Source organism: Kitasatospora sp. NPDC018058 (assembly GCF_044327205.1).
In the GTDB taxonomy this organism is placed as follows: domain Bacteria; phylum Actinomycetota; class Actinomycetes; order Streptomycetales; family Streptomycetaceae; genus Kitasatospora.
This window is the reverse complement of the sequence record NZ_JBIRFA010000008.1, coordinates 1-57,671: the sequence shown is the minus strand read 5'-3', so window position 1 is coordinate 57,671 and position 57,671 is coordinate 1. Positions and strand designations below refer to the sequence as shown.

General features: G+C 73.5%; 45 protein-coding genes and 1 tRNA gene (1 of these 46 running past the window's edge). 28 read left to right on the top strand and 18 right to left on the bottom strand.

The annotated features are described in order from the left end of the window. Positions 1 to 1,625, top strand: the final stretch of a protein-coding gene (locus ACH4E7_RS13260) for a beta-N-acetylglucosaminidase domain-containing protein (RefSeq protein ID WP_396249159.1). Its footprint begins 2,344 nt before the window's first position; 1,625 of the gene's 3,969 nt are visible here — the last part of the coding sequence; its start codon lies off the left edge, out of view; its stop codon occupies positions 1,623 to 1,625. Between the two features lie 126 nt (positions 1,626 to 1,751). Here the strand turns inward: ACH4E7_RS13260 and ACH4E7_RS13255 are convergent, their stop codons facing one another. Beyond that, positions 1,752 to 2,396, bottom strand: coding sequence for an HNH endonuclease (locus tag ACH4E7_RS13255; RefSeq protein ID WP_355671783.1), 645 nt, complete (start codon positions 2,394 to 2,396; stop codon positions 1,752 to 1,754). Between the two features lie 492 nt (positions 2,397 to 2,888). Between ACH4E7_RS13255 and ACH4E7_RS13250 the strand changes: the two genes are divergently transcribed. After that, complete coding sequence (locus ACH4E7_RS13250; RefSeq protein ID WP_396249158.1) at positions 2,889 to 4,046, top strand: mechanosensitive ion channel family protein; 1,158 nt, start codon at positions 2,889 to 2,891, stop codon at positions 4,044 to 4,046. Between the two features lie 97 nt (positions 4,047 to 4,143). On the opposite strand, the gene ACH4E7_RS13245 is transcribed toward ACH4E7_RS13250, so the two are convergent. Together ACH4E7_RS13245 and ACH4E7_RS13240 are read right to left on the bottom strand one after the other, a co-directional pair. Continuing rightward, positions 4,144 to 5,385: a tetratricopeptide repeat protein gene (locus ACH4E7_RS13245; RefSeq protein WP_396249157.1), complete on the bottom strand. Its 1,242-nt coding sequence runs from the start codon at positions 5,383 to 5,385 to the stop codon at positions 4,144 to 4,146. Positions 5,386 to 5,421: 36 nt separating this feature from the next. Then, positions 5,422 to 5,643 (bottom strand): hypothetical protein, encoded by a 222-nt coding sequence (locus tag ACH4E7_RS13240; RefSeq protein ID WP_396249156.1) that lies wholly within the window; start codon positions 5,641 to 5,643, stop codon positions 5,422 to 5,424. 424 nt (positions 5,644 to 6,067) lie between these two features. On the opposite strand from ACH4E7_RS13240, the gene ACH4E7_RS13235 reads away from it, so the two are divergent. The 8 genes from ACH4E7_RS13235 (at position 6,068) to ACH4E7_RS13200 (ending at position 15,546) form a co-directional block, all read left to right on the top strand. After that, positions 6,068 to 7,258 carry an ROK family transcriptional regulator gene (locus tag ACH4E7_RS13235; RefSeq protein ID WP_396249155.1) on the top strand — a complete coding sequence of 397 codons (1,191 nt, stop codon included), beginning with the start codon at positions 6,068 to 6,070 and terminating at the stop codon, positions 7,256 to 7,258. A gap of 107 nt (positions 7,259 to 7,365) precedes the next feature. Continuing rightward, positions 7,366 to 8,721, top strand: coding sequence for an extracellular solute-binding protein (locus ACH4E7_RS13230; RefSeq protein WP_396249154.1), 1,356 nt, complete (start codon positions 7,366 to 7,368; stop codon positions 8,719 to 8,721). A gap of 27 nt (positions 8,722 to 8,748) precedes the next feature. Continuing rightward, a complete protein-coding gene (locus ACH4E7_RS13225) occupies positions 8,749 to 9,777 on the top strand; it encodes a carbohydrate ABC transporter permease (protein WP_396249153.1) in 1,029 nt (342 codons plus the stop codon). A gap of 21 nt (positions 9,778 to 9,798) precedes the next feature. Further along, positions 9,799 to 10,707, top strand: a complete 909-nt coding sequence (locus ACH4E7_RS13220; protein WP_396249152.1) for a carbohydrate ABC transporter permease — start codon at positions 9,799 to 9,801, stop codon at positions 10,705 to 10,707. After that, complete coding sequence (locus tag ACH4E7_RS13215; RefSeq protein WP_396249151.1) at positions 10,707 to 12,020, top strand: 6-phospho-beta-glucosidase; 1,314 nt, start codon at positions 10,707 to 10,709, stop codon at positions 12,018 to 12,020. Before ACH4E7_RS13220 ends, ACH4E7_RS13215 begins: the two co-directional genes overlap by 1 nt. A 145-nt stretch (positions 12,021 to 12,165) precedes the next feature. Continuing rightward, the gene (locus ACH4E7_RS13210) at positions 12,166 to 13,185 is read left to right on the top strand and encodes an N-acetylglucosamine kinase (RefSeq protein WP_396249150.1); all 1,020 of its coding nucleotides are present in this window, start codon (positions 12,166 to 12,168) and stop codon (positions 13,183 to 13,185) included. A 147-nt stretch (positions 13,186 to 13,332) separates the two neighbouring features. Next, positions 13,333 to 13,923 (top strand): hypothetical protein, encoded by a 591-nt coding sequence (locus ACH4E7_RS13205; protein ID WP_396249149.1) that lies wholly within the window; start codon positions 13,333 to 13,335, stop codon positions 13,921 to 13,923. A gap of 528 nt (positions 13,924 to 14,451) precedes the next feature. Further along, complete coding sequence (locus ACH4E7_RS13200) at positions 14,452 to 15,546, top strand: hypothetical protein (RefSeq protein ID WP_396249148.1); 1,095 nt, start codon at positions 14,452 to 14,454, stop codon at positions 15,544 to 15,546. Positions 15,547 to 15,641: 95 nt separating this feature from the next. On the opposite strand, the gene ACH4E7_RS13195 is transcribed toward ACH4E7_RS13200, so the two are convergent. Then, a complete protein-coding gene (locus ACH4E7_RS13195; protein WP_396249147.1) occupies positions 15,642 to 16,307 on the bottom strand; it encodes a response regulator in 666 nt (221 codons plus the stop codon). Then, positions 16,304 to 17,494, bottom strand: coding sequence for a sensor histidine kinase (locus ACH4E7_RS13190; RefSeq protein WP_396249146.1), 1,191 nt, complete (start codon positions 17,492 to 17,494; stop codon positions 16,304 to 16,306). Before ACH4E7_RS13190 ends, ACH4E7_RS13195 begins: the two co-directional genes overlap by 4 nt. A gap of 134 nt (positions 17,495 to 17,628) precedes the next feature. Between ACH4E7_RS13190 and ACH4E7_RS13185 the strand changes: the two genes are divergently transcribed. Together ACH4E7_RS13185 and ACH4E7_RS13180 are read left to right on the top strand one after the other, a co-directional pair. Next, on the top strand, positions 17,629 to 18,540 hold the full coding sequence (locus ACH4E7_RS13185; protein ID WP_396249145.1) for an ABC transporter ATP-binding protein: 912 nt from the start codon (positions 17,629 to 17,631) through the stop codon (positions 18,538 to 18,540). Then, positions 18,537 to 19,397 carry an ABC transporter permease subunit gene (locus ACH4E7_RS13180; RefSeq protein ID WP_396249144.1) on the top strand — a complete coding sequence of 287 codons (861 nt, stop codon included), beginning with the start codon at positions 18,537 to 18,539 and terminating at the stop codon, positions 19,395 to 19,397. The genes ACH4E7_RS13185 and ACH4E7_RS13180 overlap by 4 nt, the downstream gene beginning before the upstream one ends. A 12-nt stretch (positions 19,398 to 19,409) precedes the next feature. On the opposite strand, the gene ACH4E7_RS13175 is transcribed toward ACH4E7_RS13180, so the two are convergent. The 3 genes from ACH4E7_RS13175 to ACH4E7_RS13165 all read right to left on the bottom strand — a co-directional run bounded on the left by ACH4E7_RS13175 (position 19,410) and on the right by ACH4E7_RS13165 (position 21,433). Beyond that, positions 19,410 to 19,973, bottom strand: a complete 564-nt coding sequence (locus tag ACH4E7_RS13175) for a DUF4291 domain-containing protein (protein ID WP_396249143.1) — start codon at positions 19,971 to 19,973, stop codon at positions 19,410 to 19,412. Between the two features lie 81 nt (positions 19,974 to 20,054). After that, complete coding sequence (locus ACH4E7_RS13170) at positions 20,055 to 20,615, bottom strand: hypothetical protein (protein WP_396249142.1); 561 nt, start codon at positions 20,613 to 20,615, stop codon at positions 20,055 to 20,057. Between the two features lie 56 nt (positions 20,616 to 20,671). After that, positions 20,672 to 21,433, bottom strand: a complete 762-nt coding sequence (locus ACH4E7_RS13165; protein WP_396249141.1) for a tyrosine-protein phosphatase — start codon at positions 21,431 to 21,433, stop codon at positions 20,672 to 20,674. Between the two features lie 181 nt (positions 21,434 to 21,614). Between ACH4E7_RS13165 and ACH4E7_RS13160 the strand changes: the two genes are divergently transcribed. The 8 genes from ACH4E7_RS13160 to ACH4E7_RS13125 all read left to right on the top strand — a co-directional run bounded on the left by ACH4E7_RS13160 (position 21,615) and on the right by ACH4E7_RS13125 (position 35,886). Next, positions 21,615 to 22,397 (top strand): GntR family transcriptional regulator, encoded by a 783-nt coding sequence (locus ACH4E7_RS13160; RefSeq protein ID WP_396249140.1) that lies wholly within the window; start codon positions 21,615 to 21,617, stop codon positions 22,395 to 22,397. A 90-nt stretch (positions 22,398 to 22,487) separates the two neighbouring features. Then, a complete protein-coding gene (locus ACH4E7_RS13155; protein WP_396249139.1) occupies positions 22,488 to 23,603 on the top strand; it encodes a PucR family transcriptional regulator in 1,116 nt (371 codons plus the stop codon). Positions 23,604 to 23,807: 204 nt separating this feature from the next. Further along, positions 23,808 to 24,596: a hypothetical protein gene (locus tag ACH4E7_RS13150; protein ID WP_396249138.1), complete on the top strand. Its 789-nt coding sequence runs from the start codon at positions 23,808 to 23,810 to the stop codon at positions 24,594 to 24,596. A 90-nt stretch (positions 24,597 to 24,686) separates the two neighbouring features. Beyond that, a complete protein-coding gene (locus tag ACH4E7_RS13145) occupies positions 24,687 to 26,711 on the top strand; it encodes a flotillin family protein (RefSeq protein WP_396249137.1) in 2,025 nt (674 codons plus the stop codon). 34 nt (positions 26,712 to 26,745) lie between these two features. Beyond that, entirely contained in the window at positions 26,746 to 31,470 is a 4,725-nt protein-coding gene (locus tag ACH4E7_RS13140) for a DNA repair ATPase (RefSeq protein WP_396249136.1), read from the top strand. An 87-nt stretch (positions 31,471 to 31,557) separates the two neighbouring features. Beyond that, the gene (locus tag ACH4E7_RS13135) at positions 31,558 to 32,301 is read left to right on the top strand and encodes an ABC transporter ATP-binding protein (protein WP_396249135.1); all 744 of its coding nucleotides are present in this window, start codon (positions 31,558 to 31,560) and stop codon (positions 32,299 to 32,301) included. Beyond that, positions 32,295 to 34,856 (top strand): FtsX-like permease family protein, encoded by a 2,562-nt coding sequence (locus ACH4E7_RS13130; protein WP_396249134.1) that lies wholly within the window; start codon positions 32,295 to 32,297, stop codon positions 34,854 to 34,856. Before ACH4E7_RS13135 ends, ACH4E7_RS13130 begins: the two co-directional genes overlap by 7 nt. Positions 34,857 to 35,031: 175 nt before the next feature. Further along, entirely contained in the window at positions 35,032 to 35,886 is an 855-nt protein-coding gene (locus ACH4E7_RS13125) for a methyltransferase domain-containing protein (protein WP_396249133.1), read from the top strand. A 44-nt stretch (positions 35,887 to 35,930) separates the two neighbouring features. Here ACH4E7_RS13125 and ACH4E7_RS13120 read toward each other — a convergent pair whose 3' ends face one another. From ACH4E7_RS13120 to ACH4E7_RS13100, 5 genes are all read right to left on the bottom strand, one after another. Then, a complete protein-coding gene (locus tag ACH4E7_RS13120; protein WP_396249132.1) occupies positions 35,931 to 36,059 on the bottom strand; it encodes a hypothetical protein in 129 nt (42 codons plus the stop codon). A 233-nt stretch (positions 36,060 to 36,292) separates the two neighbouring features. Continuing rightward, the gene (locus ACH4E7_RS13115) at positions 36,293 to 37,948 is read right to left on the bottom strand and encodes an FAD-dependent oxidoreductase (RefSeq protein ID WP_396249131.1); all 1,656 of its coding nucleotides are present in this window, start codon (positions 37,946 to 37,948) and stop codon (positions 36,293 to 36,295) included. 37 nt (positions 37,949 to 37,985) lie between these two features. Next, entirely contained in the window at positions 37,986 to 38,897 is a 912-nt protein-coding gene (locus ACH4E7_RS13110) for a diiron oxygenase (protein WP_396249130.1), read from the bottom strand. Between the two features lie 354 nt (positions 38,898 to 39,251). Beyond that, a complete protein-coding gene (locus tag ACH4E7_RS13105; RefSeq protein ID WP_396249129.1) occupies positions 39,252 to 40,265 on the bottom strand; it encodes an RNA ligase family protein in 1,014 nt (337 codons plus the stop codon). Positions 40,266 to 40,343: 78 nt separating this feature from the next. Next, positions 40,344 to 40,925: a TetR/AcrR family transcriptional regulator gene (locus ACH4E7_RS13100; RefSeq protein WP_396249128.1), complete on the bottom strand. Its 582-nt coding sequence runs from the start codon at positions 40,923 to 40,925 to the stop codon at positions 40,344 to 40,346. 134 nt (positions 40,926 to 41,059) lie between these two features. Between ACH4E7_RS13100 and ACH4E7_RS13095 the strand changes: the two genes are divergently transcribed. Beyond that, positions 41,060 to 42,559: an amidase gene (locus ACH4E7_RS13095; protein ID WP_396249127.1), complete on the top strand. Its 1,500-nt coding sequence runs from the start codon at positions 41,060 to 41,062 to the stop codon at positions 42,557 to 42,559. Positions 42,560 to 43,187: 628 nt separating this feature from the next. Continuing rightward, positions 43,188 to 44,183 carry a dTDP-glucose 4,6-dehydratase gene (gene rfbB, locus ACH4E7_RS13090; RefSeq protein ID WP_396249126.1) on the top strand — a complete coding sequence of 332 codons (996 nt, stop codon included), beginning with the start codon at positions 43,188 to 43,190 and terminating at the stop codon, positions 44,181 to 44,183. Positions 44,184 to 44,319: 136 nt separating this feature from the next. Here rfbB and ACH4E7_RS13085 read toward each other — a convergent pair whose 3' ends face one another. From ACH4E7_RS13085 to ACH4E7_RS13075, 3 genes are all read right to left on the bottom strand, one after another. Next, the gene (locus tag ACH4E7_RS13085) at positions 44,320 to 44,907 is read right to left on the bottom strand and encodes an NADPH-dependent FMN reductase (protein ID WP_396249125.1); all 588 of its coding nucleotides are present in this window, start codon (positions 44,905 to 44,907) and stop codon (positions 44,320 to 44,322) included. A gap of 105 nt (positions 44,908 to 45,012) precedes the next feature. Next, a complete protein-coding gene (locus tag ACH4E7_RS13080) occupies positions 45,013 to 45,183 on the bottom strand; it encodes a zinc-binding dehydrogenase (protein WP_396249369.1) in 171 nt (56 codons plus the stop codon). Positions 45,184 to 45,650: 467 nt separating this feature from the next. Then, positions 45,651 to 46,598: a ScbA/BarX family gamma-butyrolactone biosynthesis protein gene (locus ACH4E7_RS13075; RefSeq protein ID WP_396249124.1), complete on the bottom strand. Its 948-nt coding sequence runs from the start codon at positions 46,596 to 46,598 to the stop codon at positions 45,651 to 45,653. A gap of 316 nt (positions 46,599 to 46,914) precedes the next feature. Here ACH4E7_RS13075 and ACH4E7_RS13070 point away from each other — a divergent pair, with 316 nt between their 5' ends. From ACH4E7_RS13070 to ACH4E7_RS13060, 3 genes are all read left to right on the top strand, one after another. Then, on the top strand, positions 46,915 to 47,547 hold the full coding sequence (locus tag ACH4E7_RS13070; protein ID WP_396249123.1) for a ScbR family autoregulator-binding transcription factor: 633 nt from the start codon (positions 46,915 to 46,917) through the stop codon (positions 47,545 to 47,547). Between the two features lie 182 nt (positions 47,548 to 47,729). Further along, positions 47,730 to 49,265 (top strand): ATP-binding protein, encoded by a 1,536-nt coding sequence (locus tag ACH4E7_RS13065; protein ID WP_396249122.1) that lies wholly within the window; start codon positions 47,730 to 47,732, stop codon positions 49,263 to 49,265. After that, on the top strand, positions 49,262 to 49,750 hold the full coding sequence (locus ACH4E7_RS13060) for a GerMN domain-containing protein (RefSeq protein ID WP_396249121.1): 489 nt from the start codon (positions 49,262 to 49,264) through the stop codon (positions 49,748 to 49,750). The genes ACH4E7_RS13065 and ACH4E7_RS13060 overlap by 4 nt, the downstream gene beginning before the upstream one ends. A gap of 84 nt (positions 49,751 to 49,834) precedes the next feature. Here ACH4E7_RS13060 and ACH4E7_RS13055 read toward each other — a convergent pair whose 3' ends face one another. After that, positions 49,835 to 51,988 (bottom strand): serine/threonine-protein kinase, encoded by a 2,154-nt coding sequence (locus tag ACH4E7_RS13055; protein ID WP_396249120.1) that lies wholly within the window; start codon positions 51,986 to 51,988, stop codon positions 49,835 to 49,837. Between the two features lie 79 nt (positions 51,989 to 52,067). Beyond that, positions 52,068 to 52,151, bottom strand: a tRNA-Leu gene (locus tag ACH4E7_RS13050). A 304-nt stretch (positions 52,152 to 52,455) separates the two neighbouring features. Between ACH4E7_RS13050 and ACH4E7_RS13045 the strand changes: the two genes are divergently transcribed. Genes ACH4E7_RS13045 through ACH4E7_RS13035 form a run of 3 tightly spaced genes read left to right on the top strand, consistent with a single transcriptional unit; the run spans position 52,456 to position 57,669 of the window. Next, on the top strand, positions 52,456 to 55,482 hold the full coding sequence (locus ACH4E7_RS13045) for a LodA/GoxA family CTQ-dependent oxidase (RefSeq protein WP_396249119.1): 3,027 nt from the start codon (positions 52,456 to 52,458) through the stop codon (positions 55,480 to 55,482). Further along, complete coding sequence (locus tag ACH4E7_RS13040) at positions 55,479 to 56,591, top strand: tryptophan 7-halogenase (RefSeq protein ID WP_396249118.1); 1,113 nt, start codon at positions 55,479 to 55,481, stop codon at positions 56,589 to 56,591. Before ACH4E7_RS13045 ends, ACH4E7_RS13040 begins: the two co-directional genes overlap by 4 nt. Positions 56,592 to 56,628: 37 nt before the next feature. Then, positions 56,629 to 57,669 carry a hypothetical protein gene (locus ACH4E7_RS13035; protein ID WP_396249117.1) on the top strand — a complete coding sequence of 347 codons (1,041 nt, stop codon included), beginning with the start codon at positions 56,629 to 56,631 and terminating at the stop codon, positions 57,667 to 57,669. Positions 57,670 to 57,671: the final 2 nt, after the last annotated feature.

The following is a 57,671-nucleotide window of genomic DNA, read 5'->3' as shown; positions in this document are numbered from 1 at the left end:
CCACCACCATGGGCACCGCGCACGACCACCTGCCCGCGCTGATGACCGACGGCCAGGCCGACACCTTCTACTGGAGCTCCGCTCCCCCGCAGCCCGGCGACTCGGTCGGCGTGGACCTGGGCGCAGGCCGGCCGATCAGCGGCGTCACCGTGCTGATGGGCGGCTGGGGCAACGGCCCGGACGCGCAGACCGCCGTGGACGACTACATCCGCGACGGCGTGCTGGAGTACAGCACCGGCGAGGGCGGCTGGCAACAGCTCGCCGTGGTGAAGAACCAGAAGACGGTCAGCGCCCAGCTGCCGCCCGGCACGGTGGTACGGGCGGTGCGGCTGCGGGCCACGGCCGCGCAGAAGACCGCCGTCGCGGTGCGCGAGTTCACCGTCACCGCCCCCGACGACGCCCCGGCCAGCGTCTCCGGCGGGCCCGCCGCGCTGCCCGGCTCCTCGGCCGCGGCCGTACTGGACGGCAACCCGGACACCGCGTACCGCGCCGCCAACCCGCCCACCGCGCAGGACCAGCCGCTGACCGTCGAGCTCGGCAGCGCCCGTCCGCTGGACCGGCTGACCGTGCTGACCGACCCGACCGTGCACGCCACCGCCACCGTCGCGGTGCGCCGCGCCGACGGCACCTGGACCGACATCGGCACCGTGCAGCCCGGCTACAACGAGCTGCCGGCCGGCGGGCAGCTGGCCGACGCCTTCCGGCTGACCTGGAAGCCCGGCGGCGACCCGCCGGTGGTCAACCAGGTGATCCCCTGGTACGCGGACGTCCCGGCGGCCCGGCTCGGCCTGGCCGACCCGGCGCTGGACGTGGTCACCGGCGCGGCCTCGCCCACCAAGACCCAGGCCACCGTCGAGGCCGGCCGCCCCGAGGGCACCACCGGCGAGCTGCGCACCGAGGTGCCGGCCACCGCCAAGGGCCTGACCGTGACCCCGGCCGGCTCGGTGACCGTGCCGCGCGGCGGTCGGGTGGGCGTGCCGCTGCTGGTCACCGCCGCGCCGGGGACGCCGTCCGGGACGTACCAGGTGCCGGTGTCGTACGTGGCGGGCGGCACCACCGTGAAGCAGGTGCTGCAGGTGCACGTGGTGCCGCCGACCTCCGGGCCGGACCTGGCGGTGGGCGCGAAGGCCACCTCCTCGGGCGACGAGACGCCGGCCTTCCCGGCCTCGGCGGTCTCCGACGGAGACCCGAAGACCCGCTGGTCCTCGCCGGCCAAGGACGACGCCTGGGTGCAGCTGGAGCTGCCGCAGACCGTCCACCTGGGCGCGGCGGTGCTGCACTGGCAGTCCGCGTACGCCTCCTCGTACAAGATCCAGGTGTCGCCGGACGGCAGCACCTGGACGGACGCGGCGACGGTGGACAACGGCAAGGGCGGGGACGAGACGGTGCGCTTCGACGCCTCGGGCGTCCGGTTCGTCCGGATGCAGGGCGTGGCGCGGGCCACCAAGTTCGGCTACTCGCTGTACGGCATCGAGCTGTACGCCGTCACCGCTCCGGTCACCCCGCAGCAGCCGCCGTCGACCACCCCGCCGGCCCAGCCGGGCCAGCCGAACCCGGGCCAGCCGAACCCGGGCCAGCCGGGCGCCACGCCCACGACGACGCCGGCGGCGCCTCCGAAGCAGTAGGAGGCCGCCGGGCCCGAAAAGGGGCGCCGGAACGCGGCGGGCCGCCGGGCTCCCCGGTGCGGGGGGCGCGGCGGCCCATGAGGCGCGTACCGACGTTGTGACGGGCGGGCCCTTGTGGAGCTTCGGTCAGGCGGAGAGCGGTTCGGGCTGCTCGCCGCGGCGGACGGGGGCGGGGTGGGCGCCGTGCGCCCGGCCGATCGGGACGGAGTGGTTCGGCTCGGTATGGTCGTGGTGTTCGTACTCGCCCCACTGTGGGGCGCGCAACTGGTCGCCGCCGCCGTACGGCTCCAGGTAGGGCCGCCAGCGCGGGTCCTTGATCCCGGTGCCGATGATCCGCCAGGCGAGGCCGCTGGGCGGTGCAGGCGGGCGCTTCATCCGCCAGCCGAGTTCGGTGAGGTGGCGGTCGGCCTTGGTGTGGTTGCAGCGGCGGCAGGCTGCCACCACGTTGTCCCACCGGTGCTGGCCACCCCGGCTGCGCGGGATGACGTGGTCGACGCTGGTGGCGGCGGCCCCGCAGTAGACGCAGCGACCGTGGTCCCGGGCGAACAGCGCCCGGCGGGTGAGCGGGACGGGCCCGCAGAAGGGGACCCGGACGAAGCGGGTCAGTCGGACGACGGACGGCGCCGGAAGGGCGCTGGTGGCGCTGTGCAGAGTGACTCCCGATTCCTCCAGGCTGACCGCCTTGTGGTTGAGGACCAGGATGAGTGCGCGGCGCATCGATACGACGCCGAGTGGCTCGTAGGACGCGTTGAGGACCAGGACATGCGGCACGGATGCCTCCTTGGACGCCTGCGGCGCGTGGCTCGCGCCGGGACGAGCGGTTGGATCGCACAACGAGTGCGCGATCTCCCCCAGTGTCGCCTTACGCCTTCGTACGGCGCCACCACTCCTGTGTAACGGACCTGACGCGAACTCCGGGTGTGGTCTCTGTCATACCCGGCATGCCCTGGGGAAGGTTGGGTTGCGCCCCGGTGCCGCCGAGGCCCGGCCCGTCTCCCGCCCGGGGGGACGGCTCGGCCGGTCGGAGCAGCGCCGTGGGCCGTCCGGCGGCGGCGTCTCGGCCGTTCGGGCGCCGTTCCGGGTGGCGCGCGGTCGGTGCGCGGGGGGAGCGCACCGGGGCGTTGACGGGGCGTCCGGGATGGTGCGTACGCCCTTCGGCGTGTCGGGGCGGGTGTTCGGTAACGGATAGGCTAAGACGTACGGTCCGCGGGCCGCTTGCGGCGGCGCGGTCCCGTCACGCCCCCAGCAAGGAAGGTCCCGCACGTGTTCCGCTCCGGCGCCACCGGTCTGACCGACGCGTCCTCGACGCTCTCCACCCCGACGCCGGCCCCCTCCCCCACCGCGCCGGCGCTGCCGCAACTGGACCTGCGCATCCCCACCAGCACGCAGGAGGTCACCGACACCACCAAGCAGGCGGCCAGCTGGTTCGACACCCACTGGCAGAGCTGGCTGGCGGGCGGTCTGCGGATCGTCTTCATCGTCGTGCTGGCGATGGTCCTGCGGACCGTGGTGAACAAGCTGATCACCCAGCTGATCGCGCGGATGGCGCGCAGCCACGAGCACCGGGAGGAGAGCCGGCTCGGCGGGCTGCTGGCCAACCACGGGGTGGTGAACCCGGAGCGGCGCCAGCAGCGGTCGGAGGCGATCGGCTCGGTGCTGCGCAGCGTGGCCTCGTTCAGCATCCTGGGCACGGCGGCGCTGATGGTGCTCTCCGCGCTCGGGGTGAACCTGGCGCCACTGCTGGCGAGTGCCGGTGTGGCCGGTGTGGCGATCGGTTTCGGCGCCCGCAACCTGGTGACGGACTTCCTCTCCGGGGTCTTCATGATCATGGAGGACCAGTACGGCGTCGGCGACGACGTCGACACCGGGGTGGCCACCGGCACGGTGCTGGAGGTCGGGCTGCGGGTGACCAAGCTGCGCGGGGCGAACGGCGAGATCTGGTACATCCGCAACGGCGAGGTGAAGCGGATCGCCAACATGAGCCAGGGCTGGGCGACCGCCTCGGTGGACGTGCAGGTCGGGTACAAGGAGGACCTGCAGCGGGTCGAGGACCTGATCCTGGAGACGGCCGAGTCGCTGGCCAAGGAGACGCCGTACGACGAGTTGGTCTGGGCGCCCGTGTCGATCCTGGGCGTGGAGTCGGTGGCGGCGGACTCGGTGATGGTGCGGGTCGAGGCCCGGACGGCCCCGGGCAAGGCGTCGGTGGTCTCCCGGGCGCTGCGCCAGCGGCTGAAGTCGGCCTTCGACCTGGCCGGGATCAAGGTCAAGGAGGAGGCCACGGCGGTGGCCGCCGGGGTGGCGATCGCCGCCGCCGAGCCCTCGCCGCCGTCGGCACTGTCCGACCCGACCTCGCCGCGGTACCGGGCGGCCGAGCCGATCCCGCTGCCGAAGCCGCCGACGGACGACCTGACGAAGCCCTGACGCCCGGCCCGGTCCCGACAGGCGGCAGGCGGCAGGCGGCAGGCGGCAGGCGGCAGGCGGCAGGACGGGGGTATCAGATCGGCTGAATACACCTTCCCTACCGAGGGACCGGCGGGAGGTTCGTGAGCATGCGCAGAGCCTGATCACGCGCGCGGAAGCCGAAGCTGATGAGGGTGACGCTCTCTCCGGGACTGAGCGGCGTCCGGCCGTGCGGCGTGAGCGCGCCGTCGAATACGACACAGTCACCCACGCCGAGATCGCATTCGAGATAGCCGTCGGCGTTGATGAAGACGGTGGTGCTGACCCCGGACTGGCCGGTGGGGCGCTCGTGCTTGAGGCAGAGGATCAGGTTGGCCTCACCGAAGCCGGACTCGTCCACGTGGAAGTCGAGGAACTGCCCCTCCTCGTAGTCGATGTAAACGCCGGTGTGCGGCTGCTCGACTTCCAGGCCAGTGGACCGTGCTACGACTGCGGCGAGATCGATCTGTGCGGCGAAGCGGTTCGCGGCGTCGCCGACGGCCGCGTTCCACTTGCCGTTGTGGAGGTATCCGTCAGCGGCGACGGCTTTCTCGGACTCCTCCGCCATAGCGGCGATCAGCTCAGCGGGGAACGACTGATCACGCAGATGGCGCGGGTACACGCGCTGGTGTGCGGTGAGCCCGCGCACAGCGTCCCGGAGGTTGGGGAAATCCTCTGCCCACCGGGCCGGCGTCCGGGCCGTGGTGCGGGACTGGAGCCATGAGGTCCACTGACCGCTCCACTGGCGCGGCACCGCGCCGCCTGCCGCCGATGCGTCGGCCTGGCCGATCAGCATCTCCACCCGGACGAGTGCGGCCTGCGTGGACTCGACCAGCCCGGCGTCCTCCTTGGCGATCCGCAGCCGCAGCGCTTCTTGGAGATGGGCCCGGGCATCCGCAAGGTCGCCGCGCTCCATGAGGTGCTTTCCGGTGTGCTGAAGCGCAAAGTCAACCAGTTCCGGGTGCTGGTTTCGCGCGGTGTTCAGGGCACTGCGGTAGAGCGCGTCCGCAGTCCGCACGTCACCGGCGTAGCGGTGCGCGTCGCCGAGGTTGAGCCCGGTGGCGACGACGGCCCGGGTGTTGCCAATCGCTGCGGCGAGGTCGAGCGACTGCCGGAGAATCGCACGGGCCTCCTCGTGGTTGCCCAGGCACATCTGGCCGATGCCGATCCACCTGGTCAGGACCCGAGCACGCGCGGGGTCCCTTCCCTCGGGCAAGGCCCGCAGTTCCTCGTGGAGTTGGCCGATCGCGGCGGTCAGCTTGTTCCGGTCGGTGGGGACCATCCGCAGGCTGTCGTCGTGAGTGATGAGGTGATCAAGCACTTGACCCTCCGTCGTTCGGTTCTACTCAGCGTGGCACTACAGCTGGTCGGTCTGGTGACGCAGGTCGGCCAGCAGCTCCACCCCGTGCGGGGAGAAGTGCTCAGGCAGGAGTTCGAGTTCGCGCATGAGGTAGCGGACGGCCGGCAGCCCCTCGTCGTAGGCGCTCTGGAAGCTCAGGCGCTCTGGCGCGCCTGTCGGCGGAGGAGCAGCGCGAGGGGGTTCTGCACTGCTCGTATTGGAGTGCGTGGGAGTGTCCAACGACGCGGGACACCATTCTCATCCGTTCCCTGATCGCCCTGCATTGCGCTCCGTTCCGCCGCGATGACGATCGTGGCGGCACGGCGAAAGCTAGTGTGATTGACCCATAGCCTTCCATCCTCTGCGCAAGGAGTCGGTCTGGCCGACTTCCTGCGCAGGGGACGGACACTGCCGTCGCCGCTTCGGCCGTGCCGAAGCGGCGACGGATGTCAGGACGTGGCCTGCTGGGCCTTGGGGCGGCGGCCTCCTCATCGGAGGAGGCCGCCGCGCCCGTTTTTCGTGCGGGCCGACCGGTAACGCTTCGGCATCCTCGGCTGCGCCGGCCATTGACACCCCGCCGAGGCGGACCGTACGGTCCTTTTCAAGGGACTGGAAAGTTTCCTAACAGTTCCCGTTCGTCGGCCGAAAGGGGAGGATTCCGGGCATGACCAAGAGCACCGCCAAGGCCCCCCTCGCCGGCACCCCGAGCCTCCTGCGTGCCATCAACGACCGTGCCGCCCTCGAACTCCTGCTGGCGAACGGCCCGCTCTCGCGCACCCGGATCGGCACCCTGACCGGGCTGTCCAAGCCCACCGCCTCCCAGCTGCTGGCCCGCCTGGAGGCGGCCGGGCTGGTCCTGCCGGTCGGCACCACCGAGGGCGGGCCGGGCCCCAACGCGCAGCTGTACCAGGTGAATCCGGCTGCCGGATACGCCGCCGGGCTGGACGTCACCAACAGCGGGGTCCGGGTCGCCGTCGCCGACATCACCGGCACCACGCTGACCGAGCACGCCGTGTCGACCAGGGGCGTCCCGGCCGCCGAGACCGTCGCCACGGTCGCCGCCGCCGTCGCCGAGGCCGTCCGGGCCGCCGGGCTGCCCGAGGGGAGCCTGCGCACCGTCGCGATCGGCGTCGGCGGCGCCCCCGACCCGGTCACCGGCAAGCTGCGCTACGCCTCCCACCTGCCGGGCTGGCACTCGCCGCGGCTGGTCGAGGAGCTCTCCGAGGCGATCGGCGCGCCGGTGTCGATCGAGAACGACGTGAACCTGGCCGCCGTCGCCGAGCAGGCCTCCGGCGCGGCGGCCGGCTTCGAGGACTTCGTCCTGCTCTGGGCCGGGGCGGGCACCGGCGCCGCGATCGTGATCGCCGGGCGGCTGCACCGCGGCTTCACCGGCGGCGCCGGGGAGGTCGGCTACATGCCGGTGCCCGGCTCGCCGGTCGAGTGGGACGCCCGCCGGCGCAAGTTCGGCGGCTTCCAGGCCCTGGTCGGCGCACCCGCCGTCCGGGCACTGGCCCGTGAGCACGGCCTCGGCGCGCCCAGCGCGGAGGAGTCGATCGCCAAGGCCCTGGCCACCCCGGGTGCCGGCGACACCTTCCTCACCGAGCTGGCCGGGCGGCTCGCCGTCGGACTGGCCGTGATCGTCGCCGTGGTCGACCCCCGGCTGGTGGTCCTCTCCGGCGCGGTGCCGAGCGCCGGCGGGGAACGCCTGCGCGCGCGCGTCGAGGACGAGCTGGCCCGGATCTGCCTCGCCCGGCCGGAAGTCCGCAGCAGTGCCCTGCCCGGCTCACCCGTCCTGCTCGGTGCCCTGCAACGCGCCCTCGCCGACGCCCGCGAGGCGGTCTTCTCCACCCACTGACGCTCCCCCTGCCACCCGACGCTCCCACCTGCGCCACCTCTCCCCGACCCCCTACGCGGGACCCGAGGCGATGACGCCTGCCCGCGCACCCCCAGGAGGACCCCGAAGTGCACGCCACCACCTCCCGCAGAGGCCGCCGGACGATCGCCGTCGTCGCCGGCAGCGCCGTGCTGGCCCTGCTCGCCACCGCCTGCACCGGCTCCGACGACGCGGGCGGCACCGATGACTCGGCCGGCGGCAAGGACGTCACCATCACCTTCTGGCACGGCTGGAGCCAGGACAACGAGACCAAGGCGATCGACGACACCATCGCCGCGTTCGAGAAGACCCACCCCACCATCCACGTCAAGACCGTGGGCAACATCGCGGACGACAAGCTCAACCAGGCCCTGCGGGTCGGCGGCGACGACGCGCCGGACGTGGCGTCCTCCTTCACCACCAACAACGTCGGCATGTTCTGCTCGACCAAGGCCTTCATCGACCTCAAGCCCCTGCTGCAGAAGAGCGGCATCGACGCGGCCAAGACCTTCCCGGCCACGATGCTCGACTACACGCGGTTCCAGGGCGACCAGTGCTCACTGCCGCTGCTCGGCGACGCCTACGGCCTGTACTACAACAAGAAGGCCTTCGCCGCGGCCGGCATCACCGCTGCGCCCAGGACCTTCAGCGAGTTCGCCGCCGACGCCAAGAAGTTGACCATCGCCGACGGCGACTCGTACAAGCAGCTCGGCTTCATGCCGCTGTACCACGGCTACGAGTCCACCACCGAGCACTTCCTCGGCCAGTACGGCGCCGCCTACTTCGGCGCCGACGGCAAGTCCACCATCGCCACCGATCCGAAGGTCGCCGCGATGCTCGACTGGCAGAAGGGGCTGGTCGACCAGCTCGGCGGCTACGCCAAGCTGGAGAAGTACCGCGCCACCTTCGGCGAGGAGTTCAGCGCCAAGAACCCGTTCCACACCGGCCAGGTCGCGATGGCCGTCGACGGTGAGTGGCGCACCGCCTCACTCGCCGAGAGCAAGCCCGACTTCGACTGGGCCACCGCGCCGTTCCCCGTCCCGGACGATCAGGCCGACACCTACGGCCGCGGCTACCAGACCGGCACCATCGTCGGCATCGCCGGCACCAGCAAGAAGCAGGCCGCGGCCTGGGAGCTGGTCAAGTACCTCACCACCGACACCGACGCGGTGGTCGGCTTCGCCAACGCGATCCACAACGTGCCCAGCACCTTCGACGCGCTCGACTCGCCGAAGCTGGTGGTCGACCCGAACTTCAAGACCTTCCTGGACGTCGCCAAGAACGCCCATTCGAGCACCACCCCGGCGGCCGTCAACGGCAGCGGCTACATCTCCACGCTGCAGAACCTCGGCTACGACTACGAGTCCGGCAAGCAGACCGACCTGAAGGCCGGCCTGGCCGCCACGGCCAAGCAGATCGACACCGACATCGCCCAGGCCAAGTGAGCGGCGGGCACGGTCCACGGAGCTCCCATGTCCATCGCGTTCGGCACCCGCAAGGGAAGCGCCCCCGAGGGCGGCGCGCCCGAGGGCACTGGACCGGCCGACCCGGCGGCGTCCTCCACGCAGCACCTGCTGCGCCGGAAGCGCCGTCGGGAGGCGGCCCGCGTCCTCGCCTTCCTCTCACCCTGGCTGATCGGCTTCAGCGTCTTCTTCGCCTACCCGCTGATCTCGACCGTCTACTTCTCCTTCACCCGGTACAACGGCTTCGGCGCACCCGAACTCAACGGGCTCAAGAACTGGGACTACGTCTTCAACGAGCTGCCGACCTTCTGGCAGGGCCTGCGCAACACCCTGTGGCTGGTCGTCGTCATGGTGACCCTGCGGGTCGCCTTCGGCCTCGGCGTCGGGCTGCTGATCACCAAGATCAAGACCGGCGTCGGCTTCTTCCGGACGGTCTTCTACCTGCCCTACCTGGCCCCGCCGGTGGCCGCCACCGTCGCCTTCGCCTTCCTGCTCAACCCGGGCACCGGGCCGCTCGACCACCTGCTCGGCGAGCTCGGCCTGCCGCAACCCGGCTGGTTCGCCGACCCGGACTGGTCCAAGCCGGCGCTCACCGTGCTCGCCATGTGGGGCGTCGGAGACCTGATGGTCATCTTCATGGCCTCGCTGCTGGACGTCCCCAAGGAACAGTACGAGGCGGCCGAGCTCGACGGCGCCGGCCCGTTCCAGAGGTTCCGCTACGTCACGCTGCCGAACATCTCGCCGATCATCATGTTCGCGGTGGTCACCGGGGTCATCCAGACCATGCAGTACTACACCCAGGCGATCGTCGCCGGGAAGGTCGCCAGCGGCATCGCGGGCAACTCCGGCCAGCAGTTCGAGCCGGGCTTCCCGCAGGGCTCCACCTGGACCCTGCCGCAGATGGTCTACAACCTCGGCTTCCAGCGCTTCGACTACGGCGCGGCCTGCGTCGTCGCCCTGGTGCTGTTCGCCATCTCGATGGCCGTCACCTCGATCCTGCTCCGCCGCCGCTCCGGCTTCATGGCGAGCGACGACTAGCGGCCCCCTGAGGACCCCACCATGACTCTCAGCTCCACGCTCACCGAGGCACCCTCCCCGTCCGGCGCTGCCCGGGCCGGCGGCCCCGCCGCCCGGGCGGCCCGGCGCCGCGCGGCGCTCAACTGGGTGGCCGTGCACTCGCTGGCCGTCGCAGCCGCGCTGTTCTTCCTGCTGCCCTTCGTCTTCGTCTTCCTCACCTCGGTGATGGACGACCGGCAGGCGCTCACCACCGACTACTGGCCCACCCACTGGGAGTGGGGCAACTACGGCAAGGTGTGGGACACCCCCGGCTTCCTCACCTGGTGGCGCAACACCCTGGTGTACGCCGGCGCCGGCACCCTGCTGACCGTCGTCTCCAGCCTGCCGGTCGCCTACGCGCTCGCCAAGTTCCGCTTCCGCGGCCGCAATCTGGCACTGATGGCGGTCATCGCGATGATGATGCTGCCGCCGCAGGTCACCGTCATCCCGATGTACCTGTTCTGGGCCAAGCAGATGGGCATGGGCGGCTCGCTCTGGCCGCTGATCATCCCGATGGCCTTCGGCGACGCGTTCTCGATCTTCCTGCTGCGCCAGTTCCTGATGACCATCCCCAAGGAGTACGTCGAGGCCGCCCGGATCGACGGCTGCGGCGACCTGCGCACCCTGCTGCGGGTGGTCCTGCCGATGGCCAGGCCGGCCATCGCCGCCGTCGCCCTGTTCCAGTTCTTCTACTGCTGGAACGACTACTTCGGCCCGCAGATCTACGCCAGCGACAACCACCAGGCCTGGACGCTCAGTTACGGCCTGGAGTCGTTCAAGGCCGCCCACCACACCAACTGGAACCTCACCATGGCCGCCACCCTGCTGGTGATGGCACCGGTGATCGTCCTCTTCTTCTTCGCACAGAAGGCCTTCATCGAAGGCGTGACACTGACAGGGGTCAAGGGCTGATGTCCGCCACACTCACGTCCGGCAGTCCCTCGCTCAAGCTGGCCGTCGTCGGCGGCGGCTCGACGTACACCCCGGAGCTGATCGACGGCTTCGCCCGGCTGCGCGACACCCTGCCGATCGGCGAGCTGGTGCTGATCGACCCGGCCGCCGAGCGGCTGGAGCTGATCGGCGCCCTCGCCCGGCGGATCTTCGCCAAGCAGGGGCACGACGCGGTCGTCACCGTGACGACGGACCTGACGGCGGGGGTCGCGGACGCCGACGCCGTCCTGCTCCAGCTGCGGGTCGGCGGGCAGGCGGCGCGCGACCGGGACGAGACCTGGCCGCTGGAGTGCGGCTGCGTCGGCCAGGAGACCACCGGCGCGGGCGGGCTCGCCAAGGCGCTGCGCACCGTCCCGGTCGTGCTGGACATCGCCGAGCAGGTCCGCCGCACCAACCCGGACGCCTGGATCGTCGACTTCACCAACCCGGTCGGCATCGTCACCCGGGCCCTGCAGAACGCCGGCCACAAGGCCGTCGGGCTGTGCAACGTCGCGGTCGGCTTCCAGCGCACGTTCGCCGCGCACCTGGGGGTGGACCCGGAGCTGGTCCGGCTGGACCACGTCGGGCTCAACCACCTGACCTGGGAGCGCGGGGTCACCCTGCTCGACGCGCCCGGTTCCGCCACCGGGCGGGAGGTGCTGCCCGCACTGCTGCGGGACTTCGGCAAGGAGATCGCGGACGACCTCCACCTGCCGCAGGCCTTCGTGCAGCGGCTCGGCGTGGTGCCCTCGTACTACCTGCGGTACTTCTACCAGCACGACGCGGTGGTCGAGGAGCTCACGGCGCAGGGCTCGCGGGCCGCGCAGGTCGCCGAGATCGAGCGGCAGCTACTGGAGCTGTACGCCGACCCCGGTCTGGACACCAAGCCCGAGCTGCTCGGCAAGCGCGGCGGGGCGTTCTACTCGGAGGCGGCCGTCCAGCTCATCGGCTCGCTGCTGGGCACCGGCGGCGGGACCTCCGTGCAGGTGGTGAACACCCGCAACGACGGCGTGCTGCCGTTCCTGCCGAACGACGCCGTCATCGAGGTCCCGGCCGAGGTGGACGCCGACGGCGTGCGGCCGTTGCCACGGCGGCCCGTCGAGCCGCTGTTCGCCGGGCTGATCGCCGCCGTCACCTCGTACGAGCACCTCGCGCTCGACGCCGCCCTGCGCGGCGGCCGTGGCCGGGTCTTCGACGCCCTGCTCGCCCACCCGCTGGTCGGCCAGATCGAACTCGCCGACCGGCTCACGGACCGGCTGCTCGCCCACAACCGCGAGCACCTCGCCTGGGCCTGATCGGGCCGGTGCCCGGCCCGCCACGGATCGTCACGGATCGCGGGCCGGGCACCGCGAGGAGACCGACCATCCCCGGCCGGGGTCTACGGCCGGGGCACCCCGGCCGGGGCTCACGGCCGGGCCACGTACGACCCGCGGGGACCTGATGACCCACCAGCCCGAACCACTCCTGCCCGGCGTACTCGCCATCGACGCGGGCAACTCCAAGACCGACGTCGCCCTGATCGGCGCCGACGGCACCGTCCTGGGCACCGCCCGCGGCGGCGGCTTCGCACCCCAGAAGATCGGCGGCGCCGCAGCCGTCGCCGGCCTCGCCCCGCTGGTCGAGGAGGCCGCCGCGGCGGCCGGCCACCTCTCCTGGCACGGCCTGCTCACCAGCCACGTCAGCGCCTGCCTGGCCAACGCCGACCTCCCGGTCGAGGAGGAGGCACTGCGCACCGCCCTCGAATCGCACCCCTGGGGCGCCAGCAACACCGTCGTCAACGACACCTTCGGCCTGCTGCGGGCCGGCACCGACGGCCCGCGCGGGGTCGCCGTGGTCTGCGGCGCCGGGATCAACTGCGTCGGCCTGCTGCCGGACGGGCGCACCGCCCGCTTCCCCGCCCTCGGCGAGCTCACCGGCGACTGGGGCGGCGGCTTCGGGCTCGCCATCACCAGCATGTGGCACGCCGTCCGCTCGGAGGACGGGCGCGGCGGGCCGACCGCGCTGGCCCGGGCCATCGCCGAGCACTTCGGCCTGCCCAGCGCCGGGGCCGTCGCCGAGGCCGTCCACCTGGGGCACCTGCCGAGCACCCGGCTGCACGAGATCGTCCGGCTGCTGTTCGCGGTCGCGGGCGAGGGGGACGCCACCGCCCTGGAGCTGATCGACCGGCAGGCGGACGAGATCGTCCGGCTGGCCGTCGTCGCGCTGAGACGGCTGGACCTGCTGGACGCGCCCACCCCGGTGGTGCTCGGCGGCGGGGTGCTCGCCTCCCGACAGCCGCTGCTGCTCGACAACCTCACGGCCCGTCTGGCCGAGGCCGCGCCGCTCGCCGAGCCGCGGGTGGTCGTCGCGCCGCCCGTCCTGGGCGCGGCGCTGCTCGGGCTCGACCACCTGGGCGGGGACCCGAAGGCCCGGGCGCGGGTGCGCGAGGCGTACGAGGCACAGCGGCCGGTCGCGGCCTGAGGCCTTCCCGGTCGTCGGCCGCGCCGCCTCCCCGAGACTTCCCGCCCCCGCCGGATCCGCACGTCCGGCGGGGGCGGGAACCGTTCACCGCGCGCCGGTCGTATACCCGAGTGCAGATCATCGCCGCCGCCCGGGGAGACTTGTGCCATGGCCGTGCCCCGCATCCTCCTCGCCGCCGCCGCGTTGACCGGCACCGCGCTGGCCTGCCTCACCGGCTGCACCCCCGCCGACTCCCGCCCGACAGTGGCCGCGGCCTCCTCCGCCGCGGCCCTCGCCGACGACGGGGCCGACGACCTGCTGGACGACGATGACGACCTCGTCGACGACGCGGCCGCCGACTCCCCGGTCGCGAGCACCGTCGCCGCCCCCGCCCCCAGCGACCCGTGCCCGGCGCCCGGCCGGCCGCCCGGCCACCAGGTGTTGATCATCGTCTCCGCCGACCCGGGCGACCTCACCGCCCAGCCCGCCCGCTACACCTGCGACCCGCCCCACTACGAGGCCACCGGCACGCCCGTCCACTACGGCTTCGCGGCGTCCGGCGTGACCGCGACGCTGGTCGACCGCCCGCACGAGGACGCGGCGAAGCCCGTCCAGCTGGACGAACTGGTCACCCACCTCAACGACTGCCTCGCCGACCGCGACCCGGCCGACCCGTACGCCTGCTACGGCAACGCCTACGACGTGGTGCTCGACTCACACGGGCGGATCATGCGGATCGCGGAGATCGAGGAGCAGTAGGGGGCGGTCCGCTCGGCTCAGGGCTCAGGAGGGCGGCGGCCTCGGCCGGCATGGTCAGGGTCCGGCCGCCGGGGGGCGGCTTGCTGGACCAGGGGTGCACCTGGACGGGTGTGCGGACAAGGTAGGGCACCGGCTCGGGGGCCGGGAAGGGGTGGTTGTGATCGTCCGGTGCAGGTCGCGGGGAGGACTCGGGGGGACGAATACGGTGTAAACGCTCCCCTCAACTGTTGAGATATGGCTTCGCTACGCGTGTCAACGGCCCGCCAGCTGCGGCCTTTTGACTTTCGATACGTTCAGCGGGTGTTTCCTTGGGGCTCGTCTTACTGTCGCCGTCGTTGACCCGGTTTCGGCGGCGGTGCTTTGCTTCCGGCCGTCGGCAGTGAACCGGTCCCCCATCCCCACTTCACTGACTGTTCATGACGAACAGCCAGTGACTCCGGGCCACCGTCGTTGCTCCTCCCCATTTGTCCCCCACAGTGCCGCCGCGCCCTACCGGTGTGCGGTCGGCATGAGAGAGGAACCCTCACGATGGGCATGTCCCCCACCTCCCGCCGGGCGCGAGTCCGGGCCCTGACCGGGCTCAGCGCGCTGGCGCTGGCCGCCACCGGTTTCGCCGCCGCTCCGGCCGCCCAGGCGGACCAGCCGAGCAACGAGTTCGCCGGGAACAGCCACCCGTACCGGCACGGCGTCGTCCCCACCAAGGAGGCTGCCAAGACCGCTTCCGCGCAGCGTACGTCGAACCTGAAGTTCGGCGGCGGCGTCGACGGCATCGGTGTCACCACCGGCGCTCCGAAGGTCTACGTGGTCATCTGGGGCTCCCAGTGGGGCACCGCGGGCACCGACGCCAACGGCTACACCACGATGTCCGGCGACCCGTCGGGCGAGGCCGTCCGCGCGCAGCAGCTGTACAAGGGCCTGGGCACCAACAACGAACTCTGGTCCGGCGTCCTGACCCAGTACTGCGAGGGCGTCGCCAAGGGCTCCACCACCTGCACGTCGACCGCCCCGCACGTCGGCTATCCGACCGGCGGCGCGCTGGCCGGCGTCTGGGTGGACAACTCGGCCGCCGCGCCGGGCCAGGCCACCGGCAACCAGATCGCCACCGAGGCCATCGCGGCCGCCGGGCACTTCGGCAACACCACGGCGGCCTCCAACCGCAACGCGCAGTACATCGTGCTCTCGCCGACCGGGACCCACCCGGACGGCTTCAACACCTCCACCGGCAACTTCTGCGCCTGGCACGACTGGAACGGCGACACCACGCTGAGCGGTGGCGCGGCCACCTCGCCGTACGGCGACGTGTCGTTCAGCAACAACCCGTACGTGACCGACATGGGCACCTCCTGCGGCCAGAACTACGTCAACAGCGGCAGCGCGGGCCTGCTGGACGGCGTGACCATCGTGTACGGCCACGAGTACGCAGAGACCGTCACCGACCAGAACCCGGCCGGCGGTTGGACCGACTCCTCCGGCGCCGAGAACGGCGACAAGTGCGCCTGGAAGGGCACCGGCGGCACCGGCGGCGCGCAGAACGTGAACTTCTCGACCGGCTCGTTCGCCATGCAGGCGACCTGGTCGAACGCGGTCAGCGCCTGCCAGATCTCGCACGCGATCGTCCCCTGAGGCATCGCCTATGACGATCTGACACAGGGGTAGAGCGCCGGGGTGGGTTGTGCGGGCCCACCCCGGCGCTCGTCGCGTTCCCCGGGGGGATGTCTCTAGGAGGGCGCGACGAGGCCGAACTCGTAGGCCTGGATGACCAGATGGACCCGGTCGCGGGCGTCCAGCTTGGTGAACAGCCGGGCGACGTGCGCCTTGGCGGTGGCCACGCTGATGGTGAGCTCCTCGGCGATCTCCGCGTTGGACAGGCCCCGGCCCACCAGGGTCAGCACCTCCCGCTCGCGCTCGGTGATGCCCTCGACGACGGCTCGCCGGGGCCGGTCGGCGGCGGCGGTCTCCGGGCGGGCGGCGAACTCGCCGATCAGGCGGCGGGTGATCCCGGGGGCGATCAGGGCGTCCCCGGCGGCGACGACCCGCACGCCGTCCAGGATGGTCTCCAGGGCGAGGTCCTTGACCAGGAAACCGCTCGCCCCGGCGCGCAGCGCGCCGTACACGTAGTCGTCGTCGTCGAAGGTGGTGAGGACGAGCACATGGGTGGGCAGTCGGGGGTCGGCGGTGATCCGGCGGGTGGCCTCGATGCCGTCCATGCCGGGCATCCGGATGTCCATCACGGCGACGTCCGGGCGCAGCCGGGCGACCAGCTCGACGGCCTCGGCGCCATTGCCCGCCTCGCCGATCACCTCCAGGTCGGGGGCGTCGGCGATCAGCACCCGCAGGCCGGTGCGGATGAGCGGCTGGTCGTCGACCAGGACGACGCGGATCACGGTCCCACCTCCAGGGCGGCTGTTTCGGGGATCGGCAGTCGGGCGGCGACGCGGAAGCCGCCCTCGGCGCGCGGGCCGGCGCTGAACTCGCCGTGCAGCAGGGCGACCCGCTCGCGCATGCCGGCCAGGCCGTAGCCGGTGCCGGGGGTGGCCGTCTGCGCGCCCGCGCCCAGATCGACGACGGTGACGGCGAGTTGCTCGGCACCGTACTCGACGGTGACGTGGCAGTCGCGGGTGCCGGAGTGCTTGACCACGTTGGTGACCGCCTCCTGGACGATCCGGTAGGCGGCGAGGTCCACTTCGGGCGGCAGGGTGCGGGCGGCGCCGCGCCGGGTGAGCGCGACCCGCACCCCGGCGCCCGCCGCCTTCTCCGCCATCCGGTCCAACTCGTCCAGCCCCGGGGCGACTTCGAGCGGCGCCGACTCCCCCTCGCCCTGCCGCAGCGCGCCCAGCATCCGGCGCAGGCCGGCCAGGGTCTCCCGGCTGGTGGCCTCGATGGCGTTCAGCGCGTTGCGGGTCTCGGCGGGCTGGGTGTCCATGACCCGACTGCCCACGCCGGCCTGGATCGCGATGATGCCGATGTTGTGGGCGACCATGTCGTGCAACTCGCGGGCGATGCGCAGCCGTTCGGCGGTGACGGCCTGTTCGGTGGCGCGCCCGCGCAGGGCCTCGGTGTGGGCGCGGCCCTGGTGGATCGTGTTGCCGACCAGCCAGGCGATCGCCACGGTCGCGGCGAGGCCGGCGTAGGCATACGGGTTGACGGCGTAACCGTTGAAGGTGCCCCAGACGTACAGCCCGGCGAGCACGGCCAGCGGCATCGCCACGGCGCCCAGCGAGACCAGGCGGGTCCGGGTGGCCGCGCAGTAGCCGACCAGCGTGTCGGCGATCAGGAACTGCAGCGGCGCGGTCTCCGGGACCCCCCACATCCCGAGCGCGAAGACGCCGCCCGCCAGCGCCACCGCGATGGCCGCCAGCGGCAGCCGGACCAGCAGGAACGCGACCAGGGTGGTGACCACGGCGGTGACCACCAGCGGCATGTCCTCCGGGTTGCCGTGGTAGTCGAACAGGTGCCGCAGTTCGTCGGCCCGGGTGAAGAAGCGGAACACCACCAGGGCCGTCCAGAACGCCGCCACCCACACGCCCGCGGGCAGGCGCCTGAGCAGCGGCGGGCGGGGTTCGGTGATCATGACGCGATGGTAGCGGCGGGCGGTACGACGGCGCATTGGCCCGCGGGAGTAATCCCGGGGGCGGGTGCGACCGCTCCTGGTTGTGTCCCGCCGCCCGATGCCCGACCACGGTCCTGACCGGCACCGTTGTCCCCGTGATCGAGATCGAGCGACTGACCAAGCGGTACGGCGCCACCACGGCCGTCGACCAGTTGACCTTCACCGTCCGACCGGGCGCCGTCACCGGCTTCCTCGGCCCCAACGGCGCGGGCAAGTCCACCACCCTGCGGATGATCCTGGGCCTCAACACCCCCACCGGGGGCGCCGTCACCGTCGACGGCGTGCCCTTCGCCGGCCGGCCGCGCGGCCTGCGGCACGTCGGCGCCCTGCTGGACGCGGGTGACGTGCACGGCGGGCGCAGCGCCAGGGCGCACCTGTCGGCGCTCGCCCGCAGCAACCGGATCCCGCTCGGACGCGTGGACGAGGTGCTGACGGAGGTCGGCCTCGGCAAGGCCGCCGGGCGGCGGATCGGCGGCTACTCGCTGGGAATGAAGCAGCGCCTGGGCATCGCCGGCGCGCTGCTCGGCGACCCGCCGGTGCTGCTCTTCGACGAGCCGCTGAACGGGCTGGACCCGGAGGGGGTGCTGTGGGTGCGCGGGCTGTTCCGGCGGCTCGCGGACGAGGGGCGGACGGTGTTCGTCTCCAGCCACATGATGGCCGAGATGGAGCACACCGCCGACCACCTGGTGGTGATCGGACGGGGACGGCTGATCGCGGACGAGAGCCTGGCCGAGTTCTCCGCCCGCAACGCGGAGTCGAGCGTGGCCGTACGGGCGCCGGAACTCTCGCGGCTGGCCGCCGACTTGCGCGCCGAGGGAGCCGAAGTCGGCTTGGTCGAACCACAGTTCGGGATCGTCACCGGAATGCCAGCCGAGCGGATCGGTGAACTCGCGCTGCGCCACGGCGTGGTGCTGCACGAGCTCGCCAGCCGGACGTCGTCCCTGGAGTCGGCGTTCATGTCCCTGACCGCCGACAGCGTCGAGTACCTGGCAGGAGAGACCCGATGAGCACCATGACCCTGATCCGCACGGAGGCCGCCCGCGTCACCGAACCGGCGCCCCGGTTCACCGACCTGCTCGCCGCCGAGTGGATCAAACTGCGCTCGCTGCGGTCGACGTACTGGGTGCTGGCGCTCGCCGCGCTGGTGGCGATCGTGATCAACATCAACGCCGTGCACACCGACCTGACGTACATCGACCACCCGCCGGCGCCGATGCCCGGCATGAGGCCGCACAAGTACGACCCGCTGTTCCACGGTCTCGGCAACATCGCCGCCGACCTGATGGCGGTCGCGGCCGGCAGCCTCGGCGCGATCACCGTGTTCGGCGAGTACACCACCGGAATGATCCGCACCACCTTCGCCGCGGTGCCGGACCGGCGAGGCGTGATCGCGGCCAAGGTGCTGCTGATCAGCGGGATCACCGGGCTCGCCGGGGCGGCGGTGTCGACGGTGTCCTTCTTCGCCACCAACGCGATGCTGGCCTCCCGGCACGTCGGGCTCTCCATCGCCGACGAGGGCTGCCTGCGGGCCGTCCTGTCCTACGCGGCGATCGTGCCGACCTGCGCGCTGATCGGGATGGCGCTGGGCGCGCTACTGCGGCACGCCACCGCCTCGATCGTGTCGCTGGTGATGCTGATGTTCATCATGCCCCTGATGTTCGGCGGGGACCGCTACCGCTGGCTGAAGGAGATCGGCACCCACCTGCCGCTGGCCACCGTTCAGCGGCTCACCATCAACCCCAACTCCTCGGCCACGATGGGGAAGTACGCGCCGAGCGTGCTGGACTCCTGGGTCACCATGGGGGTGTGGGCGCTGGTCGCGGTGGTGACGACGACGGTCGTGGTGCGGCGCCGGGACGTGTGAAGTTCCAGCTGATCATCGGATGTTGAGGCGCCGCGCGGTCTCGGCGGGCAGCGGGTACGGACGCTCGGGCGGCAGCAGGCGCTGCGCCTTCGCCGCCTGCCCGCCTCGGACCAGCGCGGCGATCCGCTGCACCTGCGGGGTGAGGTCGGTGAGTTCAGTGACCCACTCCTCGGCGAAGGTGCGGATCAGCGAGCGGCCGACGCCGACCTGGATGCTGTACTGGTTCAGCGCCGCCCCGCGCAGCGTCCGCTCCGGGTCCCACTGCACGTGGACCTCGGCGCGGGCCACCTCGTCCGGATGGGCGGTGGTCAGCACGGCCCGGCCGAGCGCCTCCTCCCAGCCCTCCCGGGTGATCCGGACCGCCAACACCCTGGTCTGGCCCGGCTTCTGGGCCCAGTTGCTGCGGTGCATCAGCCAGCGGAACGAGGGCTTGATCCAGGTCATCCGTCGGAAGCTGAACGGCGGCACGAAGCGGCCCGCCGCCAGGGCGGCGTCGGCGACGGCCGGCGGATAGGCCTGGTAGAGCACGATCGTGCGGGCGTCGTGGTCGGCGCGGATCTCGCGCAGTGCGGTCATCGGGACACCTCCTGACCGGGCACGGTGCCAGGGCGGGAGGGGGCGGCGCAACGGGATTGTCGGGCCACCGGACCGCCGGGGCTACGGGATGAGCTGGGCACCGATCATGCCGTGCCCGGCCTCGACGGTGGCGCGCCAGACCGGGACGACGGCGTCGAAGAGGCCGGAGACGTCGTCCGTCCCCCGCAGAACCTCCAGTGCCCGCTCCTCCGCCGCCGCCCGGGCGGCGGCGTCCAGGTCGAACACCGCCTCGACGGCGGGCAGAGCGGCCCGCACCTCGGCCGGGGTGAGGACGATGTCCCCGAACCAGCCGGGCAGGCCCGCCAGTCGCTCGGGACCGAGGGCGTGCGCCAGGCCGAGCACCGGGTAGCGGTTGCGGGCGGAGACGCAGACGTACGGGCCGATGTCCTTCCCGCAGTCGTTCCAGGCGTCGTACAGCCCGTCGGGGTCCTGCCCGAGCGGCCCGACCGCCAGCCACTCCAGCTCCTCCGGGCCCAGCCCGTCCCGCCGCCAGCGGCGCAGCAGCTCGCGGTTGTCCGGGTCCGCGGCGTGCTCGTCGAGGAGCGCCCGCAGCCTCGGACCGTGCCGCTCGACGGCGTCGGCGGGCGCGGGGATCAGGAACCACATTCCGGAGTAGCTCATGCCCCGGCAGCGTAGGCGCGGCCACAGACAGCCGGTGGCGGTGCCGGGTGGGTGCGTCAGGCGACGGTAACGGCAGCCTTGGCGAGGAAGGCGCCCAGGGTCGCGGCCGGGACGCCGCAGGCGGGGAGGAAGGCGGCGGCGCCGCCGTGGTGGGTGTGGACGCGGTGGAGGAAGACGGTCATCGCCTCGGCCGGGGCCTCCAGCAGCGGGGCCGGGATGGAGAGGTGGCGGCCCTCGGAGTCGGTGACGCGGGTGGCGCCCTGCCTGTTGAGGGCGGTGCGGTGGCGTTCGGCGAGGTTGGCGAAGATCTGCGGGAGGGCCTCGGCGGTGCGGGCGTAGTCGGCGACGATGAGGTCGGCGGGGACGCCGAGGAGGTCGAGCAGCAGAGCGGTCAGCAGGCCGGTGCGGTCCTTGCCGGCGGCGCAGTGGAGCAGGACGGCGCCGGGGCGGGCGGCGGCCTCGACGGCGGCGGTGACGGCCTCGGGGGCGGACTCGGCGAGCAGCACGTAGAACTCGCCGAGGTCGGCGGCGGTGGTCATGGTCGCCATGCGGGCGGTGAGGGCGTCGGTGGCGGGGTTCACCGGGGCGGCGACGACGGCTATCCCGGCCTCCTCGGCGGCGGCCCAGTCGGCGGGGTGGGTCTCGCGGGGGTCGCGCAGGTCGACGATGGTGCGGATGTCGCAGGCGCGCAGCTGGGCGACGACGGTCTCATCGGCGGCCGGGTAGGGCTGGGCGGAGCGGTAGAGCACACCCGGGCGGATCCGCAGGCCCTCGGGGTCGCTGAGGACGGCGGAGTCGCGGAAGTTGACCAGGGACATGGCGAGGGGCCTTTCGGGTGAAGCCGCACGGCGAGCAGATGGGACATCTAGACGTCTAGATGTCTAACCCGTCACCGGGGTGCCGGGCAAGCCGCGGCCCGCGGGGCACCTCTCCATCCCACCTCCGTCGGCGGGCCGCGGCTAGCCGGGGCGGGGTCGTCGGCTTCGTAGGATCGGGTTCGTGGCGACGAACCCCCCGAGCACTCCCCCGGGCACTCCCCCGAACATCCCGCTGTACCGCCGGCTGGCCCGGCAGCTCCAGGAGCGGATCGACGCCGGCGGCTACCCGGCGGGCGCCCGGCTGCCGAGCGAGCCGGAGCTGAGCGCCGAGTTCGGCGTCAACCGGCTGACCGTACGGCAGGCGGTCGCGGAGCTGGAGCGGGCGGCCGTGGTGGAGATCCGCCGGGGCGTGGGCACCTTCGTCCGCCCGCCCGCCGTCCGCGTCTCGATCGCGGTGGACCCGCGCAGCCAGCGCTTCGACCTCGGCAGCGTGCACGACGCTCTACCGGAAGGAGATCAAGGCGATGGCGAGTTCGTCGTCTCCGCCCCGCCGGTGACCGGCTCGGCGGAGGACGAGGAGGCGGCCCGCCAGCTGGGCCGTACGCCCCGGGAGCTGTCCCGGGTGGACTCGGTGATCCGTCTCCGCGGGCGGGCCCGGGCGGCATGCAGCTACTGGGTGCCGTTCGGACCGCTGCCCGCCGAGCTGGTCCGGCCCGGCCACGCCGGGAACCTGGTGCTGGACCTGGCGAGGGCGGCCGGGGTGGAACTGGAGTACGACTGGCGGGCCTTCGGCGCGATCGGCGCGGACCTGGCGGACGCCGAACTGCTGGGCGTCCCGGCGGGCACCCCGCTGCTGGTGCGCGAAGGCGTCAGCTGCACCCCGGACGGCACCCCCGCGCTGTACGTCCGGCGCCGGATCGACGGCAGCAGCGCGCGCTTCGTGCTGCACTTCCGCGAGCGCTGACACCGGCGACGGCGCCAGAGCCCCGCCCGTAAGGATCCTGATAAAGTTCACCGCCGAAAAATCAGGCCGCACGGGGGTTGGCAGGACACGGTGACCGAGGCGAACGAGTGCGACATACCCACCGAACTGGCCGAGGCCTACCTCGACCTGCTCGCCGACGTCTCCCGCACCGGGCGCCTGCTGCGCCGGGACGAACTGGAGGGCCTGCGCCGGCTCGGCGAACACTGCGCCGAGGCCGGTTACGGGCTGCGCGAGGTGGTCTCGCAGTGCCTGGCGACGGCCCGGCGGGCCTGGCAGACGCTGCCCGGCACGACCGCCGCAAGCAGTGTCGGCGAGCTGCGCCGGCTGGGCGACGCCGTGCTGGCCGCCACCGACGCCGCGCTGGCCGCGCTCGGCGAGGGGCACGAGCGGGCGCAGCGCCTGGCGGTCCGCCAGGAGGAGGCGGCCAGGCGGGAGTTCATCGACGACCTGCTGTTCGGCCGCAGCGACCTGGGCCTGCTGGCGGAGCGCGCGGAGCGGTTCGGGCTGCGGCTGGCGGGCGCGTACACGGTGGCGGTGGCGGTGGGCGACGAGCAGTTCGCGGACGTGCATCCGCTGGTGCACCGGGTGGAGCGGGAGCTGGCCGGGCGGTTCGGCGAACGGGACGTGCTCCTGGCCAGCAAGGACGGCCGGCTGGTCTGCATCGCCCCGGACTCCGAGCGGGCCGTGCTGGGGGCCTTCGCGGACCTGACGCTGCGCCCCGGCCCCGGCTACCGCCCGGTGCTGCGGGTGGCGACCGGCCGCCGGCACTCGGGCGCGAGCGGGGTGCTGCGCAGCTACGAGGAGGCGCTGGACGCGCTGGACTACGCCCAGCGACTGGCCCTGCCGGCCGAGCAGCTGAAGGCCGAGGAGCTGCTGGTCTTCCCGGTGCTGATGCGCGACCGGGCGGCGATGGCCGACCTGGTGCGCAGCGTGCTCGGCCCGCTGACCGAGGCGCGCGGCGGCGCCCGGCCGCTGCTCGACACCATCGCGGTGCAGGCGGAGGCGGCGTACGTGAACGCGGAGGCGGCGCGCCGGCTGGGGCTGAGCGTGCGCACGCTGAGCTACCGGCTGGAGCGGATCAAGGCGCTCACGGGGTACGACCCCTCCGACGCGTTGCAGCGCTTCACCCTGGAGACGGCGGCGATGGGCGCGCGGCTGTTGAACTGGCCGGAGCAGCCGCTCTAGGACCCGGCCGCAAACCCCGGCTGACCTGCTCGGGGCCGTCCTGTTGCCCGATTGTCGCAATGTCACGGGGAGCGCGCGTACCAGGGTGTCAAAAGGCCGTAAAGATTGCCGGATCCTGGCAATGTGCGGACGCCGCTCCCGCTGCCATGATCTCCCCGGCGCCGAAGCGCGGCGTCGTGGGGAAGACGGGGGAGCGTGGCCGGGATGGGGGGATTCTTCGCGGCCGCGCTGGCCTTTCCGACGGCGCTGTTCAGCTTCGCGCTCGTGGTGGTCGTCGGGTACTGGCTGCTGATGCTGCTCGGCGGCCTGGTGCCCGGTGTCCTGCACGGGGGGCACGGCACCGGGCACGACCTGGGCGCCGGGCACGCCGGGCATGTGGGCCAGGTGGGTCACGTCGGACACGGTGTCGGGGGGCACGGTGTCGGGGGGAGCGTGGCCCACGGGGCGCCCGGCGGGGGGACCGCGCACGGCGCCCACGGCGCCCACCGCGCCCACGGTGGTGACGGCGCCCGCGGGGAGAAGGGCGCCGGTCACCACGGGGGCGTGCTGGACGCGCTGGGGCTCGGCGGGGTGCCCGTGACGGTGGCGGTGTCGCTGCTGGTCGCGCTCGCCTGGTTCGTCAGCCTGGCCGGCACCGTCCTCACCACGGGGGCACCGGCGCGCGGCGGCGTGTTCGCCGTCGCGCTGGTCGCCTCCTGGGCGGGCACCCGGGTGCTCGTCCGGCCGCTGCGGCGGCTGTTCCCCGAGGACCGGCCCACCACCCGGGGGGACTTCGTCGGCCGGGTCTGCGTGATCCGCACCGGCCGGGTGACCGCCGACTTCGGGCAGGCCGAGGTCACCGCCGAGGACGGCTCCACCGCGACCGTCCAGGTCCGCGTGCTCGACGCCGAGCCGGGCCTGACGGTCGGCCGCACGGCCCTGATCTTCGACTACGACGTGGCCGGCGAGCACTTCCTGGTGGCGCCGTTCGACCCGTCGTCGCCGGGCCTCTGACGTCCACGACGCTCCCGAAATCTCCGACTCAGCGTCATTTCACCCCCTTTCCGCCTACTTCGCACCATCGTCTCGTCAAAGGACACCGTGATGGACACCATCGCCGTGGGTTTCGGCGTACTCGTCGCCGTCGTGCTGCTCATCCTGCTCGCCCTGCTGCTGTTCGTCGGCCGCCTGTTCCAGAAGGTCGAGCAGGGCAAGGCACTGATCGTCTCCCGGGCGAAGAAGGTGGACGTCACCTTCACCGGCACGATCGTGCTGCCGATCCTGCACAAGGCCGAACTGATGGACATCACCGCGAAGACGGTGGAGATCCACCGGGCCGGCCGGGACGGGCTGATCTGCCGGGACAACATCCGGGCGGACATCCGGATCTCCTTCTTCGTCCGGGTGAACAAGACCGTCGAGGACGTCATCAAGGTGGCCCAGTCGATCGGCACCGCGCGGGCCAGCGACCCGCAGGCGATCCAGGACTTCTTCGCGGCCAAGTTCGCCGAGGCGCTCAAGACCGTCGGCAAGCAGCTGGACTTCACCGACCTGTACACCCACCGGCACGAGTTCCGGGACCAGATCATCGCGGTCATCGGCACCGACCTCAACGGCTACACCCTTGAGGACGCGGCCATCGACCACCTGGAACAGACCCCGATGAGCCAGCTGGACGGCGACAACATCCTGGACGCCCAGGGCATCCGCAAGATCACCGAGCTGACCGCGATCGAGCACGTGCGCACCAACGAGTACCAGCGCACCGAGGAGAAGGAGATCACCCGGCAGAACGTCGACGCCCGGGAGACCGTCCTGGAGCTCGAACGCCGTCAGGCCGACGCCGAGATCCGCCAGCGCCGCGAGATCGAGACCCTGCGGGCCAAGGAGGACGCGGTGATCGCCCGGGTGCAGGAGGAGGAGCGGCTCAACGCCCAGACCGCCTTCCTGCGCACCGAGGAGCTGCTCGGGGTGCAGCGGGAGAACCAGGCCCGCGAGGTCGCGGTGGCGCAGAAGAACCGCGAGCGGGTGATCGCGGTGGAGAACGAGCGGATCGAGCGGGACCGCCTGCTGGAGGTCGTCGGCCGCGAGCGGGAGACCGAACTCGCCGTCATGGCCAAGGAGAAGGAGGTCGAGTCCCGCCGGCGGGAGGTCGCCGACGTGGTCCGCGAGCGGGTCGCGGTCGAACGCACCGTCGCCGAGCAGGAGGAGGCCGTCAAGACGCTGCGCGCCACCGAGGAGGCCGAGCGCGTGCGCAAGGCGGTGGTCATCCAGGCCGAGGCGGAGGCACAGGAGAAGCTCGTCAAGGACATCAAGGCCGCCGAGGCCGCCGAGCAGGCCGCCTCGCACAAGGCCCGCGAGGCGCTGGTGCTGGCCGAGGCCCGGCAGCAGGCCGCCGAGCTGGACGCGACCGCCAAGGTCCGGCTGGCCGAGGGCATCCGGGCGGAGGCCGCCGCCGAGGGGCTGGCCCGGGTGCAGGTGCGCGAGCAGGAGGCCGCGGCGGTGGAGAAGGTCGGCCGCGCCGAGGCCGCCGTCCAGGCCGAGAAGGCGAAGGCCGCCGCCCTGGAGGTCGGCGCCAAGCTGAAGGCCGAGGCCGAGGGCCTGACCGAGAAGGCCGCGGCGATGGCCAAGCTGGACGAGGCCTCGCGCGAGCACGAGGAGTACCGGCTGCGCCTGGCCGCCGAGAAGGACGTCCGACTGGCCGGGCTGGACGCGCAGCGGCAGATCGCCGAGGCGCAGGCCGCGCTGGTCGCCGCCGGGCTGGAGAAGGCGAAGATCGACATCGTCGGCGGGGACTCGGTGTTCTTCGACAGGCTGGTGCAGTCGGTGACGGCCGGCAAGAGCGTGGACGCCTTCGTCGGCCACTCGGAGACCGCCCAGGCCCTGGCCGGGCCCTGGCTGGACGGACGGGCCAGCTTCACCGAGGACCTCACCCGGGTGCTGTCCTCGGTGTCCACCGCGGACGTGCAGAACCTGACGGTCTCCGCGCTGCTGATGCGGATGATCGGCACCGGCGGCGGCGAGCAGGCCGGGCAGCTGCGCCAGCTGCTGGACTCCGCACGGAAGTTGGGCATCGCGGAGACGCCGATCGGGGCGCTGGCCGGCGCCTCCGTCAACGGCTCCAAGTGACCTGCCGGACACCCGAGCACCTGAGGAACTGACCGTGGACGCCCTCGACGCCCGGCTCGACGCCGGCACCTACGAGGTCCTGCGCGACCGGCTCGCCCGGGCCGCCGCCGAACTCGCCGACCGTGCGCAGGCGTTGAACGCCCGCCGGGTCGCCGAGTTCGGCGGCGGGGAGCTGCGGCTCACCGGCACCGGACGGCTGACCACCGCCCGGGCCTGCCTGCCGCAGGACCTCACCGCCGCCGGCGGACTCCTGCTGCTCGGCACCCGCCCGGTCGACGTCGTGGACGGCGTCGAGGACTTCGCGGACGTCCTCGGCCTCCACCACCCCGCCGACCTCTCCCCCGCCCCCGCCGACGGCACCCTGCTGGACGACCCGCGGCTGCGCCAGGACCTCGCAGACCTGCGCCGCTACTTCCGCGACGCCCGGCTGGAGCGGCTGCGCCCGGTCGGCGGCCGACTGCTCGCGGTCTTCCGCACCGGCCCGGCCGCCGCCGACGTCCGGGTGCTGCGCTGGCTGCTCGGTTCCCAGGCCGACGACGAGCGGGCCGCCTACCAGGACGGTCGCGGCGAGCGCGACCACGTCCCCGCCGACGGCCAGCAGCTGGAGTGGACGGCGCTGACCCGGGACGACCAGCTGCCCGCCGCCCCCGGCACCCCGCCGCGCGCCGACCTCGCCGGGCAGCTCCACCTCGGCGTGGACGGCGGCCGGTTGACCCTGCTCACCCCCGACGGCCGAAAGCTGCACCACGAGCCGCTGGCCGAGGCCCTGCAGACCCTCGCCGACGCGCAGATCGCCCACGCCCGGCTCGCCACCCTGCTGCTGGTGCGGGTGCGCCCGTACCAGGAGGAGGCCGTCCGGCACCTGGTGGTGCACCTGCCCACCGGTCGGGTCACCCGGATCGACGCGCTCGGCCGGGCCTGCCTGCGGCTGCCCGCCGACCAGGGCGTGGCCTTCCCCGGCGGCTGCCACCTCGTCGACGGCACCGTGCGCACCTTCGACCAGCCGGTGGACGGCCTGGCGTACGAGCGCACCGTCCACTCGCCCAACGGCGAGGACGTGCTGTACGAGTTCCGCTCCGCCGCCGACGGGCGCGCGCTGCTGCAGCCGTACAACAGCGTCCGCCAGGAGGCCGCCGCACCGCTCGTCTGCCAGGGCTACGCGCTGCTCCCCGACGGCACCCTCATCGCCCTGCGCCCGGCCGAGGACGGGCCCACCCGGCTGCACCCCGTCCAGCTCTGGCAGAGCCCGTTCACCAGCGAGCGCCACGCCGCCGAACAGCCGCCCGGCACCGGCCCGTTGGCCCGGATCGGCAACGCCGACCTGGTCCGCGGCCTGGCCGACTGCCTGGCCCTGGCCCGGCTGGCCGCCGCCGGGGCCGACACCCCGGCCGGCCACCAGGCCGTGCTCGCCGCCTGCACCCGCACCGCCGACCGGCACCACTGGCTCGGCCAGAGCGGCCTGGGCAACCTGGCCGCGCCGCTCGCCGAGATCCGCGACACCGCCCGTCAGGTCATCGCCGAGTACGAGGCGATCGCCCAGCTCACCGCGCACGCCGCCGGACAGACCGAGGAGGCCGCCGAGCACGTCGAGGGCCTGCTGCGCACCGCGCGCGGCGAGACCCTGGCCGACGCCGCCGAGTGGGTCGACCGGCTCGCCGGGCTGCGCCGCGCCCAGGGCCGGGTCGAGGCGCTGCGCGAGCTGCCGCGGGCGGACCAGGGGCGGATCGACGCGCTCGCCGAGCACCTCGCCCAGGGGCTGGCCGAGGCCGCCGACCGGGCGGTGGTCCAGCTCGCCGAGCCCGCCGCCTTCGAGCCGCACCGGCGGCGGGCGGGCGAGCTGGCCGAGCACTGCGCGGCCATCGCCACCGCCGCCGAGGCCGAGCCGCTGCTCGCCCGGATCGGCGAGCAGAGCGAGGCCCTGCAGACCGTCTCGGAGCTGGTCGGCACCCTCGACCTGGCCGACGCCACCACCCGCACCGCGATCCTGGACCGGCTCGCCGACGTACTCGGGCTGCTCAACCGGGCCCGCAGCACGCTGACCGTCCGGCGCCGGGAGCTGCGCACCCGCGAGGCGGCCGCCGAGTTCGCCGCCGAGACCGCACTGCTCGCCCAGGCCACCACCGCCGCGCTGGCCGCCGCCGACACCCCCGAGGCCTGCGACGACCGGCTCGGCCGACTCCTGCTGCGGATCGAGCAGCTGGAGACCCGCTTCGCCGACGCCGACCCGGCGCTCGGCGACCAGCTCGCCGACCGGCGCACCGAGATCCACGACGCGCTCACCGCCCGCCGTCAGCACCTGCTGGAGGAGCGGGCCCGCCGGGCCGACCGGCTGGCCGCCTCCGCCGGGCGCATCCTGGACACCCTGCACCGGCGTCTGGCCGCCCTCGACACCACCGCCGAGATCGACGCCGCCCTGGCCGCCGACCCCAGCGCCGTCAAACTCCGCGACCTGGCTCGGCAGTTGACCGGGCTGGGCGACCGGGTCCGGGCCGAGGAGCTGACCGGACGGCTGCGCGCCGCCCGCGGCCGCGCCCACCGCGCGCTGCGCGACCGGGCCGAACTCGCCGGGGACGGCCCCGGCACCCTGCGGCTGGGCCGCCACCTGTTCGCCGTCACCACCCAGCGCCCCGAACTCACCCTGCTGCCCTGGCGCGGCCGCCCCGCCTTCACCCTCACCGGCACCGACTACCGCTCCCCCGTCGCCGACCCGGCCTTCGCCGCCACCGAGCGCTACTGGGCCCGGCCGCTGCCCTCGGAGACCCCGGCGCTCTACCGCGCCGAATACCTCGCCGCGAGCCTGCTGCTGGCCGCCGGACCAGGGACGCTGTCGGGCACCCTGTCGCCGGACGCGGACCTGCTGGAGTACGTCCGTCGGGCCGCCGAGCAGCGCCCCGACGAGGGCTACCAGCGCGGGGTGCACGACCACGACGCCGCACTGGTGCTCCGCGCCCTGCTCGAACTCGGCGCCGAGGCCGGTCTGCTGTGCCACCCGGCGGACGCCCGGGCGGCGGCCCAGCTGTACTGGGCGCACGGGACGGACGCGCGGCAGCGGCTGGTCTGGCACACCCGCGCCCGCTCGCTCGGCCTCGCCCGGCGGGCCTACGGCCCGGTCCCGGCGCTGGACGCGCTGGCCGCCGAACTCGGCGCCGCCGTCGCCCGGTTCGTCCCCGGCACGGAGCAGGCCGGCGACTACCTGGTGGCCGAACTCGCCGCCGACGAACCGGCCTTCGCCTACTCGGCGGGAGCGGCCGCGCTGCTCGACAAGTTCCACGCCGCCCCCGAGTCGGCCGGGCTCACCGAGGCACTGGCCGCCCTGCCCGAGGACCCCGCACTGCTGCCGGTACGGCGCCAACTCGCCGCCGCCTGGCTGGAGTCGAGCGCCGCCGACGCCGACCCGGGCGACCTCGCCGAGGCCGCGGCCGTACTGCTCTGCCCGACGCTGCCGCGCCGCGCCGCCGAGGGCGCCGTCGCCGCCCGGCTGACCGGGCTGCTCGGCGACCACCCACGGCTGACCGGCGGCTCGCTCGACCTGCGACTGGACGAACTGCTCGGCCGGGTCAGGGAGTTCGAGGCCGTGGAGGTCCCCGGCTACCGGGCCTACCAGCGGCTGCGCGGCGAGCTGCTGGCCGCCGAGCACACCCGGCTGCGGCTCGACCAGTACCGGCCCGCACCGCTCAACGGCTTCGTCCGCAACCGGCTGATCGACCAGGTGTACCTGCCGCTGGTCGGCGACAACCTCGCCAAGCAGCTCGGTACGGCGGGCTCCGGCGGGCCGGTGGACCGCAGCGGCCTGCTGCTCCTGGTCTCCCCGCCCGGCTACGGCAAGACCACCCTGGTCGAGTACCTCGCCGAGCGGCTCGGCCTGTTGCTGGTCACCGTCAGCGGCCCGGCGCTCGGGCACCGCGTCACCTCACTGGACCCGGCCGAGGCCCCGGACGCCACCGCCCGGCGCGAGCTGGAGAAGCTCAACTTCGCGCTGCACGCGGGCGACAACGTGCTGCTCTACCTGGACGACGTCCAGCACACCTCGCCCGAGTTCCTGCAGCGCTTCATCCCGCTGTGCGACGCCCAGCGCCGGATCGACGGCGTCTGGGACGGCGAGGCCCGCGAGTGGGACCTGCGCGGCAAGCGCTTCGCCGTGGTGATGGCCGCCAACCCCTACACCGAGTCCGGCCGGCTCTTCCGGCTGCCCGACATGCTCGCCAACCGCGCCGACGTGTGGAACCTCGGCGACGCCGTCGCCGGACGCGAGGACCTCTTCGCGCTCAGCTTCGTCGAGAACGCCCTGCCCGCCAACCCGCACCTGGCCCCGCTCGCCGATGCCGAGCGGGCCGACCTGGACACCCTGCTGGCCCGCGCGACCGGCACCCCGGGCGGGCGGCTCGCGGGCGCCTGGCCGGGCGCCGAGGTCGAGCGGATGACCGCCGTCCTGGCCGGGCTGCTGCACCTGCGCGGCACCGTCCTGGCCGTCAACCGCGCCTACCTCGCCTCCGCCGCCCAGGACGACCGCGGCCGCACCGAGCCGCCGTTCCTGCTCCAGGGCTCCTACCGCAACATGGCCAAGCTCGCCCAGCGCCTCGACCCCGCGCTCACCCGCCCCGAACTCGACGCCCTGCTCACCGACCACTACCGCGCCGAGGCCCAGCCGCTGGGCGCCGACGCCGAGGCCCAGCTGCTGAAGCTGGCCGAGCTGCGCGGCACCCTGACGCCGGAGCAGGCGCAGCGCTGGGAGGAGCTGAAGCGCGCCTGGCGGGGCTGAGGGGAACCCGGAGGTGTAGCTGGCTACACCATCGGAACTGAACCCCCGGTCATTGAGCCGCCCCGTCCCGCGCGGTGGAATATGATCATGAACGCCACGGACTTTGCCGTTGAACTCCGCTCCGTCCACCGGACCTACCGGCGCGGACCCGAGCCGGTCGTCGGCCTGGACGAGGTGAGTGTCGGGTTCCCCTTCGGCACCTTCACCGCCGTCATGGGCCCCTCCGGCTCCGGCAAGTCGACCCTGCTCCGCTCGGCCGCCGGCTTGGAGGCGATCGACCGGGGCGAGGTGCGGGTGGACGGCACCGTCCTCGGCGGGCTGCGCGACAAGGAACTGACGATCCTGCGCCGAGAGCGGATCGGCTTCGTCTTCCAGTCCTTCAACCTGCTGCCCGCCCTGACCGCGGCGCAGAACGTGGCGCTCCCGGCCAAACTGTCCGGCCGCCGCCCCGCCCCGGCCGAGGTGACCGCCGCGCTGGCCGCGGTCGGCCTCGCCGACCGGGCCGGACACCGGCCGGGCGAACTCTCCGGCGGCCAGCAGCAGCGGGTCGCCATCGCCCGGGCGCTGATCACCCGCCCCGCGGTGCTGCTGGCCGACGAGCCGACCGGCGCGCTGGACACCCGCAGCGGCCGCGAGGTGCTCGCCCTGCTGCGCACCATGGCCGACGACCCCGGCCGGGCCGTGGTCATGGTCACCCACGACCCGGTCGCCGCCTCCTACGCGGACCGGGTGCTCTTCCTGCGGGACGGCCGGCTGGACGGCTCGCAGGAGCGGCCCACCGCCGAGCAGGTCGCCGCCCGGATGACCGCGCTGGAGGCCGTGGCATGCTGAGCCTCGCCCTCGCCTCCGTCCGACTCCGCTGGGCCTCCTTCGTCGGCAGCTTCGTCGCGCTGGCCTGCGGCGTCGCCCTGATGGCCACCTCGATCCTGGTCATCGCCGCCACCGTCGACGTCCCCGACCAGGGCCGCCAGCGCTTCTCCGAGGCCCCGGTCCTGGTGACCGCCGACCAGAACGTGGATTTCAAGCCCGCGACCGGTGACGTCCAGCCGACCCGGATCCCCGCCCAGCCGGGCCTGCCCGCCGGGCTGATCGCCGCCGTGGCCGCGACCAGCCGCACGGTCGAGGACCACACCTTCTACGCCCAGCTCCCGGACGGCCCGCGCGACCAGGTCGGACGCGCCTGGTCCACCGCCGCCCTGGGCGGCTACCGGCTCACCGCCGGCACCGCCCCCGCCACCGACGACCAGATCGTCATCGGCGGCGGCCGCCCGGAGCAGGTCGGCCGGCAGGTCCGGTACGTCACGGCCGACGGCCCGCACACCGCGACCGTCTCCGGCGTCACCGAGACGCAGCCCTTCGAGCACGCCGTCTTCTTCACCGACGCCCAGGCCGCCCGGTTCTGCCCCGCCGTCGGCGTGCTGGCCGCCTTCGGCCCCGCCGACGCGGTGCGCCGGGCCGTGGACGCGACCGGCGGGGCGGGCGTCGCCCGGGTGCTCACCGGCGCCGAACGCGGCCAGGCCGACCCGCACCACGCCGAGGTCGGCAGCCGGTTGGACGGCGTCCAGACCCCGCTCGGCCTGTCCGCCGCGGTCTCCGGCGGCACCGCCGTGTTCGTGGTGGGCGGCACCTTCGCGCTGTCCATCGCCCAACGCCGCCGCGAACTCGCCCTGCTGCGGCTGATCGGCGCCACCCGCCGGCAGCTGCGCACCCTGGTCAACCGGGAGGCGCTGGTGGTCGGCGTGCTGGCCTCCGCCGCCGGGTGCGCGCTCGGCGCGGCAGGGGCGGCGCCGGCCGCCCGCTGGCTGATCGACCACGACATGGTGCCGGCCGAGTTCACCGTCCCGGTCACCTGGTGGGGGCTGCTCGTCGCGGCCTCGATCGGGGTGCTGACCGCGATCACCGGCGTGGTGTTCTCCTCGGTGAAGGCCGGGCTGATCAACCCCAGCGAGGCGCTCGCGGAGGCGGACGCCGAGCGGACCTCGCGCGCCGTGCTGGCGTTCCGTTGGGTGAGCGGCCTGCTGGTGCTGGGCGGTGGCATCGCGGCCCTCGTGCTGACGGCCCGCAGCTGGCCCGACACGGCGGCCAACGTCTCCGACTCGCTCTCCCTGCTGCTGGCGATCGTCGCCGGCTGCGTGCTGCTGGCGGCCGTGCTGGCCGGACCGGCGATCCGGCTGCTGACGGTGCTGCCCGCGCTGGTGGCCCGGCTGCGCGGCCGCTCCGCCGAGGACGCCGGCGGCATCGTCTGGGCCACCGCCCGGCAGAGCTCGCTGACCGCCTTCCGGCGCACCGCCGCGACCACCACCCCGGTGGTGCTGATCATCGCCTTCGCCGGGTGCCTGCTCGGCAGCATCGACACCATCAACCGCTCGCAGGTCACCGAGGTCCGTGACCAGCTGTCCGCCGCCGACCTGGTCGTCACCCCGGCCGGCACCCCCGGGCTGAGCCGGGCCGTGGCGGAGCGCGTCCGTGCCGTACCCGGGGTGCAGGCCCTGGTGATCACCCCGACCTCCGTCATGGCGACCGTGGCCGACGGCCAGGCCCTGGTGCCCTTCCGCGCCGCGACGGCGGACCCCACCGCGCTGGCCGCGGTCGACCGGCTCCCGGTCGTCGCGGGCTCGCTCGCCGACCTCGGCCCCGACTCGATCGTGCTCAGCCGCACCTGGCCCGGCTCGCCCGCGGTCGGTGGGCGGGTGTCGGTCCGGCTGGCCGACGGCACCCCGCGGGACCTGCGGGTCGCCGCCCTGCTCGGCACCGGCGCCGAGGCCGTCCAGGCCTGGGTGACCGGCCCCAACGCCGTCACCGGCGGTGTCGGCGGCCCGGCCCTGGTCAGCCGGATCGACCTGCGGCTGCTGCCCGGCACCGATCGCGAGCAGGCCACCGCCGCGCTGCGGACGGCCGTGGACGGGCTGGGCGCCCGGCTCACCACCCCGGAGGCGGTCTGGTCGGCCGCCACCGACAGCACCGAGCAGGAGTCCTGGAACGCCCTGCTGATGATCCTCGGCCTGGCGATCTGCTACGCGGCCATCACGCTGGCCAACTCGCTGGTGATGACGGTCAGCGACCGCCGGCAGGAACTGTCCCTGCTGCGGCTGGCCGGCGCCACCAGGGGCCAGGTGCTGCGCGCCGTCGCCGTCGAGACCCTGATGTGCGTGGCGGCCGGCACCCTGCTGGGCGTGCTGGGCACGGCGATCAGCGTCGGCGGCTCCTGGGCCGCGCTGACCGACCTGGTCGGCCCGACGCCCGCGGTGGTGCCGTGGACGGTGCTGGGTGTGCTGGCCGCCTGCTGCGCGGCCATCGCCCTGTCGGCGGCGGTGCTCCCGGCGGCGCTGGCGCTGCGCGGGCGGGACGGGCAGAGCATCCTGCGCGGGGCGGCGGGGGAGGCCTGAGCCCTCGACCGGACCGCGGAGACGTGGGACGGTGCGATGGCGCCGATCACCTCCTGGCCGAGGACCGCCCTGGTCAGCTGATCACTCAAGTCCTACGACCGTACGGCTGCTCCCGGCGGGGTGGCCCCCGTGGCGCCGCCGGGAGCGGTCGCGGGTCCGCCGCTAGCGTGTCCGCATGGGCGCTCAGGAACTCGATCTCGCCGGGCTGCGACGGGTGTACGGACGGGCCGGGAGCCGCTGGTTCTACACCCGGGTGGCCCGCAACGCCCGGCACTGGGGGTGGACGGAGCCGGGCCAGTCGAAGTGGCGGCTGTGGCGGGCCCAGCGACAACTGGAGGACGTGCTCGGCCGCAAGCTGGCGCTGCCGCCCGGTTCGCGGGTGCTGGACGCCGGCTGCGGGGCGGGCGTGGTGGCCCGGGCGATGGCGGACCGGTTCGGACTGCGGGTCACCGGGGTCGACGTGCTGGACTTCCACCTCGCCGAGGCCCGGCGCCTCAGCGCCCGCACCGCACTGGCCGACCGGACCGCCTTCTCCTGGGGCGACTACCATCGACTCCCCTTCCCTGACGACGAGTTCGCCGGCGCCTACTCGATGGAGACCCTGGTCCACTCCTACGACCCGCCCCGCGCGCTGGCCGAGCTGCACCGGGTGCTGCGTCCCGGCGGCCGGCTGGTGCTGCTCGGCCCGATGAGCATCGCCCCGCTGGGCGAACTGCCGCCGCGCGCCCGGGCGTTGCTCGAACCGTACCTCGACGCCATGGTGATGACGGGCGCCAAGCTCTACCACGCCCGCAACCTGCCGCGACTGCTCACCGAGGCCGGCTTCGAGGTCGAGGAGGCACTGGACGCGACGGCGTACTACACGCCCACCACCGAGGCCGTGCACACCTACTTCCGACTGCCCTGGGAGCTGCTGCGCCGCGTCGGCGACCCGGCGAAGTGGCTCAATCTCCGTTCCACGGTGGAGATGTACGGCGTGCGCGAGTACGTCGCCTGGTACGTTCACACGGCCGTCAAGCCGCCGAGGTGACCCCGGCCCCGGATCGGGCTGTTCCGGCGCCGGGCACAGCGGTTCTACCCCGAGGGCTCCGAGGTCGAGGACGCCGCCGAGGCGGCCAGCGACTCCCAGAGCGGGTCGGGCAGCCCGGGGACCGTCCGCCCCTCCGACAGCCATAACCGGGCCAGCTCGACATAGATGGGCACCTCCGGATCGGGTTCCGGAGGGCGCCCCGCTCCCTGCAGGATCGTTTCCTCGGCCGGCCAACACCACGGGGCCGGCATCACCCCAAAACTACTCACATCCGCCCAACGCTCCCCGTGCGCCCCGGGTCACGGCCGCGTCAACCCGACGGCACGCACATCAACCCCACGCGGGCCGGACACCCGGCCGTGCGCGGGACGTCGGACCGGCCGACCTCCCGCGCACGCCGTACGCCCTACCTCCGCCGCCCCGCCGCCAGCAGCTCCGCCACCGTGGCCAGCTTCACCCGCGGCCGCCCCTGCGCCTCGCCGCGCTCGCGCTCCGCCCGCTCCACCGCGCGCAGCTCCCGCAGCCCGACCGCGTCCGGCCGGCGCCGTCGCACCAGCCGCTCGAAGTCCCGGCGCCCCGCCGCCGGGACGGGCAGCGCCCGGGCCACCGCGTCGTCCAGCAGCGCGTCCACCGTCTCCCGCGCGCAGGCCCGGTTGGCGCCGATCCCGCCGGACGGACCGCGCTTGGCCCACCCGACCACGTACGCCCCGGGCAGCGCCCGCCCGGTGGCCGGGTCGACGACCCGCCCGCCGCGCTGCGCGACCGTCCCGGCCCGCTCGTCGAAGGGCAGCCCCGGCACCGGCACACCCCGGTGCCCGATGGAGCGCACCACCAGGGCGGCCCGCAGGGTGTCGGTCTCCCCGGTGGCCTCGGCCCGCCCCGCCGCCGTCATCCTCGTCCGTTCGACGGTCACCGACTCGACCCGCCCGCCCCCGGTCAGTGCGACCGGCGCGGACAGGAAGCGCAGCACGATCCGCCGCCCCGGCCCCGGCTCCGCGCTCCCGTCGTACGGCACCAGCGGCAGCCCGGCCAGCAGTGCGGCCCGCGAGTTCGGCGCGGCCGTCTCGATCGCCGCCCGCACCTGCGGGTGGTCCTCGACCACCAGCTCGACACCGGGCAGCCGACGCAGCGCCAGGAACTCCGGCCCGGTCCAGGCCGCCTGCCCGGGCCCGCGCCGGGCCAGCAGCACGACCTCCCGCACCCGGCTGCGGCGCAGCGCGGCCAGCGCGTGGTCGGCGATGTCGGTGGCGGCGAGCCGGTCGGGGTCGGTGAGCAGGATCCGGGCGATGTCCACCGCGACGTTGCCGTTGCCGACCACGACCACGCGCTCGGCGGGCAGCTCCACGGCGTCGGCCGGCACCGTCGGGTCGGCGTTGTACCAGCCGACGAAGGCGGTCGCGGGCAGGCTGCCCGGCAGGTCCTCGCCGGGGATGCCGAGCCGCCGGTCGGAGGCGGCACCGACCGCGTACACCACCGCGTGGTGGTGCGCGGCCAGCTCCTCGTGGGTGACGTCGGTGCCGACCTCCAGGTTGAGGTGCATCCGCAGCCGCGGGTCGTGGAAGACGCTCGCGAAGCTCTCCGCGATCCGCTTGGTGGACTGGTGGTCGGGGGCGACGCCGTGCCGCAGCAGGCCGCCGGTGACCGGCAGCCGGTCGATCATGGTGAGCTCGGCGCTGGTGCAGCGCAGCAGCTCCTGCGCGGTGTACCCGGCGGAGGGCCCGGTGCCGACCACGGCGATCCGCAGCGTGCCGAGCTCGCCGGGCAGGCTGCGCGGGAAGCCGGGCGCGCCCCAGGCGTGGTCGTTGGGGTGGTCGCGGAACCAGTCCCGGTTGAGGTCGCCGAACACGGTGTCCGGCCCGCGCAGCCGGTCGACCGGGAACACCGCGTCCACCGGGCAGGCGTCCGCGCAGGCACCGCAGTCGATGCACGCCTTCGGGTCGATGTGGAGCATGTCGGTGGTGCCGAACTCCGGCTCGTCCGGGGTCGGGTGGATGCAGTTGACCGGGCAGACCGACACACACGAGGCGTCGTTGCAGCAGGTCCGGGTGATTGCGTAGGCCATGGCCGGATCGGGGCCCCTCGTTGTTCCTGATCGATCGTCAGAGCATGTGCACGCGGCGGTAGACGGCCGCCGAGCGACTGGTGAGCAACCCGGCCTCGGCGAGGAAGGCCATCAGGTGCCGTGAGCTGTTGCGCATCATCGCCTTGCGGTGCTCGCTGCCCTTCACCTCGGCGAGCGCCCGTCCGACGTCCAGCCCGGCGGCCTTGTACACGCCCGGGTGGACCATGCTGCTGACGATGACGTACGCGCCGACGGCGATGCCGGTGGCCGAGGTGCGGCGGCGGGCCGGGCCGGCGTGGCGCATCCGCTCGCGGATCTCCTGCCGGGCGAACTTCATGTGCCGCGACTCCTCGACCACGTGGATGCGGGAGGTGCCGCGGACGATCTCCAGGACGTTCTCGCCGCGCATCCAGTCGCGCTGCATGACGTCCAGCACCTCCTCGGCCACCAGGATCCCGCCGTAGGCGAGTTCACCCTTGGCGAGCGCCTTGAACGCGCGGCCGGCCTGGGCGATCACCTTGTTCGGCCGGTAGGTGGGGACGCCCATCTTCTCGCAGGCGCGGGCGAACATGATCGAGTGGCGGCACTCGTCGGCGATCTCGGTGAGCGCGAACTGGAACTCGGCGCTGGCCGGGTTCTTGAGGTACTGGTCGCGCAGCACCATCTGCTGGAGGATCATCTCGAACCAGATGCCGGTGTTCATGATCGAGCAGACCTCGTGCCGGGTGAGCGTGATCCGCTGCCGCTCGGTCATCTCGTCCCAGAGCCGGGTGCCGTAGAGCGTGCTCCACTCGGGGTTGAGGCCGTAGTGCTCCTCGGGGAGGGGGGCGTCCCAGTCGATCTCGGCGGAGGGGTCGAAGGAGAGGGTGGCGACCGACTCCAGCAGCCGCTTCGAGACGTCGTCGTCGGCCGCGGTGTGGCCGTGCTCCGCCTGTCGGGTGAGAGCCATGGCTGCCTCCAGGTGCCTGCCCCGCGGGTTCCCGCTCACCCGCTTATTAGACGGACAGTACAATAAGAGCCCGCCGCCGAGAACCCCCTGCGCGGCAGGGACATGGCGCACGGTGCCGCGCCGCGCGCCCCCGTCGCGGGCCAACGCGAAGGGCGGGGCCCGCCCCCGGGCCCCGCCCTGATCGCACGTTCCTCGACGGGGGGTTTCGACATCGGGCGAGAATGTTCTTCGGAGATTTTCGGCGTCGGCCGAGGGCTTCCCCGAGCCGCCGCAACGCGACCTCGGATCGCGATCCGCCGGGGGTTCGACGCGGGTGCGGCACCGCATGTCCGCCTGATGAATCGACCGTAGCGGTCAGGCGTTGCGCCGGTCCTGCGCGTCGAAGGCCGCCAACGCGTGCACCCCGGGTTCCAACGCTCGAAGCAGCGCGGCCAGGACGGACTCCTCCAACCCGCCCACCGCCTCGGCGAGTTCCTCCGTCACGTCCTGGACGATCTCCGCCGCCACCGCCTCCGCCCCCATCCGCAGCCCGAGCTTGCCGACGGCCGCCGCCGCCCGCGCCGGCGTCAGCAGCGCCGAGGCCTGGACCAGGAGCCAGGCGGGGACGCCGGCGGCGCCCTCGGGCGGAGGGAGGTAGGGGCGGGCGCCGTCGTAGCGGTCGTCCTCGGCGAAGGCCTTCTGCTTGACCTTGAGCACCGGGCGGGCCGTGTCCGTCTCGGACCACTCGCCGGCGGGCTTGAGGACGTAGCCCTCGGCGAGGTTCTCGGACAGGTCGGGCAGGCCGAACAGGGCCGGGACGCGGCTGGGGAAGGCGACCGGCAGGTCCTGAAGGGTGTTCAGCGGGCCGTGGCCGAGCAGCGGGACGCAGGTGAGCCCGGCCCCGGCGGCGGCGGTGCGCAGTTCGCGGTCGGAGAGCCAGCGGCGGCCCCCGGCGGTCTCCGCGGTGGCGTCGAAGGGCAGCCAGCGCAGGCCGGGCGCGTACCAGACGCCGGTCTGCACGGGCTCGACGCCGGCGACGGCGGGTACGTCGGGGTGCGGGTAGCGGCCGCCGGCCAGTTCGCCGTAGAGGGTGACGACGGCGGTGTCCCCCCGGGTGGCGCGGACGGCCGCCGCGAAGCGCCCGGCGGCGACCGCGAGTCGGGGCCAGATCCGGCTCGCGCCGAAGAAGGCGTCGAGTTCCTCGTCGCCCAGCAGGGCGCGCCGTTTCGCCGCCCGGATCGAGTCGCCCTCGCACACCACGGCGAAGTGCGCGCCGTGCACCTTCTCCGCCGCGATCCACTCCCGGCCGGCGGGCACGCCGGAGCGGCCCCGGGCGGGGATCTTCGGGTAGGGCCGCAGCTCGGACTCTTCGAACGTCGTCTCGGACACGAACAGATCCTCGCCGGGGAACCCGCCCGTCGGCAACGGGGATTCAGCGTCCGGCGCCGGACCGGATCCGGACCCGCTTCACCCGGACTCCCAGAGCCGGGCCAGGTGCGCGTGCAGGAGTTCCTCCGCCTCCTCCGGCGTCCGCTGGCCGATCAGCACATGCCCGGTGAGCCCGTCGGCGAGGGCCAGCGCGGCACGGGCCTCGCGCCGGGCGTCCACCGATCCGGAGGCCTCCGCGACCAGCCGGGTCAGCAGCCCCTCCAGGTCCGCGTAGCTGCTGCGCAGGCTCGCCGCCAGCGACGGGTTGACGGCGGCGGCGGCGAGGAAGGCGAGCCAGATCCGCGCCTCGGCCCGGTGTTCCTCCCGCAGCAGCGTGACCTCGCCGACCACGTGTCCGACGGCGCTGGCCGCCGACTGCGCGGGCGCCGCGACCAGTCGGGCGTGGGCCCGGCCGGTGACCTGTTCGCCGATGTGGTCGAGGGCGAAGCGCAGCATCTCGTCCTTGGTGCGGAAGCAGCGCTGGACGGCGCCCATCGAGACCTCGGCCCGGCTGGCGACGTCCCGCAGGGTGACGCCCTCCAGGCCCTGCGAGTCGATCAGCGCGCAGACCGCCTCGGCGATCCGTCGCCGTCGTTCCTCGTGGTCGACCTGCTTCGGCATGCGAAGACCCCCTTAATCCGATGCAAGCGTATCGGTTTCCCGGCTAGGGTTCCGATGCAATCGCATCGGAACCCGTCGGAAGTCCCGTCGGAAGTCCCGTCGGCAACCCGTCGGAAAACCTGTCGGAGGACCACATGTGGAAACTCCCCGCCACCGCCATCGCCGCCGCCGTCCGCGGCGGCGAGGTGTCCGCCCTCGACGTGGTGGACGCCCACCTCGCCCGGATCGCCGAGGTCAACCCGCACGCCAACGCCGTCACCCAGCTCCTCGCCGACCGCGCCCGCGCCGCCGCCCGGGCACTCGACCGCCGCCACGCCGCCGGGGAGCCGCTCGGCCCGCTCGCCGGAGTGCCGTTCACCGTCAAGGAGTGCACCCGGATCGAGGGCGTCCCCACCACCTTCGGCACCCCGCGCTTCCGCGACCTGACGGCCCCCGCCGACGCGATCCCGGTGGCCAGGCTGCGCGCCGCCGGGGCGATCCCGATCGGGCACAGCAACATGCCGACCCTGATCCTGGCCGGGATGCACACCCGCAGCGAGCTGTACGGCGACACCCGCAACCCCTGGGACGCCCGCCGCACCCCCGGCGGCAGCAGCGGCGGAGACGGCGTGGCGGTGGCCACCGGCATGGCCGCGCTCGGACTGGGCAACGACTCCGGCGGCTCGGTCCGCGTCCCGGCCGCCTTCTGCGGCGTCGCCGCGCTCAAGCCGACCACCGGCCGGTTCCCCGCCGACCAGCGCATGCTCGGCCCGGACGACCCCGGCCCGGCCTCCCAACTCCTGGTCACCGACGGCCCCTTGGCCCGCACGGTGGCCGACCTGCGGCTCGCGTACGAGACCCTGGCCGGCCCCGACCCCCGCGACCCGCGCGCCGTCCCCGCGCCGCTGTACGGCGGCCCGCTGTTCGGCCCCGACGGCCCGCCCCGGGTCGCCGTGGTCGCCGACCCGGGCGGCCACGGCGTCCACCCCACCGTCCGCCACGCCGTCGAGGCCGCCGCCGGGGCGCTGCGCGAGGCCGGATACGACGTCCGCGAAGTCCCCGACGTGCCGCGGCTGGACGAGGCCATGGACGCCTACCACCGGCTCGCCGTCACCGAGTTCGCGCCCAGCTGGCCCGTCGTCCGGCAGCTGCTGGGTGAGGGCGGCGACCGCTACATCGAGCTGACCATGCGCAGCGCCCCGCCCGTGGACGCCGCCGGGCTGATCGGCCTCATGGGCACCTGGATGAACGTCCGCCGCTCCTGGACGGAGTTCCTCGACGAGTACCCGCTGCTGCTCGGCCCGGTCTTCACCGAGCCGCCGGTCGAACCCGGCCTGGAGTCGCGGGACCAAGCGGGCCGCGACCGGGTCGACACCGCGATGCGGCTCTGCTCGGTCACCAGCTTCGTCGGCGTCCCCGCCGTGGCTGTCCCCACCGGACTGGCGGCCGACGGCCTGCCCACCGGCGTCCAGGTGGTCGCCCGGCCCTTCCGCGAGGACCTCTGCCTGGCCGCCGCCCAGCACATCGAGGACCGCCTCGGCGTCCTCACCCCGATCGACCCGGGGCAGGACCGGCCCGGCCGGCGGGATTCGACCTCCGCTCGACACTCGCCTCGCCCTTGCGTGACGCCGTCGACACGGGCTCGGGGATTCTGACGAAGCCCTTGGACCGGGGCCGTTGAACCGCCCGCCCGGGGCGAACCGGGTGCGGCTGCGCCGGGAGCCCTGCCCGGGCCGCGGGCAGGCGCACGGGCGGGGCCGGCGCCGGCCCCGCCCGCCCCGTCGCCGCACCTCTCGCCCTCGCCCAGCGGGGACCTCGCCCCGGCCGGGGTGGCGACCCGGCCGATCGGCGCGGACGTGCAGCGGCTACCCTCGGCCGAGGCCGAGGCCGTGGCCCTGTGCCTGCCGGCCCTGCCCCCGGACGAGCGGGCCGAGTTGCTCGCCCGGCCGCCCGGGGCGGCGCGGCAGGCACTGTTCGGCCGGCTCCGGACCCGTACGGAGGCCCACCTCAAGGGTCCGGGCACCGGGCTGCACCGCACGCCGACCACCTGGGCGTCGACCCCGCCCGGCACCCGGGCGGCTGGACGGTGGCGGGCATCCCGTGCGATCCCGGCCACGCCGCCTCGGCGGCCGTGCGCGGCGCCCCGCCGGCCACCGCGCAGGTCCGCCGGTGGCCGGAGTCCTGGCTCACGGCCGCCGAGCAGCCCTTCCCCATCACCGCAGGAGTCCCCATGACACGACGGACATCGCCAACCACCGCCCCCACCGGACCGAAGGCGGCCGCATGAGACTGCTGGTCACCGGCGGCGCCGGGTTCATCGGCTCGCACTTCGTCCGCACCCTGCTCGACGGCGGCTACCCGGGCCACGAGGCCTCCCGGGTCACCGTCCTCGACAAGCTCACCTACGCCGGCAACCGGGACAACCTGCCCGCGTCCCACCCCCGGCTGGACTTCGTCCGCGGCGACATCTGCGACCCGGAGCTGCTGGCCGGCCTGCTGCCCGGGCACGACGCGGTCGTGCACTTCGCCGCCGAGTCGCACGTGGACCGCTCGGTCCGCTCGGCCGCCGAGTTCGTCCGGACCAATGTGCTCGGCACCCAGACCCTGCTGGACGCCTGCCTCACGGCCGGGGTCCGGCGCTTCGTCCACATCTCGACCGACGAGGTCTACGGTTCGATCGCCGCGGGCACCTGGACCGAGGAGTGGCCGCTGCTGCCCAACTCCCCGTACGCCGCCTCCAAGGCCTCCTCCGACCTGATCGTCCGCTCCTACCACCGCACCCACGGCCTGAACGTGTCGATCACCCGCTGCTCCAACAACTACGGGCCGTACCAGCACCCGGAGAAGCTGATCCCGCTGTTCACCACCAACCTGCTGGAGGGCCGGCCCGTCCCGCTGTACGGCGACGGGCTCAACGTCCGCGAGTGGCTGCACGTCGACGACCACTGCCGGGCGATCGCCCTGGTGCTCGACCGGGGCCGCCCGGGCGAGGTCTACAACGTCGGCGGCGGCGACGAGCGGACCAACCGGGCCGTCACCGAGCGGCTGCTCGACCTGTGCGGCGCCGACCGGTCGAGCGTGCGCCGGGTGGCCGACCGCAAGGGCCACGACCTGCGCTACGCCCTGGACGAGACGAAGATCCGCGAGGAGCTGGGCTACGCCCCGCGGATCCCCTTCGAACAGGGCCTCGCCGACACCGTCGCCTGGTACCGCGACAACCCCGGCTGGTGGAAGGCCGTCAAGTCGGCCCGACCCGTCGAGGAAGGCGACGACCGATGAACGACCACAAGGGCCGATACTCGACTACTCGACGAGACCGCCGCGTACCACCAGGACCTGAGGTGTCGTCGAGGTTGATCCCCGCATGCCCCTTCACGGTCTCCAGGACCGGCTGGTCGGCCGAGTGCTCACGGCCTCAGCCCTCGTAGGGACGGGCGGCGCGCCCCTCGCGCAGGGTCAGGCCCCACCAGGCGAGCTGGTCGAGCAGCACGGTGGCGGCCTTGCCCGCGCCGTCGGCGTCCTCGGGGCGCCCCTGCTCGTCGAACTTCTCCCAGGCCATGTGGAAGCTGACGGTGTCCCGCAGGGTGACGGCGTGCAGCTCGGCGAAGACCTGGCGCAGCTGCTCGACGGCCCGCTGGCCGCCGACCATGCCGCCGTAGGAGACGAAGCCGACCGGCTTGGCCCGCCACTCCCGGTAGACGTAGTCGATGGCGAGCTTCAGGGAGGCCGGGTAGCCGTGGTTGTACTCGGGGGTGATGACGACGAACCCGTCGAGGCCCTCGATCCGCTGGGCCAGGGTGAGGGCGCCCGGTTGCGGCTCACTGGCGTCCAGGGTGAGCTTCAGCTCCTCGACCAGGGCGGGCTCGGACAGGTCGATGACATGGACCTCCATGTCATCGCGCCCGCCGATCTCGGAGAGGAACCACTGGGCGACCTTGTCGGCGAAGCGGCCGGTGCGGACGCTGCCGATGATGACGCCGATCTTGAGCGGGTTGCTGGCCATGGGGACTCCTGATGTGTGACGGATGGGGGTAGGGGGTGGAGCAAGGAGGTCGGCCCCCGGGACGCGACGTCGGGCAGCGCCCCGGGGTGCCCGGGAGGGGGTGGCTCAGCCGACGATCAGGACGATCTTTCCGCGGCCGTGGCCGGTCTCCAGCTCGCGGTGGGCCTCGGCGGCCTGGGCCAGCGGGAGGGTCTTGCGGATGTGGACGGTGAGCTTGCCGTCGGCGACCAGGGCGGCCAGCTCGGCGAGCCGCTGCGGGGAGCGCCGGCTGCCGATCCAGCGCCCTCGCCCGGGCCGGGCCGGGGCGTCGGCAGCTCCATCAGCTCCAGGACCTCGGGGCCTCCGAACGCGCGGAATGCGACAGCTCTCAAGGCAACTCCCTCGTACGGAAACGGAATTGGTGTCAGAGCCCCTTGCCGGGGGCGGTAAGGCGAAGATAAAACCTCAAGTCGACTTGAGGTCAACCCGGCGGCCCGAAACTCTTCCCCGATGGCCGGATCCCGACAGCCGCACCCCCGGCGGAGCGGCAGCGGGCCGACGCCGCGTCAGAAGCGGCGCGACGCCTCCGGCTCCGAGGACGGCGTCCTCGGCGACCAGGGCCGCGGCGCCGCGGGCGTTGACCGCCTCGTCGGCCTCGGCGGCGCCGCCGATCCGTGCGGCGCAGTGGATCAGGACGGTGGGACCATCGCCGGTCTCTCGGTGCTCTGGTACCGGTGGTTCGGGGGGTGGCGGGCTCGGAATCCTCAGGGCCGCACGGTGAGTTCGGCGGTGAAGACGGTCTCCTGCGACTGGCTGCCGGTCACCCGCACCCGGACGTCGCCGTCGGGGCCGGCCGGCGCCGGGTGGGCCTCGATCCAGCAGGGGGTGTCCAGTTCGGCGTAGCGGGCGAACTCGCTGCGCACGCCGAGCACGAGGGCGTCGGGCAGCCCGGTGGAGGCGTGCGCGGCCTGCCGGGCGGCTTCCAGCAGCACCATGCCCGGCACATGGTCGACGGGGTGGTCGAAGTAGGTCGGGTGGGCGGTGTCGACCCGCAGTTCCCAGCGGTTCCGGCCGCCTTCCTCGGGCTCGGCGAGCACGACGTGCCGGGGGCTGCTGTGCCCGACCGCCGCCGGGGCGAGGGCCGGGGGCGTGGCGCACGGGGCCGGGGTGGGCCGGTCGCCGCGCAGCCGCCGGAAGACGTCCGGGCTCATGCACCGGTACGCGGCGGAGGCGTCGGCGAGCGCCCTGCCGTCGCGCAGCACGGTGACGTCGTAGCGCATGCCCGCGAACCGGCCTGCCTTGCCGCCGAGTTCGCGGCAGACGGTGCGCAGTTCGATCTCGGTGGGGGTGGGGCCCGCGAGGAGCAGTTCGGGCTCGGCGGTCACCGAGAGGTCGGTCATCAGGAACTGGTGGCCGAAGGGCACGGCGAACTCGGCGTGGGCGAGTAGGGATCCGATCTGGCGCACGGACTCCATGAGCAGCATCGGGTCCTGGTGGACGCCCTCGCGGGCGAAGAGCGCATGGCTGCGCGGCCATTGGGCGGTGACGGTGAAGGCGTGCTCGCGCTTCGCCCCCTCGCCTTCGGCGGTGGCCGTCCAGCCGGTCAGCAGGACCTCCGAGACCGCGGCCCGGTGCACGTATTCGCGCGGGACGGTCGTGGTCAGCTTGGGCTCGCGTATGTGGGGGATGGTGCGACCGGCGACGTACGGCATGGACAGCGCTCCTGTCAGTTCCTGGGCAGGGGGAAGCGAGCCGTGACGTCGTCGAAATTCCCCCGCGGCCGACGCGTTGCACTCCTTAAGATACAGACATGTCAGTCCGGAATTTCAAGTACGGATTTACTCTTCCTTTGCGACTGGCCCCATCGCGCTATAGGTCCACGCCCTGACCGGATTCAGTCGACTTCCGCCGCTTCGCCCGCCTTCCGGCCCGAACCATGCAGGACTGCACGTAACGTGGGTCCTTGCCGTCCGCAGGGCTGGCCTTGTATACAAACAAGTCTATTCATTAGGCGTGAAGGATTCGGCAATGGCCCAGCAGGAACGCGGCAGGAAGTCCAAGCGCTCGATCCTCGAAGCCGCCGCCCGCGTCTTCGACGAACGGGGCTACGACGCCGCGAGCACCAACGAGATCCTCGCGCGCACCGGGCTGACACGTGGCTCGATGTACCACCACTTCCCCTCCAAGGAGGCCATCGCCCTGGCGCTGCTGGACGCCCACGGCGAGGCCCTGGCGGTGATCGACCACCCGGTGAAGGTCCAGTCCGTCATCGACCTGACCCTGACCTTCGCCGAACGGCTGCTGCACGACGCGGTGTTGCGGGCCAGCCTGCGGCTGACCATCGAGCGGACGTCCCTGCCCTGTCCGCCGCAGACCGCCTACGAGCAGTCCACCCGGACCATCCTGGCGCTGCTGCGCCAGGCCCAGGAGCAGGGCGAGATCCTGCCGGGCACCGATCTGCAGGAGGCCGCCGAGACCATCGTCGGCTCGTTCACCGGCCTGCAGATCATGTCCCAGGCCTACACCGGCCGGGAGGACCTGGCCGACCGGGTCACCGCCTTCTGGCGCTTCATGCTGCCCGGCCTGGTCACCCCCGGACTGATCGGCCGGTTGCGCATCACCCCGCCGCCGGTGGTCCCGCCGGTCGCCGACGCCGACTGACCGGCCGGCCTCACCGCGGCCCGCGACACCGGCCCCCACCACACCCCCACCCCGCACCACTCCCCGCACGACCCCCCGGGGCGCGTTTCCTCAGGTCAAGGCCCGATACTGGCTGCCATGGCACGGGCACTGCTGATCGATGACGACTCCGCACGCGGTTTCGGCTACCGTTTCGGACCGCTGTGACCATCGCCGACACCCCCGCTCCCCCACCCGAGCGCCCCAAGCCACACCCGGACCCGCACCCGCCCCGCCTGGTCCGCCTTCGCCGCGCCGTCGCCGGGCTGCGCCCGCGGCTGGTGGTCGCCTTCGTCGCCGTCGCCGCCCTGAGCGCCCTGGCCACCGCCGTGCTCACCTACCGGGCCGCGACCACCTCCACCCTGGACCTGACCAAGGACACCGCCCTGGACGAGCTGCGCCGCCGCATCGACATCCTCGCGCCGGCCCTGCCCTTCCCGCCGAACCAGAGCGAACTGGACCACCTGGCGAGCCAGTTGTCCGGCACCGGCGGCTTCCGTGACTGGCGCGTGCTGGCCTCCTACGGCACCGGCGCAGGCGCCGAGCACTCCCAGTGGACCCAGTCCGTGGCCGTCCCGCCCACCCTGGAGGCCACCGTCGGCCGCGGCCACGCCGCGTTCCAGCGCTTCACCGCGGGCGGCGACCACCCCTGGCTCGCCGTCGGCGTCCCCGTCACCTACGCCACCTCCGGCCCCGCCGGTCCGGCCGGCACCCCCTCCGGGCTGACCGTCTACGCCCTGCTGCCGCTCGACCGCGAGCAGAGCGCCGCCGACGCGCTGCTCGCCGGAGCCGCCGGGGCCGGGGTGCTGGTCGCGGTCCTGGCCGCCGGGCTGGCGCTGCTGGGAGCCCGCCAGGTCCTGCACCCGGTCCGGGCCCTGGGAGACGCCGCCCACGCCCTCGCCCAGGGCAAGCTGGACACCCGGCTGACCGTCACCGGGCACGACGAACTCGCCCAGCTCTCCAAGACCTTCAACCACACCGCCCGCACCCTCCAGGGCACCATCGAGGAGCTGCGCGCCGTCGAGTCCCAGGGCCGACGGTTCGCCGCCGACGTCTCGCACGAACTGCGCACCCCGCTGGCCGCGATGCTCGCCGTCACCGACATCCTCGACGAGGACGCCGAACAGCTCCCGCCCGACACCGCCGCCGCCCTGCGCATGGTCAGCAACGAGACGCTGCGCCTGACCCGGCTGGTCAACGACCTGATCGAGATCTCCCGCCTGGACGCCGGGGCCGCCCCGCTGCGCGCCGAGTCCATCGACGCGGCCACCGCCGTCCGGGAGACCCTCGACCTGCGCGGTTGGATCGACCGGGTCGAGCTGGAGCTGCCCGCCGCCCTGCCCGTACGGTTGGACCCGCGGCGCTTCGACGTCATCGTCGCCAACCTGGTCGGCAACGCCCTGCGGCACGGCCGCCCGCCCGTCCGGGTCGCCCTGCGCGGTTCGGACGACGACCTCGTGCTCACCGTCACGGACAGCGGTGCGGGCATCCCGCCCGCCGAACTCCCGCACCTGTTCGACCGGTTCTACAAGGCCGACAAGTCCCGCGCCCGCTCCGAGGGCAGCGGTCTCGGCCTCGCCATCGCCCAGGAGAACGCCCGGCTGCACGGCGGCGTCATCGAGGCCGCCAACTCACCCGGCGGCGGCGCGGTGTTCACCCTCCTCCTGCCCCGCGGCCTGGACACCGAGGAGGACCAGTGACCACCCGCCGACGCCTTCGCCTGGCCGGAGCCGCCACCGCGCTGCTGCTGGGCGCCTGCGGCTGCTCGATCTCCACCACCGGCCCGGTGCGCAGCGGCCAGCCGGCCACCGGCATCGACCCGGGCACCCGGCTGTACTTCCTCGACCAGCACGGCATCCGACTGGCCATCCGCTCCAGCGCCCAGCGCGAGGACCTCCAGCAGACCCTGAACACCCTGGTCGCCGGGCCCGACCAGGCGGAGAAGCGCTCCGGCCTCTACAGCGACCTCCCGCCGAACGGCCACGTCCAGGCCACCGTCACCCCCGACACGGTCACCCTGCGGCTGTCCTGGTCCGCCGCCTCGCTGTCCGCCCCCGCCGTCCAGCAGCTCGTCTGCACCGCCGAGGACGCCCCGACCGCCGGCCCCTCGCCGAGGATCGCGATCGTCAGCAGTGACGCCCCCTCCGCCATCCACCAGGAGTGCGACCTGCACCGCGCCGGCTGAGAGCCGGGAGCCGAGCGCCGAAGCAAGGCGACCGACTGTTCCACGGTGGTCAACCGGCGCGGCCCGCGCGACCCTGCTCCTCGATCACTTCGACCGCAGCCCGAGCAGAGTGGCCTGCACCTGCTGGGCCAGGGCCGGGGGAAGCGTGCCGTAGTTCAGGTTCTCGCCCTTCGCCTGGGCCGGACCACTGACCGCGTAGGACGCGAAGCTCGCCATGACGGCGGCGCCCCCGCCGTGCTCGCAGAAGTCGAGGTAGCCGAGCCCGACCAGGGGGTAGCCGTACTTGACGGGCCTCTGGTAGTCGAGCTTGACCGACAGCCTACTGCCCGAACTCTCCACCGTGCCCGCCGCGGCCATCGTATTGGCGCTCAGAACGGTGGGGGACGTGTCGTCGTCACCGCTCCGCACCCTGCCCCTTTGGAGGGTCCCGGCGTCCGGCAGCGGGACGACGCTGATCGACCATGCAGTGCTGCCGACGTAACCGGGGAGGCTCGACGAGCTCACGCCAGGCACGGTCGTCGCCACGGATACCCAGCTCGTACCCGGCTCGTACGGCCAATCGGCGGGCGCCGCCTTACCGAGGTACTGCTCGAAGATGAAGCTGGACCACGAGCGGTCGGAGGGGATCCGCACGTTGATCGGGGAGTTGGGCAGCTGCGCAGCCGGGTTGAGCGCCCTGATCGCCGGGTCGTTCCAGGTCTGGATCTTGCCCAGGAAGATCTTGGCGAGCGTCGAGGCGTCGAACAGCAGGTCGGACGCCCCGGGCACGTTGTAGACGACCGCGACCGGCAGCACCGTGACCGGGAGCTGGGCCATCTGGCCGCTGGCGCAGTGCTTGCCGTACGCGCTGGCCTGGCCCTCGGTCATCGCGACGTCCCGGGTGGCGGCGTCGAGGTCGCCGTTGGCGAACCGGTCCACGGCCATGCCGTCGAACGAGTCCGGGGCGGTGCCACCGGAGTAGTTCTTGAAGGTGAGCTGGTTGCTCGGGCAGGCCTTGTCGAAGTCCGTGGTCCACTGCTGGACGAGAGCGGCATCCGCCCCGTCCGCGCCGATCGTGACCTTGCCGGCGGGGCCGCAGGCGACGCCGTCGGCACCGGCCTGTCCGCTGTCCGGGCCCTGGCTCCGCCAGGCGAGGAAGCCCAGCGTGCCCGCCGTGGCGACCGCCACGGCGGCCAGTGCCGAGCCGATCAGCACGGCCTTGCGCCTGCGCGGACGCTCGGCAGGTGAGGGCGGAACCGGTGAGGGCGGAAGGTGCGGACGCACGGTCGGCGGCACCGGGCCCGTCGGGGCAACCCGCGTCGGCGTCGCCGGCGCGGGGACCGCCGTCACCTGGGCCGTTGGCGTGGGTGTCATCGGAGCTGGAGCCACCGGCCCCGTCCGCAGCTGGACCGTCCGCTCCCGCGCACCCCCCGCGACCATCGCCAACAACCCTTCCACCGTGGGCCGTTGCCCAGGCTCCTTGGCCAGACATCCGACGATCAGCGGACGCAGCTCCGCCGCGAGCCCGGTCAGGTCCGGCTCCTCGTACACCACCCGGAAGCCCACCGCGTGCGAGGAGTCCGCGCCGAACGGTCCGCGCCCGGTGGCCGCGAACGCCAGTACCGAGCCCAGCGCGAACACGTCCGTGGCCGACGTCGCCGAGCCGCTGCGGAACTGCTCGGGCGCCATGAACGGCGGGGTGCCGACGGCGACCCCGGTGCTGGTGAGCTGACTCTCGCCCAGGGCGCGGGCGATCCCGAAGTCGATGACGCGCGGGCCGTCCTCGGCGAGCAACACATTGCCGGGCTTGAGGTCGCGGTGCACCAAGCCGACTCGGTGGATCTCGCGCAGCGCCTCGGCCAGCCCGGCGGCCAACCGGCGCACCTCGGACGGGGTGAGCGGGCCCTGGCCGGAGACCCTCTCGCCCAGGGACGGGCCGGCGATGAAGAGCGTCGCCAGCCAGGGGGCCAGGGCGTCGGCGTCCGCGTCGAGCACGGGTGCGGTGAACGCGCCGCTGACCTTGCGCGCGGCCGTGACCTCCTGCCGGAACCGGGCCCGGAACTCGGCGTCCGCGGCCAGCTCGGGCCGGATCACCTTCACGGCCACCTGACGGCCGGACACCGACCGGGCACGGTAGACCACGCCCATCCCGCCCGCGCCGAGCCTGCCTTCCAGGACGTACCCGCCGATCTCCCGCGGATCGTTGTCCAACAAGGTCACGTGCAGCGCCCTCCCCCAGTCGTGTACGGCCGACCGCATGACCGGCCCAGCCTAGTCGGACAGGGGCGGCGGAAAACAAAGCGGCCGGTCGACTCGAAAGTCAACCGGCCGCTTTCTGTGCGCGAGGGGGGAGTTGAACCCCCACGCCCTTTCGGGCACTGGAACCTGAATCCAGCGCGTCTGCCTATTCCGCCACCCGCGCATCTGGGTGATGGGTTAAGCATAGACCATCTGGAGGGGTGCCTCTGACCACCCCGGAGCGACCGGCAGGCGACGCCGGTCACCGACGACGCTGCCACCCGCACCCGGCCCCGGGCGAGCGCTGCTGGCCGATTGGAGTGAGAGGCCGCGCACCGGGCCCGGTGCCTGCTCGTTTCGGGCGTAGTTCGCCGCGCCGCCCGTCGAAGGTCTGTGCACGCTTGACCAGGGTCCGGAAGCCCAGCACGGCGTCGACCGCACCGGTCCGCCGTCCCCCCGGCCCATCACCGCACCGACGGGAGCACAGCATGATCGGGATCCCCGAGCCCTTCGATGACGCCGCGGGGCCGCCGCCCCTGCCGGGTTGCGCCGAGGACGCGGCCGCCGCACTGAAGCAGATGTTCGTGGACCTGACCCAGGGCGTCCGGATGGCCCGCGGCCAGGACCCGGTCAAGCGGCCGGTGTTCCTCAAGCCGCACGGCGTCGCCCGCGGCACGCTCACGGTCGCCGACGACCTGCCGGCCGAGCTGCGCGTCGGCTTCCTGGAGGCCGCCCGCACCCGGCCCGGCGGCCTGGAGGCCTGGGTGCGGTTCTCCAGCGACACCGTGCCCGGCCAGCCCGACCTCAAGACCACCCTCGGCGTCGGCCTCAAGCTGTTCGGCGTGCCCGGCCCGAAGCTGCTGGAGGGCTACACCGAGGCCGACACCCAGGACCTGCTGCTGCAGAACCACGACGTCTTCTTCGTGGACACCGCCCAGGACATGTGCGAGTTCACCAAGGCCGGTGTCATCGACGGCAGTTACGACACGTACCTGGCAGCCCACCCGATCACCGCCAGGATCCTCGACGACATGGCCAAGTCCGAGGCCAGCGTGCTGACCGCCGTCTACTGGGGCGTGCTCCCCTACGCCTTCGGGCCCGATCGCTTCGTCAAGTACAAGCTGGTGCCCGCCGGTTGCGAGCCGGGCGACCCGTCCGCCACGCCGCCCGACGAGGACCCGACCTACCTCGCCGCCGACCTGGTCCACCGGCTCGGGGCCGGCCAGGCCGCCTTCGACCTGATGCTCCAGTTCCGCACCGACGACGAGAAGATGCCGCTGGACATGGCGACGGTGCGCTGGGAGGAGTCCGAGAGCCAGCCCGTGAAGGTGGCCCGGCTGACCCTCCAGCAGCAGGACGTCACCGCCCGCGGCCAGGCCGCGTACGGCGAGAACCTCTCCCTCAACCCCTGGCACGGCCTCGCCGAGCACCGCCCGATCGGCAGCATCTCCGACGTGCGCAGGACGGTCTACCTGGCCTCGGCCGAGCAGCGCCGGAACGTCAACGGCGTCCCGACGGCCGAGCCCGGCCCGGCCCGCCCGCAGCTCACCCCACCGCCGGCCCGCGACACCCGGATCGTCCGGGCCGTCGTGCACCCGGCGATCGGCGTGGCCCGGGTCGGCGACAGCATGATGGACGACTTCGTCCTCGCCCCCGAGGTCGACGACCCGCCCCCGCTGCCCGTCGGCAGCTACAAGGACGTCACCGGCGCCCTGAAGCGCCAGGCCGTCCGGTTCCGGGTCTACGGCTACAACGCCGCCGGCGAGCCGGTCGCCGAACTGACCGCCGACAACGCCGACCTGCGCTGGAAGGTGCACGTCGTCAACTCCAAGGCCGCCTGGTACCAGTTCCAGATCGCCCTGGACATCCCGGAGGCGGGCCAGGCCGACCCCAGCAATCTGCGCAACCCCAAGATCCAGGCCGACCAGCGCAAGGACCTCCTGGTCATCGACCCCGGCCCCCGCTGGGTGCGCGGCCGCAACCGCTCCGCCGATCCCCAGTACCGCTTCGACACCGGCACCTTCATGGGCAAGCCCGTCTACCTCGGCGAGCTGCGCACCGACGACAACGGCCGGCTGATCTTCCTCGGCGGCCGGGGCGTCTCGGCCTCGGCGACCGGCACCCCCGCCGACACCTTCGCCAACAACGACGGCTGGCACGACGACGTCTCCGACGGCCCGGTCACCGCCGAGGTGAGCATCGACGGACGCCCGATCCCGGTCGAACCGGCCTGGGTGGTGACGGCACCGCCCAACTACGCGCCCGAACTCGCCTCGGCGCGCACCATGTACGACCTGGTCCGGGACGCCTTCGTCACCGAGGGCCGCCTCCCCGAGCCGCCGCAGGTGTCGTTCACCAGGGACGTCCTGCCCGTGCTGCGCCGCCTGAGCGGCCTGCAGTGGGTCAACAAGGGCCTCGCCACCCAGTTCGGCTTCGACGGGCGCGAGGACCTCCTCGGCCGCGTCACGGAGTTGGCGGATCCGTCGGCGGTCCAGCGGGAGCTGCGCCGCCAGGTCTGGCTGGCCGTCCGCGACTACGACCGCGACGGCATCTCCCCGGTGCCCTGGCCGCCGGTCTACGGCGACGCGATGAACATCCCGCCCCAGACCGTACGGCAGCACGTGACGCTCTCCGCGCTCCAGTACCGGCTGCTCAAGCGGTGGGCCGACGGGGACTTCGTCGGCGACTACGATCCGCACGCCGCACCACCCGCCACCCTGGACGACGTCCCGTTCGCCGACCAGCCCGCCACCCTCGACCGCGCGGCCCTGTCCTTCTGCCTCGCCGACGCCTTCCACCCCGGCTGCGAACTCACCTGGCCGATGCGGCACACCACCATGTACACCACCCCCTTCCGGATCCGCCACCGCGACCCGCAGGTGCCCGAGCCCTCCTACGGCCCGACGCTCACCCCGGACATCGCGCTCGCCTTCGACGGCCCGATGTACGCCCAGGGGCCGGGCGACCTCACCCGGTGGATGGCGGTGCCCTGGCAGACCGACACCGCCAGCTGCCGGGCCGGCTACGAGTACGGCTCCGGGCTCGGCCCGTACGACCCGTACCTGCCCACCTTCTGGCCCGCCCGGGTGCCCAACCACGTGCTCGCGGAGGAGGACTACGAGGTCGTGCTCGACACGTCGCGGTCGATCGAGGATCGCCTCGCCGCGTTCAAGAAGCGGCGGACCTGGCTGCGCTGGCTGCCCTCCGACTACGTGGCCAACATCAACGCGATGGTGCGGGACTTCGGCAAACTCGGGGTTGTCGAGCGACGGCCCGGTCCCACGGACGATCCCCGGCTCCCGGCGGAGCTGCTGGTCGAGTCCGAGGTCAGCTTCCCGCGCGAGCCCGCCCCTCCGGCCGGGCGCAACCTGGTCACCGTGCACGTCGAGCTCGGTGCCGACCCGGTCCTGGGCGCGGCCGCCCTGGCATCGGCGGTCACCACGGCGGAGGAGCCCGACGAGGAGGTCTCGGTCGGCTTCATCGACAAGGTCAAGCGGCTCCGGCCGAGCCGGTGACCGCTCAGTCCTCGCCGCTCGCCGCCGTGGTGGCGGGCGGCGGTCCGGCGGGCGCCGTGGCGGCGCTCGTCCTGGCCCGGGCCGGCCACCGCGTCCACCTGCTGGACGACGGCGGCCCGGGCCAGGACGGGTTCAAGATCGGGGAGTTCCTGCCGCCGGCGGTTCGGCCGCTGCTGGCCGACCTCGGGTTGCTGGACGACTTCCTGGCCTCGGGACATCCGGTGTCCACGGGGACATACGCGGCGTGGGGCTCGGAGCGGCTGCACGGGCGCAGCCACCTGTTCGACCCGTACGGGCACGGCTGGCACCTCGACCGGCTGCGGTTCGACGCCTTCCTCAGGGACGCGGCCGTCGCGGCCGGCGCCGAGCTGCGGCAGGCCGGTGTGCTCGACCGGGTCGACGGCGGTCTCGTCGTCCGCGAGCGGGCCACCGGTGCGGTGCGGGAGGTGTCGGCCCGCTGGACGGTGGACGCGACCGGCCGACGCTGTGTCATCGGGCGGCGGCACGGGAGCCGGCGGCGGCAGGACCGACTGGTCGCCGCGTACGCGGTGTTCCCGGACGGCGATCCCGAGGCCAGGACCCTGGTGGAGGCGGTGGCGGACGGCTGGTGGTACACCACCCTCGTCCCGGCGGGGCGTCTGGTCGCCCATCTGACCGACGCCGACCTGGTGGACCCGTCGCTGCGCACTCCGCACGGTTTCCGCGAGGCGCTCGGCCGCACCGAGCACGTGCGGCGTCGGGTGGCCGGGCGAGGTCCGGGCGCAACTCCCGTGCCGCGCTGGGCTCCGGCCCACGGCCTGTGGCTGGAACCGTCGGCCGGGCCGGGCTGGGTGGCGGCCGGGGACGCGGCGCTCGCCTTCGACCCGCTGTCCTCGCAGGGCATCCTCATGGCGCTGCACACCGGTGCCCGGGCCGGACGGGCCGTGGCCGACTGTCTCGCCGACGAGGGGCGGACGGGCGCCGCGCTCGCCGACTACACAGCGTTCCTCAAGGGGATCGCGACGGCCTACCGAACTAACTATGCGTATGCGTACGGCCAGGAGCAACGTTGGCCCTTGAGCCCTTTCTGGGGTCGCCGCCGAACGGCGATCAGCCACCGAGCGACCTAGCCTGAAAGTGCCGGAACGTTCGTCCAAGGAGTCAGCCATGACTACTCCAACGGTCGCCGTGCTGGATGGTGTGGAGGTCACCCAGTCCATTCAGAACCTCCAGCACGACGTCGCCCTGGTCGCCGGAAAGGTCACCGTGATCCGCGCCTACGTGAACGGCGCGAGCGGCCCCGCCATCGGCGTGACCGGCACCGTGGCCCTGCTCCAGTCGCCCACTGATCCCCCGATCACCGTCACCTCGGCCAACATCGTCTCCCTCGATCCGAACGCGCCCAAGGACGTGCCCACCCGCCGGGCCGACGCCGGCCTGAGCCTCAATTTCATCGTGCCGGCCGCACTGACGGCCGCCGGAGGAATCATGGTGAGCGCGATCTCCCTGACCGACACCCTGACCGGTGCCGACGTCCCGTTCACCGGGCCCACCAGTGGCCCGGCGGTCTGGTTCCACGACTCCCCGCCGCTGCGGGTTCGGGTCCTGGGGCTGCGCTACACCCTGACGCCCCCGGGGAAACCCCCGGCCACCTACACCCCCCGGGCCATCGACTACAACTTCCTGATCAGCTGGCTCAAGCGCGCCTACCCGGTGGCCGAGGTCATCGAGGCACCACACGCCATCATCGACGTCACGACCATCAACGCCACGACCACCGACGTCAAGAACCACCCGCCTTTCCTGTGCACCGACACCAACGCCCAGCTCGCCGCCATCCGCGCGCTCGACATCAGCGCGGGCGGTGACCGGCGCACCCACTACATCGGCCAGGTCGCCGACGGCGGGTTCTTCATGCGCGGATGCTCCTCCGGCGTGCCGGACACACCCGACCCCACGACCGTCGCCTCCTCGCCCTGCGGCGCCGCCACCTGGCAGTGGGACTTCGACGGAAGCTACGCCGACTGGTACGGCGGGCACGAACTCGGCCACACCTACGGCCGCAAGCACCCGGGATTCTGCAGTGAATCGCCGGATGACCTGCAGAACTACCCGCAAGGCCGGGTAGTTAAGGATTTCGGCCGGGGTGCAAGGTGGGGGCCGCTGGTGTGGCGGCTGCCGTGTAGCGGCCCCTGCGGACCTTCTTGATC

Excerpts from the sequence above, each read along its gene's own strand:
- ACH4E7_RS13135 (WP_396249135.1), top strand. The coding sequence starts at position 31,558 with ATGAACGCCACGGACTTTGCCGTTGAACTCCGCTCCGTCCACCGGACC.
- ACH4E7_RS13225 (WP_396249153.1), top strand. The coding sequence starts at position 8,749 with ATGTCCATCGCGTTCGGCACCCGCAAGGGAAGCGCCCCCGAGGGCGGC.
- ACH4E7_RS13095 (WP_396249127.1), top strand. The coding sequence starts at position 41,060 with ATGTGGAAACTCCCCGCCACCGCCATCGCCGCCGCCGTCCGCGGCGGC.
- ACH4E7_RS13215 (WP_396249151.1), top strand. The coding sequence starts at position 10,707 with ATGTCCGCCACACTCACGTCCGGCAGTCCCTCGCTCAAGCTGGCCGTC.
- ACH4E7_RS13055 (WP_396249120.1), bottom strand. The coding sequence starts at position 51,988 with ATGCGGTCGGCCGTACACGACTGGGGGAGGGCGCTGCACGTGACCTTG.
- rfbB (WP_396249126.1), top strand. The coding sequence starts at position 43,188 with ATGAGACTGCTGGTCACCGGCGGCGCCGGGTTCATCGGCTCGCACTTC.
- ACH4E7_RS13170 (WP_396249142.1), bottom strand. The coding sequence starts at position 20,615 with ATGAGCTACTCCGGAATGTGGTTCCTGATCCCCGCGCCCGCCGACGCC.
- ACH4E7_RS13145 (WP_396249137.1), top strand. The coding sequence starts at position 24,687 with ATGGACACCATCGCCGTGGGTTTCGGCGTACTCGTCGCCGTCGTGCTG.
- ACH4E7_RS13165 (WP_396249141.1), bottom strand. The coding sequence starts at position 21,433 with ATGTCCCTGGTCAACTTCCGCGACTCCGCCGTCCTCAGCGACCCCGAG.
- ACH4E7_RS13150 (WP_396249138.1), top strand. The coding sequence starts at position 23,808 with ATGGGGGGATTCTTCGCGGCCGCGCTGGCCTTTCCGACGGCGCTGTTC.
- ACH4E7_RS13210 (WP_396249150.1), top strand. The coding sequence starts at position 12,166 with ATGACCCACCAGCCCGAACCACTCCTGCCCGGCGTACTCGCCATCGAC.
- ACH4E7_RS13220 (WP_396249152.1), top strand. The coding sequence starts at position 9,799 with ATGACTCTCAGCTCCACGCTCACCGAGGCACCCTCCCCGTCCGGCGCT.
- ACH4E7_RS13180 (WP_396249144.1), top strand. The coding sequence starts at position 18,537 with ATGAGCACCATGACCCTGATCCGCACGGAGGCCGCCCGCGTCACCGAA.
- ACH4E7_RS13085 (WP_396249125.1), bottom strand. The coding sequence starts at position 44,907 with ATGGCCAGCAACCCGCTCAAGATCGGCGTCATCATCGGCAGCGTCCGC.
- ACH4E7_RS13035 (WP_396249117.1), top strand. The coding sequence starts at position 56,629 with ATGACTACTCCAACGGTCGCCGTGCTGGATGGTGTGGAGGTCACCCAG.
- ACH4E7_RS13100 (WP_396249128.1), bottom strand. The coding sequence starts at position 40,925 with ATGCCGAAGCAGGTCGACCACGAGGAACGACGGCGACGGATCGCCGAG.
- ACH4E7_RS13110 (WP_396249130.1), bottom strand. The coding sequence starts at position 38,897 with ATGGCTCTCACCCGACAGGCGGAGCACGGCCACACCGCGGCCGACGAC.
- ACH4E7_RS13115 (WP_396249131.1), bottom strand. The coding sequence starts at position 37,948 with ATGGCCTACGCAATCACCCGGACCTGCTGCAACGACGCCTCGTGTGTG.
- ACH4E7_RS13125 (WP_396249133.1), top strand. The coding sequence starts at position 35,032 with ATGGGCGCTCAGGAACTCGATCTCGCCGGGCTGCGACGGGTGTACGGA.
- ACH4E7_RS13235 (WP_396249155.1), top strand. The coding sequence starts at position 6,068 with ATGACCAAGAGCACCGCCAAGGCCCCCCTCGCCGGCACCCCGAGCCTC.
- ACH4E7_RS13205 (WP_396249149.1), top strand. The coding sequence starts at position 13,333 with ATGGCCGTGCCCCGCATCCTCCTCGCCGCCGCCGCGTTGACCGGCACC.
- ACH4E7_RS13075 (WP_396249124.1), bottom strand. The coding sequence starts at position 46,598 with ATGCCGTACGTCGCCGGTCGCACCATCCCCCACATACGCGAGCCCAAG.
- ACH4E7_RS13200 (WP_396249148.1), top strand. The coding sequence starts at position 14,452 with ATGGGCATGTCCCCCACCTCCCGCCGGGCGCGAGTCCGGGCCCTGACC.
- ACH4E7_RS13175 (WP_396249143.1), bottom strand. The coding sequence starts at position 19,973 with ATGACCGCACTGCGCGAGATCCGCGCCGACCACGACGCCCGCACGATC.
- ACH4E7_RS13130 (WP_396249134.1), top strand. The coding sequence starts at position 32,295 with ATGCTGAGCCTCGCCCTCGCCTCCGTCCGACTCCGCTGGGCCTCCTTC.
- ACH4E7_RS13190 (WP_396249146.1), bottom strand. The coding sequence starts at position 17,494 with ATGATCACCGAACCCCGCCCGCCGCTGCTCAGGCGCCTGCCCGCGGGC.
- ACH4E7_RS13070 (WP_396249123.1), top strand. The coding sequence starts at position 46,915 with ATGGCCCAGCAGGAACGCGGCAGGAAGTCCAAGCGCTCGATCCTCGAA.
- ACH4E7_RS13045 (WP_396249119.1), top strand. The coding sequence starts at position 52,456 with ATGATCGGGATCCCCGAGCCCTTCGATGACGCCGCGGGGCCGCCGCCC.